The organism is Actinopolymorpha sp. B11F2, from assembly GCF_040195635.1.
Taxonomy (GTDB): Bacteria; Actinomycetota; Actinomycetes; order Propionibacteriales; family Actinopolymorphaceae; genus Thermasporomyces.
Genome location: NZ_JBEFTX010000020.1, coordinates 1 through 57671 on the forward strand (window position 1 = coordinate 1; position 57671 = coordinate 57671).

At 69.3% G+C, this 57671-nt stretch carries 46 protein-coding genes, 1 tRNA gene and 3 pseudogenes (1 of these 50 running past the window's edge); 34 read left to right on the top strand and 16 right to left on the bottom strand.

Annotated elements, in window-relative coordinates; genetic code table 11:
• Positions 1 to 558: 558 nt before the first annotated feature.
• From ABN034_RS28215 to selD, 4 genes are all read right to left on the bottom strand, one after another.
• Positions 559 to 2508, bottom strand: a complete 1950-nt coding sequence (locus ABN034_RS28215) for an ABC transporter ATP-binding protein (protein ID WP_349694017.1) — start codon at positions 2506 to 2508, stop codon at positions 559 to 561.
• A 154-nt stretch (positions 2509 to 2662) separates the two neighbouring features.
• Positions 2663 to 3544, bottom strand: coding sequence for an NmrA family NAD(P)-binding protein (locus ABN034_RS28220; protein ID WP_349694018.1), 882 nt, complete (start codon positions 3542 to 3544; stop codon positions 2663 to 2665).
• A gap of 169 nt (positions 3545 to 3713) precedes the next feature.
• A complete protein-coding gene (locus tag ABN034_RS28225) occupies positions 3714 to 5927 on the bottom strand; it encodes an acyltransferase family protein (protein ID WP_349694019.1) in 2214 nt (737 codons plus the stop codon).
• On the bottom strand, positions 5924 to 6973 hold the full coding sequence (selD, locus tag ABN034_RS28230) for a selenide, water dikinase SelD (RefSeq protein ID WP_349694020.1): 1050 nt from the start codon (positions 6971 to 6973) through the stop codon (positions 5924 to 5926). Before selD ends, ABN034_RS28225 begins: the two co-directional genes overlap by 4 nt.
• Positions 6974 to 7077: 104 nt before the next feature.
• Between selD and ABN034_RS28235 the strand changes: the two genes are divergently transcribed.
• The 11 genes and pseudogenes from ABN034_RS28235 (at position 7078) to ABN034_RS28280 (ending at position 18300) form a co-directional block, all read left to right on the top strand.
• A tRNA-Sec gene (locus tag ABN034_RS28235) sits at positions 7078 to 7172 on the top strand.
• Between the two features lie 71 nt (positions 7173 to 7243).
• A complete protein-coding gene (selA, locus tag ABN034_RS28240; protein WP_349694021.1) occupies positions 7244 to 8551 on the top strand; it encodes an L-seryl-tRNA(Sec) selenium transferase in 1308 nt (435 codons plus the stop codon).
• On the top strand, positions 8539 to 10500 hold the full coding sequence (gene selB / locus ABN034_RS28245) for a selenocysteine-specific translation elongation factor (RefSeq protein WP_349694022.1): 1962 nt from the start codon (positions 8539 to 8541) through the stop codon (positions 10498 to 10500). Before selA ends, selB begins: the two co-directional genes overlap by 13 nt.
• A gap of 981 nt (positions 10501 to 11481) precedes the next feature.
• Positions 11482 to 11685 (top strand): hypothetical protein, encoded by a 204-nt coding sequence (locus ABN034_RS28250; protein ID WP_349694023.1) that lies wholly within the window; start codon positions 11482 to 11484, stop codon positions 11683 to 11685.
• 71 nt (positions 11686 to 11756) lie between these two features.
• Positions 11757 to 12338 carry a hypothetical protein gene (locus ABN034_RS34620; protein ID WP_502879106.1) on the top strand — a complete coding sequence of 194 codons (582 nt, stop codon included), beginning with the start codon at positions 11757 to 11759 and terminating at the stop codon, positions 12336 to 12338.
• Between the two features lie 12 nt (positions 12339 to 12350).
• Positions 12351 to 15044 (top strand): annotated as a pseudogene (gene fdh / locus ABN034_RS28255) (formate dehydrogenase); the annotation flags it as partial.
• Complete coding sequence (locus ABN034_RS28260) at positions 15041 to 16012, top strand: 4Fe-4S dicluster domain-containing protein (RefSeq protein WP_349694025.1); 972 nt, start codon at positions 15041 to 15043, stop codon at positions 16010 to 16012. The pseudogene fdh and the gene ABN034_RS28260, both read left to right, overlap by 4 nt.
• Positions 16009 to 16944 (top strand): NrfD/PsrC family molybdoenzyme membrane anchor subunit, encoded by a 936-nt coding sequence (gene nrfD, locus ABN034_RS28265; RefSeq protein WP_349694026.1) that lies wholly within the window; start codon positions 16009 to 16011, stop codon positions 16942 to 16944. The genes ABN034_RS28260 and nrfD overlap by 4 nt, the downstream gene beginning before the upstream one ends.
• A complete protein-coding gene (locus ABN034_RS28270) occupies positions 16941 to 17159 on the top strand; it encodes a hypothetical protein (RefSeq protein WP_349330597.1) in 219 nt (72 codons plus the stop codon). The genes nrfD and ABN034_RS28270 overlap by 4 nt, the downstream gene beginning before the upstream one ends.
• A 180-nt stretch (positions 17160 to 17339) precedes the next feature.
• Complete coding sequence (locus ABN034_RS28275; protein ID WP_349694027.1) at positions 17340 to 17666, top strand: plasmid stabilization protein; 327 nt, start codon at positions 17340 to 17342, stop codon at positions 17664 to 17666.
• 25 nt (positions 17667 to 17691) lie between these two features.
• A complete protein-coding gene (locus tag ABN034_RS28280; protein WP_349694028.1) occupies positions 17692 to 18300 on the top strand; it encodes an MBL fold metallo-hydrolase in 609 nt (202 codons plus the stop codon).
• 8 nt (positions 18301 to 18308) lie between these two features.
• Here ABN034_RS28280 and ku read toward each other — a convergent pair whose 3' ends face one another.
• Both ku and ABN034_RS28290 read right to left on the bottom strand, forming a co-directional pair.
• Positions 18309 to 19295 carry a non-homologous end joining protein Ku gene (gene ku, locus ABN034_RS28285; protein ID WP_349694029.1) on the bottom strand — a complete coding sequence of 329 codons (987 nt, stop codon included), beginning with the start codon at positions 19293 to 19295 and terminating at the stop codon, positions 18309 to 18311.
• A 47-nt stretch (positions 19296 to 19342) separates the two neighbouring features.
• Positions 19343 to 20137 (bottom strand): ROK family protein, encoded by a 795-nt coding sequence (locus ABN034_RS28290; protein WP_349694030.1) that lies wholly within the window; start codon positions 20135 to 20137, stop codon positions 19343 to 19345.
• Positions 20138 to 20154: 17 nt separating this feature from the next.
• On the opposite strand from ABN034_RS28290, the gene ABN034_RS28295 reads away from it, so the two are divergent.
• Positions 20155 to 20412 carry an ABC transporter permease subunit gene (locus ABN034_RS28295; protein WP_349694031.1) on the top strand — a complete coding sequence of 86 codons (258 nt, stop codon included), beginning with the start codon at positions 20155 to 20157 and terminating at the stop codon, positions 20410 to 20412.
• 121 nt (positions 20413 to 20533) lie between these two features.
• Positions 20534 to 21583 (top strand): zinc-binding dehydrogenase, encoded by a 1050-nt coding sequence (locus ABN034_RS28300; RefSeq protein WP_349694032.1) that lies wholly within the window; start codon positions 20534 to 20536, stop codon positions 21581 to 21583.
• On the opposite strand, the gene ABN034_RS28305 is transcribed toward ABN034_RS28300, so the two are convergent.
• Positions 21577 to 22473, bottom strand: coding sequence for an aldo/keto reductase (locus tag ABN034_RS28305; RefSeq protein WP_349694033.1), 897 nt, complete (start codon positions 22471 to 22473; stop codon positions 21577 to 21579). The two genes, ABN034_RS28300 and ABN034_RS28305, sit on opposite strands and share 7 nt — an antisense overlap.
• Before the next feature lie 202 nt (positions 22474 to 22675).
• On the opposite strand from ABN034_RS28305, the gene ABN034_RS28310 reads away from it, so the two are divergent.
• The 3 genes from ABN034_RS28310 (at position 22676) to ABN034_RS28320 (ending at position 28164) form a co-directional block, all read left to right on the top strand.
• Positions 22676 to 24574: an ATP-binding cassette domain-containing protein gene (locus ABN034_RS28310; protein WP_349694034.1), complete on the top strand. Its 1899-nt coding sequence runs from the start codon at positions 22676 to 22678 to the stop codon at positions 24572 to 24574.
• The gene (locus ABN034_RS28315) at positions 24567 to 26435 is read left to right on the top strand and encodes an ABC transporter ATP-binding protein (protein WP_349694035.1); all 1869 of its coding nucleotides are present in this window, start codon (positions 24567 to 24569) and stop codon (positions 26433 to 26435) included. Before ABN034_RS28310 ends, ABN034_RS28315 begins: the two co-directional genes overlap by 8 nt.
• Before the next feature lie 115 nt (positions 26436 to 26550).
• On the top strand, positions 26551 to 28164 hold the full coding sequence (locus tag ABN034_RS28320) for an HNH endonuclease signature motif containing protein (RefSeq protein WP_349694036.1): 1614 nt from the start codon (positions 26551 to 26553) through the stop codon (positions 28162 to 28164).
• 103 nt (positions 28165 to 28267) lie between these two features.
• Here ABN034_RS28320 and ABN034_RS28325 read toward each other — a convergent pair whose 3' ends face one another.
• The 5 genes from ABN034_RS28325 to ABN034_RS28345 all read right to left on the bottom strand — a co-directional run bounded on the left by ABN034_RS28325 (position 28268) and on the right by ABN034_RS28345 (position 33479).
• Positions 28268 to 30001, bottom strand: a complete 1734-nt coding sequence (locus ABN034_RS28325; protein WP_349694037.1) for an ABC transporter ATP-binding protein — start codon at positions 29999 to 30001, stop codon at positions 28268 to 28270.
• Between the two features lie 75 nt (positions 30002 to 30076).
• On the bottom strand, positions 30077 to 30682 hold the full coding sequence (locus ABN034_RS28330) for an ArsR/SmtB family transcription factor (RefSeq protein WP_349694038.1): 606 nt from the start codon (positions 30680 to 30682) through the stop codon (positions 30077 to 30079).
• Between the two features lie 54 nt (positions 30683 to 30736).
• Positions 30737 to 31393, bottom strand: coding sequence for a GerMN domain-containing protein (locus ABN034_RS28335; RefSeq protein ID WP_349694039.1), 657 nt, complete (start codon positions 31391 to 31393; stop codon positions 30737 to 30739).
• Positions 31390 to 32778 (bottom strand): HAMP domain-containing sensor histidine kinase, encoded by a 1389-nt coding sequence (locus ABN034_RS28340; protein WP_349694040.1) that lies wholly within the window; start codon positions 32776 to 32778, stop codon positions 31390 to 31392. The genes ABN034_RS28335 and ABN034_RS28340 overlap by 4 nt, the downstream gene beginning before the upstream one ends.
• On the bottom strand, positions 32775 to 33479 hold the full coding sequence (locus ABN034_RS28345) for a response regulator (protein WP_349694041.1): 705 nt from the start codon (positions 33477 to 33479) through the stop codon (positions 32775 to 32777). Before ABN034_RS28345 ends, ABN034_RS28340 begins: the two co-directional genes overlap by 4 nt.
• 158 nt (positions 33480 to 33637) lie before the next feature.
• On the opposite strand from ABN034_RS28345, the gene ABN034_RS28350 reads away from it, so the two are divergent.
• The gene (locus ABN034_RS28350; protein WP_349330579.1) at positions 33638 to 33955 is read left to right on the top strand and encodes an STAS domain-containing protein; all 318 of its coding nucleotides are present in this window, start codon (positions 33638 to 33640) and stop codon (positions 33953 to 33955) included.
• Positions 33956 to 34094: 139 nt separating this feature from the next.
• On the opposite strand, the gene ABN034_RS28355 is transcribed toward ABN034_RS28350, so the two are convergent.
• On the bottom strand, positions 34095 to 35480 hold the full coding sequence (locus ABN034_RS28355) for a polysaccharide pyruvyl transferase family protein (RefSeq protein WP_349694042.1): 1386 nt from the start codon (positions 35478 to 35480) through the stop codon (positions 34095 to 34097).
• A 370-nt stretch (positions 35481 to 35850) separates the two neighbouring features.
• Between ABN034_RS28355 and ABN034_RS28360 the strand changes: the two genes are divergently transcribed.
• The 5 genes from ABN034_RS28360 to ABN034_RS28380 all read left to right on the top strand — a co-directional run bounded on the left by ABN034_RS28360 (position 35851) and on the right by ABN034_RS28380 (position 44454).
• Positions 35851 to 37998: a VWA domain-containing protein gene (locus ABN034_RS28360; protein WP_349694043.1), complete on the top strand. Its 2148-nt coding sequence runs from the start codon at positions 35851 to 35853 to the stop codon at positions 37996 to 37998.
• Positions 37999 to 38074: 76 nt separating this feature from the next.
• Complete coding sequence (locus ABN034_RS28365) at positions 38075 to 39418, top strand: serine/threonine-protein kinase (RefSeq protein WP_349694044.1); 1344 nt, start codon at positions 38075 to 38077, stop codon at positions 39416 to 39418.
• A 49-nt stretch (positions 39419 to 39467) separates the two neighbouring features.
• On the top strand, positions 39468 to 41447 hold the full coding sequence (locus ABN034_RS28370; protein ID WP_349694045.1) for an ABC transporter ATP-binding protein: 1980 nt from the start codon (positions 39468 to 39470) through the stop codon (positions 41445 to 41447).
• A complete protein-coding gene (locus ABN034_RS28375) occupies positions 41444 to 43222 on the top strand; it encodes an ABC transporter ATP-binding protein (RefSeq protein ID WP_349694046.1) in 1779 nt (592 codons plus the stop codon). The genes ABN034_RS28370 and ABN034_RS28375 overlap by 4 nt, the downstream gene beginning before the upstream one ends.
• 38 nt (positions 43223 to 43260) lie before the next feature.
• Complete coding sequence (locus ABN034_RS28380; protein ID WP_349694047.1) at positions 43261 to 44454, top strand: methyltransferase domain-containing protein; 1194 nt, start codon at positions 43261 to 43263, stop codon at positions 44452 to 44454.
• A 256-nt stretch (positions 44455 to 44710) separates the two neighbouring features.
• On the opposite strand, the pseudogene ABN034_RS34625 reads toward ABN034_RS28380, so the two are convergent.
• Positions 44711 to 44962, bottom strand: a pseudogene (locus tag ABN034_RS34625) (acyltransferase domain-containing protein); the annotation flags it as partial.
• Here ABN034_RS34625 and ABN034_RS28385 point away from each other — a divergent pair.
• From ABN034_RS28385 to ABN034_RS28405, 4 genes are all read left to right on the top strand, one after another.
• Complete coding sequence (locus tag ABN034_RS28385; RefSeq protein ID WP_349694048.1) at positions 44897 to 45034, top strand: hypothetical protein; 138 nt, start codon at positions 44897 to 44899, stop codon at positions 45032 to 45034. The pseudogene ABN034_RS34625 and the gene ABN034_RS28385 overlap by 66 nt on opposite strands.
• Positions 45035 to 45396: 362 nt before the next feature.
• A complete protein-coding gene (locus ABN034_RS34630; protein ID WP_502879107.1) occupies positions 45397 to 46467 on the top strand; it encodes a GNAT family N-acetyltransferase in 1071 nt (356 codons plus the stop codon).
• 98 nt (positions 46468 to 46565) lie between these two features.
• Entirely contained in the window at positions 46566 to 49031 is a 2466-nt protein-coding gene (locus ABN034_RS28400) for a CehA/McbA family metallohydrolase (RefSeq protein ID WP_349694049.1), read from the top strand.
• Between the two features lie 9 nt (positions 49032 to 49040).
• Entirely contained in the window at positions 49041 to 49802 is a 762-nt protein-coding gene (locus ABN034_RS28405; protein ID WP_349694050.1) for a phosphotransferase family protein, read from the top strand.
• A gap of 163 nt (positions 49803 to 49965) precedes the next feature.
• Here ABN034_RS28405 and ABN034_RS28410 read toward each other — a convergent pair whose 3' ends face one another.
• Positions 49966 to 50349, bottom strand: a complete 384-nt coding sequence (locus ABN034_RS28410; protein WP_349694051.1) for a VOC family protein — start codon at positions 50347 to 50349, stop codon at positions 49966 to 49968.
• Positions 50350 to 50450: 101 nt separating this feature from the next.
• On the opposite strand from ABN034_RS28410, the gene ABN034_RS28415 reads away from it, so the two are divergent.
• The 8 genes and pseudogenes from ABN034_RS28415 to ABN034_RS28450 form a co-directional block, all read left to right on the top strand.
• On the top strand, positions 50451 to 51239 hold the full coding sequence (locus ABN034_RS28415; protein ID WP_349694052.1) for a TetR/AcrR family transcriptional regulator: 789 nt from the start codon (positions 50451 to 50453) through the stop codon (positions 51237 to 51239).
• 42 nt (positions 51240 to 51281) lie between these two features.
• On the top strand, positions 51282 to 52304 hold the full coding sequence (locus ABN034_RS28420; protein WP_349694053.1) for an aminoglycoside phosphotransferase family protein: 1023 nt from the start codon (positions 51282 to 51284) through the stop codon (positions 52302 to 52304).
• Between the two features lie 24 nt (positions 52305 to 52328).
• Positions 52329 to 54140: a HEAT repeat domain-containing protein gene (locus ABN034_RS28425; protein WP_349694054.1), complete on the top strand. Its 1812-nt coding sequence runs from the start codon at positions 52329 to 52331 to the stop codon at positions 54138 to 54140.
• Between the two features lie 43 nt (positions 54141 to 54183).
• A complete protein-coding gene (locus ABN034_RS28430; protein WP_349694055.1) occupies positions 54184 to 54513 on the top strand; it encodes an MFS transporter in 330 nt (109 codons plus the stop codon).
• Between the two features lie 69 nt (positions 54514 to 54582).
• Positions 54583 to 54948, top strand: coding sequence for a hypothetical protein (locus ABN034_RS28435; protein ID WP_349694056.1), 366 nt, complete (start codon positions 54583 to 54585; stop codon positions 54946 to 54948).
• A 212-nt stretch (positions 54949 to 55160) separates the two neighbouring features.
• Positions 55161 to 55787 carry a hypothetical protein gene (locus ABN034_RS28440; RefSeq protein WP_349694057.1) on the top strand — a complete coding sequence of 209 codons (627 nt, stop codon included), beginning with the start codon at positions 55161 to 55163 and terminating at the stop codon, positions 55785 to 55787.
• Positions 55784 to 56383: a DUF402 domain-containing protein gene (locus ABN034_RS28445; protein ID WP_349694058.1), complete on the top strand. Its 600-nt coding sequence runs from the start codon at positions 55784 to 55786 to the stop codon at positions 56381 to 56383. The genes ABN034_RS28440 and ABN034_RS28445 overlap by 4 nt, the downstream gene beginning before the upstream one ends.
• A gap of 96 nt (positions 56384 to 56479) precedes the next feature.
• A pseudogene (locus ABN034_RS28450) lies at positions 56480 to 56629 on the top strand (class I SAM-dependent methyltransferase); the annotation flags it as partial.
• 147 nt (positions 56630 to 56776) lie between these two features.
• Here the strand turns inward: ABN034_RS28450 and ABN034_RS28455 are convergent.
• A protein-coding gene (locus tag ABN034_RS28455) for an ABC transporter substrate-binding protein (RefSeq protein WP_349694059.1) crosses the window boundary here: on the bottom strand, positions 56777 to 57671 show its end. It continues 1043 nt past the right edge of the window; only the last 895 of its 1938 coding nucleotides appear in the window; its start codon lies beyond the right edge, outside the window — the gene reads right to left on this strand; it ends in the stop codon at positions 56777 to 56779.

The following is a 57671-nucleotide window of genomic DNA, read 5'->3' on the forward strand; positions in this document are numbered from 1 at the left end:
CGCAGCAGATCCGGCGACGCGGCCGCCAACTGCTCGTGCAGGAACCGGTCAGGGGTAATACTTGGTGTCGCGGTCATCGCGAGAACTCCTTCAGAAGCACTGTGGAAGGTCTTCCAAAGGATCACGCAATGACCGCCCTACACGTCTACGACACGCCCATCACCGAGCGCCTGCCGTACACCACTTTGCTGGACGCCACTACTCTGAGCGGCGTGGTCCGTGACCGAGACGGCAATAGGAAGGCCGGAGAGGTGTTCAACCACCACCTTCAGGATGTACTTCGGCAGCTACGTCGAAGAAGAACTCCTTAGCTTTCGTGGGTTTCATGTCCTGGCTCAGCCGGCATCGTAGAGGGATTTCAAGCGAGTCGACCGTCGAGCGGGCACGTTGGTCAACGCGCGCTTCACGGCATGCTGAGTGCCGAACTCGGTGGACGGCTATGCGACGCCCCAGCGCATCACGCTCTGGCGGGCGGCGGCCTTACGTCCGTCGTAGGCCAGGCTCGTTGGCGATCAGCCTGATCCCCTCGGGCGGGCAGCCTCGGGCGCCGGCGAGCAGTTAACCAACGACTGCCGCTCCGTCGGTCGATGCGGCCGGTGCCCCGGGCCCGGTCTCCTCAGCGAGTGCGGCCGACCCGTTCGGCGAGCTGGGCTGGTCGAACTGGGTGCGGTACAGCTCTTCGTACCGTCCGCCCGCCGCGAGCAGCTCGGTGTGGGTACCGCGCTCCACGATCCGACCCTCCTCGACCACCAGGATGAGGTCGGCCGCACGGACCGTGGACAGCCGGTGCGCGATCACCACGGCGGTACGGCCGGCGAGCGCCTCCCCCAGCGCCGCCTGCACAGCGGCCTCCGATGTCGAGTCGAGGTGGGCGGTCGCCTCGTCGAGGATCACCACCCGTGGCCGGGCAAGCAGGAGTCGGGCGATGGTCAGTCGCTGGCGTTCGCCGCCGGAGAGCCGGTAGCCGCGTTCGCCCACCACCGTGTCGAGCCCTTCGGGCATGGCGGTGATGAGCTCGTCGAGGCGGGCCCGCCGCAGGACGTCCCAGACCTCGTCCTCCGTCGCCTCGGGCCGGGCCAGGAGCAGGTTCGCGCGTACGGACTCATGGAACAGGTGACCGTCCTGGGTCACCATCCCCAGCGTGTCGCGGATCGAGTCGGCGGTCAGATCACGGACGTCCACCCCCGACAGGCGTACGGCCCCCTCCTCGACGTCGTAGAGCCGCGGGACGAGCTGCGCGATCGTCGACTTGCCGGCACCGGAGGAGCCGACCAACGCCACCATCTGTCCCGCCTCGGCACGGAACGACACGTCGTGCAGCACCTCGACACCGCCGCGCTGGTCCAGCTTCGCGACCTCCTCGAGGGAGGCGAGCGACACCTTGTCGGCCGACGGGTAACCGAAGTGGACCCCATCGAACTCCACCGACACGGGACCGTCGGGCACCTTCCGCGCGCCGGCCTTCTCCGCGATCAGTGGCTTCAGGTCGAGCACCTCGAAGACCCGCTCGAAGCTCACCAGGGCGCTCATCACCTCGACACGGGCGCTGGCGAGTGCGGTGAGCGGTGCGTACAGCCGGGTGAGCAGCAGGGCGAGTGCGACCACGGCGCCGGGATCGAGCTGTCCGCGCAGGGCGTAGAACCCGCCGACGCCGTAGACCACGGCGAGCGCGAGGGCGGAGACGAGGGTCAGCGCGGTGATGAAGATCGTCTGCACCATGGCCGTGCGTACGCCGATGTCGCGCACCCGCCTGGCCCGCTGGGCGAACTCGGCGGACTCCCGCGACGGCCGGCCGAACAGCTTGACCAGCGTGGCGCCGGGTGCGGAGAACCGCTCCGTCATCTGCGTACCCATCGCGGCGTTGTGGTTGGCCGCTTCGCGTTCGAGCCGGGCCAGGCGGGTGCCCATCCGTCGGGCGGGAAGGACGAACACTGGCAGGAGTACGAGAGAGATCAGGGTGATCTGCCACGACAGCCCGAGCATCACCACGAGGGTGAGGACGAGTGTCACGAGGTTGCTCACCACACCGGACAGCGTGTCGCTGAACGCCCGTTGGGCGCCGATGACGTCGTTGTTGAGCCGGCTGACGAGGGCGCCGGTGCGGGTGCGGGTGAAGAACGCGATCGGCATCCGCTGGACGTGGTCGAACACTGCCGTGCGCAGGTCGAGGATGAGACCCTCACCGATGCGGGCCGAGAGCCACCGCGTCGCCAGCCCGAGTCCGGCCTCGGCGACGGCGATGGCGGCGATGAGGCCGGCCAGTCCGAGCACCAGGGTGATCGACCGGCCCTGGAAGATCGCGTTGACGACCCGGCCCGCGAGCACGGGCGTCGCCACCGCCAGCGTCGCGGTCACGATGCTGAGCACCAGGAACCGCACCAGCTGGGCACGGTGCGGGCGGGCGAATCCACCGATCCGGCGCAGCGTCGCACGGGAGAACGGGCGTCGGTCGTCCTGTGCGTTCATCGCGTGGTAAAGCGACATCCACGCGGTGACTTCCATGTCCATGCGTACTCCACCTGTCGGGGTTCTGCGTTGATCGTCGAACTGCTGGGCTCGGACTACTGCTACCTGGGCTGTTGGCGGACCGCTGTTGACGGACCGCTGTTGTCGGACCGCTGGGCGGTCTGCTCGCTCCTCGTACCTGCTCTGACCGCCTGGACTAGCGAAAGTCATCGGCGTGGTCGATCGCCCACTGACGGTAGGTGAGAGCCGGCGCTCCTGTGAGGTCTTCGACCGCAGGGGTGACCTGTTCGGGTGCCGTCACCATCTCGGCGTGGGCGTGCAGAATGCCATCGACCACCGACACCGGCCATCCGTCCGCGAGGTACTGGGCCCGGGCGTCCTCGGAGGAGATCTCCTCGAAGCGCAGCGACCGGCCGATGACGTCACCGACGATGCGGACCCGTTCGCGGGTGGTGAGCGTCTCGGGGCCAGTCAGGACGTAAGCCTTCCCGCGGTGGTCCGGGTGGGTCAGCGTGTGGGCGGCGACGGCGGCGATGTCCCGCTCGTGGATGACCGACCTGCCGGCGTCGCCGAACGGAGCGCGTACGACGCCTTCCTCATGGATCTGCGCCGCCCACCCGAGATCGTTGCTCGCGAACCCTCCCGCCCGCAGGAAGGTCCACTCCAGTCCGTCCGGTCCGTCCAGTCCGGCCTCCTCGATCAGCCGCTCGAGATCGGCGTGAAACTGCGTGATGGGGTCGGACTGGCGCGCACGTTCCCTTCGTACGCCCGAAGCGGACAGGTAGACGACCCTGCGGACTCGCTTCTCGACCAGCGCCTCGAGCACGCCTGGCGCGGCGTCGGCGGTGAGGAACGGCCAGACCAGGAACGCCGCCGATACGCCCTCCAGGCTGCCGGCGAAAGTCTCCGGCGCGGACAGGTCACCCTCCACGACACTCGCGCCGGCCGGTAACGCGGCAGCGTGCGGATGGCGGGTCAGTGCGCGGACGCTGGCACCGGCGTCGATCAGCTGCGTGACGACGTTTCGTCCCACCTTGCCGGTCGCGCCCGTCACCAGGATCGCGGAGTCTGCCGTCATCGTTCCTGCCCTTCCCCGCTGGCGGGATCTGGTACCCGCGCTCGGAACCGTCCGTGCGTGGCAGGCTCGACACTAGAACCTCAACCATTCTTGAGGTCAAGGTCGCGGATTCGGGGCCCAGGCATCCGATGCGGAGAAGTGGTTGACCCATGGACGCCTCGGTTGACCACTACTCCGCAGTGGATGATGTCCGGCCGCCGATCGCCTGCGCCATCGCCCGGTCGAGCCGCGGGGCGAGCGAACGTGCGTAGGTCGCCGTGATGTGGTGAGCGTCCCGCCAGACGATCATGGTCCCGATCACGGGGGCGCATCGCGGCGCCGGGCAGACGTCATCGGTCAGATCGACGAGGTCCACGCCGGCGAGCCCCTCGGCGGCACGGATCTGGTCGTCGGTGGACATCGCCATCGCACGCTCCCTGGGTACCGCGCACGCGGCAAGGTCACGAGGATGCGCGGAGAGGCAGTCGGGTACGTCGATGTTCACCCTCGGCGTATTCCGGATGACGACGAGCGGCACACCCGCCGCGCGGACCGCCTGCCAACTCCGCCGCAGCCCGGAGACGTACGCCGGCCGGCTGGCCTGTGGGTCGAGGATCGACCCACCGCGTACGACCTGATAGTTGGTGTCGCTGCTCGTCACCACCAGGTCCGGCCGGTCGGGGCCGGTGAGCCGCTGGAGGAGCTTGGCGTTCCAGGCGGTGCAGGCGGGGTACGGAACAGCCGGCTCGCCGACTCCCACCTCGACGTCGAAGAATCCGCAGGCAGACTTCGTGTAGGTCTCCAGCCGCCACCCGTGGCGTGTCGCGATGGCCGCGAGGGCCGGCTGCCACTGAGCCGCGTGGGAGTCGCCGGCGAGGACCATCACCTTGTCCGACCCCAGATCGCCGTACGCACAGAACTGCAGCTCCGCGCTCGGCTGGTCCTGATGGCACTGCGGGCGGTAGATCGGGCCCTTGTCCTCGCGTGCCTTCAGGGGGTCGAGGGTGATCGAGGTCGGCTCGTCCTGCGGTGGAGGCTTCGCGGTCGGACGTTTGCTGGTCTCGGCGAGCGCCTGTGTCGCCGGTCTACTTCCGGCACTCGCGGTGACCTGCGGCGGAGGCGGGACAGCCGCGTGGACAACCACAGCGCCGGCCACGCCAGCCGCCGTGCACGCCGCCCCCATCAGCAACGCGCGCCGGGGCACGGCGACCAGGCGTCCGGAACGCCGCACCGGCGACTCGACCAGCCGGTAGGTCAGCCACGCCGGCACGAACGAGAGGCTGACGACAAGGATCCCTTCGACGACCGACAGCGCGCCCCAGGCCGCCTCGGCGGCGACGAGCAGCGGCCAGTGCCAGAGATAGAGGGAGTACGACAGAGCCCCGACCGCGCGCATCGGGGCGACAGACAGGAACCGCCCGACGCCTCTCCCGTACCCCGCCGCCCCACCAGTCCCCGCCGCGTTCCTGCCACGCCCCGCCAGGCCGGCCATGATCACCAGGGCGGCGCCGACCGTGGGCAGCAGCGCGGCGTACCCCGGAAACAGCGTCGAAGAGCCATAGGCCAACGCCGCGACCACGATCGCGAACACGCCCAACCATCCCGCCCAGACCATGGCCGCCCGAGGCAACCGGCTCAGCCGGACGGCCCCGATCGCGAGGGCCGCGCCGATGGCGAGCTCCCATGCGCGCGTGGTCGACACGAAGTACGCCCGCCCCGGCTCCACCTGCGTGAGGCTGACCGACCACACCAGCGACGGCAGGGCGACGATCGCGAGGCCCGCGAGCAGGGTGCGGTCGAGCGACCATCCCGTACGCCGGTGCCACCAGACCAGCGCCAGCAACACCAGCGGCCACACCAGGTAGAACTGCTCCTCGACCGCGAGGGACCAGAAGTGTTGGACCGGGCTCGACGCCTGCTCCGACGCCATGTAGTCGACGGCCTGGTCGGCGAGGCGCCAGTTGACCGCATACAGCGCGCTGGCCGCCAGATCGCCCGCGACCCCGCTCCACCGGATCGGAGGGAGCGCTGCCACGGTGAGCGCAGCGACGGCTGCGAGCACGACCGCGGCAGCCGGGAGCAGCCGCCTCGCCCGCCGCGCATAGAACCTCGCCAGGCTGAGCCGACCGGTCGTACGCACCTCCCTGACGATCAGGCCGGTGATCAGGAACCCGGAGATCACGAAGAAGACGTCGACGCCGACGAACCCCCCAGAGACCGCTGGGACCCCGGCGTGGAACACCAGGACGAGGAGGACGGCGAGACCCCGTAGCCCTTCGATGTCCCCCCGGAAACCGGACACCGCCCGCTGCGTCTCCCGGTGTTGCGCGTTCCTCATCTCCCGGTGTTGCGCATCCGTCATCCGGAGTGGCGCGTCCGCGTCCCGGTGGTGTGCGTCGTTCATCGGACGCTGAGGATGTGCTCGCCTCGCGGCACGAGCTCGCCGATCACGGGAGCGCCGGAGATTTCGCCGGCGAGGAGCAGTCCACCCGAGGTCTGGGCATCGGCGAGCAGGAACGCCTCGTCGGCATCGACGCCGTGCAGGTCGGCATGGGGTGCCACCCAGTCGAGGTTGCGCTTCGTACCGCCGCTGACGTAACCGTCGCGGACGGCCTCCCGCGCACCCGCCAGATAGGGCACGGCGGCCGCGTCCACGACCGCGCTCACGCCACTGGCCCGCGCGAGCTTGTAGAGGTGGCCCAGGAGACCGAAGCCGGTGACGTCGGTACCGGCGCGGACGCCGCCTCCTACCGCCGCCTGTGCGGCGGCCGCGTTGAGCGTGGTCATGGTCGCCACCGCTTCGTCGAACCGTTCGCCGGTCGCCTTGTGCCGGGCGTTGAGTACGCCGATGCCGAGGGGCTTGGTGAGGGTCAGCGGCTGTCCGGGCCGGCCGGCGTCGTTGCGGATCAGACCCGCCGGATCGGCGAGCCCAGTGACCGCCATGCCGTACTTCGGCTCGGGGTCGTCGACACTGTGCCCACCGGCCACGTGGCAGCCGGCCTGCGCCGCGACCGCGAGACCGCCACGGAGCACCTCGCTCGCCAGCTCGAACGGAAGAACGTCACGGGGCCAGCCCAGCAGGTTGAGCGCGACGACCGGCCGGCCGCCCATCGCGTAGACGTCGGAGAGCGCGTTGGCGGCGGCGATCCGGCCCCAGTCGTACGCGTCGTCGACGACGGGCGTGAAGAAGTCGGTCGTCGCGACGATCGCGAGGCCGTCCTGGATGCGGACCACCGCGGCGTCGTCGCCGGAGTCGAGACCCACCAGCAGCTCCCCCGGCGGTTCAGCGCCGCCGCTGGCCCCAACACCACCGCCCGCGAGCCCACCACCCGCGAGCCCACCGCCCGCAAGGCCGGCAACGATCTCCTCCAGCTCGCCGGGAGGGATCTTGCAGGCACACCCGCCGCCGTGGGCGTACTGCGTCAGCCGGATCGCCTGAGTCGCCGTCATGTCCCACCTGTCCGTTCGATGTCCGCTGACAAACATCCCCCGGCCGGGGCGCGTATGCGACGAGCCGCCCACCTCTGCCTGCCAGGATGACGTACATGCTCCGAGGAGGCGTCTCCGGCCTGGTGGCCGGCACGGTCTTCAACACCGATGAGCGGCAGGATCTGTCGCTGGCGGGTTCGATTCCCGTCCGCCTCCGCCACGTCACCCAGCGTCATACCCCGAGTGGCACAGCACCCACCCGTCCGCGACTCGCGACCCACCCTGACCGCGATGACTGACCCGCGCCGACGCATCCCCGCCACCGGTCTGGTGCTCGACGACCCCCGGGTCGCCGGGGCCGTCGAAGCCCTGGGCCGGCCGGCGGTGAAGGCGACGGTCACCGAGGTACAGCGCCGGGCCCGGGCGGGCCAGGTGGCGCCGGAGGACGTCGTCGACGTCGTCCTCGCCGCGCTCCCACGACACACCACCTCCCTGCGTACGGTCGTCAACGCCACCGGCGTGATCGTCCACACGAACCTCGGTCGGGCCGCGCTCTCGGCCGCCGCCCGCGAGGCACTCCAGGTCGCGGCAGGACCGACGGACGTGGAGTTCGACCTGGCGACCGGCGCGCGCGCCCGGCGGGGCAGGGGCGCTCTCGACACGCTCGCCGATGCCGTACCCGAAGCCGGCGGCGTCCACATCGTCAACAACAATGCCGCCGCGCTGCTGCTGGCCGCGATGACCTTGGCCGGTACGAACGGTGAGATCCTGCTCAGCCGCGGCGAGTTCGTCGAGATCGGTGACGGGTTCCGGATCCCGGAACTGCTCGCGGCGAGCGGAGTCCACATCCGCGAGGTCGGTACGACGAACCGCACGACGCTCGACGACTATCGCCGGGCGATCGGGCCACGGACAGGTTTCGTCCTCCGGATCCATCCGTCGAACTTCGTCATCACCGGGTTCACCGCCGCGCCGACCGTGGACGAGCTGGCGACTCTCGACGTCCCGGTGGTCGTCGACATCGGCTCCGGGCTGCTGCGGCCGCACCCGCGGCTGCCCGACGAGCCTGACGCGTCGAGCACGCTACGAGCTGGGGCGACGCTGGTGACCGCGAGCGGCGACAAGCTGCTCGGCGGTCCGCAGGCGGGCCTGCTCCTGGGCGCGGCCGAGGTCGTCGAGAAGCTTCGGCGGCATCCGGCGGCGCGGGCGTTCCGGGTCGACAAGCTCACCCTCGCCGCGCTCGAGGCGACCCTGCGTGGTCCCGCTCCTCCGGTGGTGGCGGCACTGGACGCCGATCCCGACGACCTGCGGGCCCGCGCCGTGCGGCTTGCGCGCAGCCTCACCGACAGCGGGATCGCGGTCGACGTGGTGTCGTGCGTGTCGGTCGTCGGTGGTGGCGGCGCGCCGGAGGTCGAGCTGGCGAGCTGGGGCCTCGGCGTCCCCGCGGACTGGGCGTCGCCGTTGCGGCTGGGCGACCCGCCGGTGGTCGGCCGGGTGTGGCGGGACCGCTGCGTCCTCGATCTGCGCACCGTCCCCGACGACGCCGACAACCACCTCCTCGGAGCCGTGAAGGCGGCCCACGCGCGGTGTACGTCGTAGCGACCGCCGGTCACGTCGACCACGGCAAGTCGACGCTGGTCCGGCGGCTGACCGGGATGGAGCCCGACCGGTGGGCCGAGGAACGCCGCCGCGGGCTCACGATCGACCTCGGCTTCGCGTGGATGACGCTGCCGGACGGCGGGGAGTTGGCGTTCGTCGACGTACCAGGGCACGAGCGGTTCGTGCCCAACATGCTGGCCGGCGTGGGGCCGGTGCCGGCGTGCGTGTTCGTCGTCGCGGCCGACGAGGGGTGGCAACCGCAGTCCGCCGAACACCTTGCCGCGCTCGACGCGCTCGGCGTACGGCACGGCCTGCTGGTGGTGACCAGATCCGACCTCGCCGACCCCGAGCCCGCACGGGTGGAGGCCTTGGCGCGGCTGGCGGAGACGACCCTCGGCGGGGTGCCGTCAGTCACGGTGAGCGGTGAGACCGGCGCCGGCATGGATCGGTTGGAGCGTGCGCTGGTCGAGCTGACCGAGAGGCTGCCGTGCGCGGATCCCGATGCGGACGTACGCCTGTGGGTCGATCGGGTGTTCAGCGTGCGCGGTGCGGGGACCGTCGTGACCGGCACGCTGGGCGCGGGGACGTTGCGAGTGGATGACGAGCTGGAGCTTGCCTCGGCGGATCCCGACCGCGGTCGGGATCGGGCGCGGGTTCGGGTGCGGGGGCTGCAGGCGCTGGGGCGGGACTCCACCGGGGTGGCAGCAGTGGCACGGGTCGCGGTCAACCTGCGGGGCGTGGAGCGGTCCGAGGTGGGCCGGGGCGCCGCGCTCCTCACGCCCGAGTCGTGGCTCGCCACCGAGGTCGTCGACGTCACCCTGCGGTACGCCGACGATGGAGAGCGTTCCGACCCCAGCGGACCTGGCGCCATTGCCGAACGCCTCGTCCTCCACGTCGGCTCGGCCGCCGTGCCTGTGCGGGTACGGGCGTTCGACGCGACGACGGCACGGCTCTGCTTGGCGCGCCCGCTCCCCCTGCGAACCGGCGACCGTGGACTCCTGCGCGATCCCGGCCGGAAGCGGGTGGTTGCCGGGGTGGTCGTCCTGGACGTACGCCCGCCGGAACTCCGTCGGCGCGGCGCCGCCCGGACCCGCGCCGCCGACCTCGCGGGTGCGATCGGACCTGCGGCCAGTGCGGCCAGTGCGGCCGGTGCGGCCAGTGGGGCCGGCGCCGCCAGTGCAGCCAATGCGGCCAGCGCCGCCAGTGCGGCAGCGCGAGCTGCCGGCCTACCAGCACTCCGCTTCGACCGGCTGGCAACGCTCGTCCTGCGCGACGGCGGCATCGTGAGAGGACAGGAGTTCCTCGTGCGCGGGCTGCCGGCACCTACCGGAGCGACGACACCGGCCGAGGGCTGGTACGCCGACGACTCCCACTGGGCGCGCCTCGTCCGCCAGGCGGCCGACGTCCTGGCCACCTGGACCGCCGCGAACCCGCTCGCCGCCGGTATGCCGGCCGACGCGCTGCGCCAACGACTCGACCTGTCCCCCGCCCTGCCGTCGAACCTGTTTCACGCGCTGGTCGCGGCCGCCGGGCTCGACCTTCGTGACGGCCTCGTCCGCCGCCCGGGCGACGGCGATGGTGATGGTGACGGCCCGGTTCTGCCGCCGCACCTGGAGAAGGCCGTCCGCGCGATCGAGGAGGACCTGGGCGCTGCGCCCTTTGCGTCGCCGGACGCGCATCGGCTCAGCGCCCTGGGCATGGGCACGCGCGAGATCGCCGCCGCCGTACGCGCCGGCCGACTGCTGAGGATCGCCGACGGCGTCGTGCTGCTGCCGAACGCGGACGACCAGGCGCGCGCCATCCTTGCCGATCTGCCCCAACCGTTCACCCTCAGCCAGGCGAGGATCGCGCTCGGCACGACCCGCCGCGTGGCGGTCCCCCTGCTCGAGCTCCTCCAGGCGAACGGCATCACCGAACGCCTCGCGGACGGCACCCACCGCCTCCGTTGACGCGGTTCCGCACACGATTGGGGCCGGGACACGATCGGGCCTCGATCGGGCCTCGATCGGCGACCCGAGCCGCGGCCGGACACGATCGAGTGTGCGCAAACTGTAGGTTTCGCCGTCCAAAACCTACAGTTTGCGCACAGTCACGCCCGAGGTGGCACCGCGCGCCTCCGAACCCAGCTGCCTGTGGACAGCTGCGGCGCGTCCGGTCGGCTTGACGGCATGCTTTCCGACCATGCCGAGAAGGGAGCTGCCCGCCGCACTCCTGACTGGGCCGTTCCGTCTCAGCGACCTTCGTCGGTGGGGATTGCCTGACCAGCTGGTTCGGACCCGACAGTTCCGCCGCCTCTTCCACGGCGTCTACGCTGCGTCCTGCCTGCCGGACACGCTGCGGCTGCGCGTCGAGGCCGCCGCCCTGATCCTGCCGGCCTCGGCGGTGTTCAGCCATCACACGGCCGCCGGGCTCCGTGATCTGCCCGTACCGTCCACCTCGCACCTGCACGTCACCGTTCCGCCAGGCACAGCCGCGCCACGTGGCAACGGGATTCTCGCCCACCGGGCATCCGTCGAGGGCGCGGTCACGGCATCTCGCGGCGTACGAACGACAACACCGGTCCGGACCTTCCTGGATCTGAGTCGGTCGATCGGCCTGATCGACGCCGTAGTGCTGGGAGACGCCATGGTCCGGCGAAGCCTCGCGAGCGTTGGCGAGCTTCAGGACGCCGCGAACCGGGCCTCGGGGCGAGGATCGTCAGCGATCCGGGCAGCGGCTCCGTTCGTCCGCGGGAGAGTCGACTCACCGATGGAGACCCGGGTGCGACTTCTGCTCGCCCTCGCGGGGCTGCCCGAGCCGGAGCCGGGCGTCGAGGTGCTGGACGACCATCGGTGGGTCGCCACGGTCGACCTCGCCTACGCCGCGCAACGGATCGCGATCGAATACGACGGCACCTGCACCGGCTCAGCAAACGCAAGTGGCGGCACGATGTGGCTGCCCGCGAGCTGCTGCGCGACCTGGGGTGGAACGTCATCCTGGTCACAGCCGACGACATCTACGTACGACCGCACGACACGCTCTGGCGGGTGCACGCGGCCCTGGTCAGGCGCGACCACCCGGACGTCCCGCCCGCACTCGACGAACGGTGGCGGAACTACTTCCGGCCTCGCGGACACCTCACCGATCACTGGTAGGCACACCGATCATCGGTCGGCAGGGTTTGCGCCACCGGCCACCGGGAACGTGCGCTCCGGAGGAGGCGATCATGGGCGTACGACAGTGGCTTCGTCAGCTGACGATCAAGGACTGGCCCGTCTATCGACAGCTCACAGGTGCCGACGCGCTCGGCCGGGGGGTCGCGGCGATGTCGGCGAGGACCCGCAGCCTCCGCCCCCGCACCGCCGACGCCGACAAGGTGGTGAGGTCGATCTGTCCGTACTGCGCCGTCGGCTGCGGGCAGAAGGTCTATGTCAAGGACGGTGCGGTCACCCAGATCGAGGGCGATCCCGACTCGCCGATCTCGCGCGGCAGGCTCTGCCCGAAAGGTTCGGCCAGCAAGCAGCTCGTCACCAGCCCGAGCCGCGTCACGAGCGTTCTCTATCGCCGTCCGTACGCAAGGGACTGGGAGCCACTGCCGCTCGAGCGGGCGATGGACATGATCGCCGACAGGGTGCTCAAGACCCGCCGTGACACCTGGCAGGACGAGGTTGACGGGCGCAAGGTCCGGCGGACGATGGGCATCGCCAGTCTCGGTGGCGCCACGTTGGACAACGAAGAGAACTACCTGATGAAGAAGCTCTACACCGCGCTCGGAGCGATCCAGATCGAGAACCAGGCCCGCATTTGACACTCCTCCACGGTTCCCGGTCTGGGAACCTCCTTCGGTCGCGGCGGCGCCACGACGTTCCAGCAGGACCTGCAGAACTCCGACTGCATCCTCATCCAGGGTTCGAACATGGCTGAGTGCCATCCGGTCGGGTTCCAGTGGGTGATGGAGGCGAAGTCGCGGGGTGCGAAGGTCATCCACGTCGATCCGCGGTTCACCCGTACGAGCGCGGTCGCCGACCTGCACGTGCCGCTGCGGGCCGGATCGGACATCGCGTTCCTCGGCGGTCTCGTCAACTACGTCCTGCAGAACGGCCTCGAGTTCCGCGACTACCTTCTCGCCTACACGAACGCGCCCGCGATCCTGCGCGAGGACTTCCGCGACACCGAGGACCTCGACGGACTCTTCTCCGGATACGACCCGGACAGCCGACACTACGACGTCCACACCTGGATGTACGACGGAGCCGAGGAGGTCACGGCGGCGGCCGGGGAGCGCGACGACACCTCCGTGGGCACGACTCACGGCGGGCGAAGGCACCGCGAGGCGGCCCGCGCCGAGACGTACGGAAGCGGCGGCGCCGCACTCACGGCCAAACCGAGCCTCGACCTCACGCTGGAACACGAACGCTGCGTCTACCAGGTGCTGAAGCGACACTTCGCGCGTTACACACCGGAGGTGGTCGAGGAGACCTGCGGCATTCCGGTCGAGCAGTTTCTCCAAGTGGCGCAGGCGATCACCGAGAACTCGGGCCGTGAACGCACCACCGCCTTCTGCTACTCGGTCGGCTGGACGCAGCACACGGTCGGTGTGCAGTACATCCGTACGGCGGCGATCCTGCAGACCCTGCTCGGCAACATCGGCCGGCCGGGCGGCGGCATTCTCGCCCTGCGTGGCCACGCGAGCATCCAGGGCTCGACCGACATTCCGACGCTCTTCAACATCCTGCCGGGTTACATCCCGATGCCGCATGCGCACGAGCGGCTGGATCTCGACACGTTCGTGGCAACCGATTCCGCGCAGGCAGGGTTCTGGGGCAACATGCGCTCCTACGTCGTGAGCCTGCTCAAGGCATGGTGGGGCGACGCGGCGACCGCGGACAACGACTTCTGTTTCGACTATCTGCCGAGACTCACCGGCGACCACGGCACCTACCAGACGGTGATGAACCAGCTCGCCGGTGAGTGCAGGGGCTACTTTCTGGTCGGCGAGAATCCGGCGGTCGGTTCGGCCAACGCGAAACTGCAGCGGCTCGGGATGGCGAACCTCGACTGGCTCGTCGTACGCGACCTGCAGATGATCGAGAGCGCGACGTTCTGGAGGGACGGGCCGGAGATCGAGACCGGCGAGCTGCGGACGGAGGAGATTCCCACGGAGGTGTTCTTCCTCCCCGCGGCGGCCCACACGGAGAAGGACGGCAGTTTCACCAACACCCAGAGGCTGCTGCAGTGGCACCACCAGGCGGTCGAGCCACCAGGCGACGCCCGCAGCGACCTGTGGTTCTACTACCACCTGGGCCGGATCATCCGGGAGAAGCTTGCCGGGTCCACCGATCCGCGTGAGCGTCCCCTGCTCGATCTCACCTGGACCTACCCCACGCAAGGTCCACTTGACGAGCCTGATGCCGAGGCGGTGTTGCGTGAGATCAACGGCGTGGGGCCGGACGGCGCGCTGTCGGCGTACACCGAACTCAAGTACGACGGGTCGACCGCCTGCGGGTGCTGGATCTACTGCGGGGTCTACGCCGGCGAACACAACCACGCGGCCAATCGCCAGCCAGGTCACGAGCAGTCGTGGGTCGCGCCCGGATGGGCCTGGGCGTGGCCGGCGAACCGGCGGATCCTCTACAACCGCGCGTCCGCCGACCCGCAGGGCAGGCCGTGGAGTGAACGCAAACGCTACGTCTGGTGGGACGGCGAGAAGGCGCACTGGACCGGAGCGGATGTCCCCGACTTCGAGCCGACGAAGCCACCCGACTACGAGCCACCCGAGGGCGCGACGGCGCAGGACGCCTTGTCTGGAACGGATCCGTTCATCATGCAGGCCGACGGGAAAGCGTGGCTCTTCGCGCCGTCCGGGCTCACCGACGGGCCGCTGCCGACCCACTACGAGCCGGCGGAGTCGCCGGTCGCCAATCCGTTGTACGCCCAGCAGGCCAACCCGGCTCGCCAGGTCTACGTCGACGGGCGCAATCGTTACCACCCCAGTGGCGGGGAGCCTGGCAGCGAGGTCTTTCCGTACGTCTTCACCACCTATCGGCTCACCGAGCATCACACGGCGGGCGGGATGAGCCGGAGTCTGCCCTACCTCGCCGAGCTGCAGCCCGAGTTCTTCTGCGAGGTGTCACCGGAACTCGCCGCCGAACGCGGACTCACGCACCTGGGCTGGGCGACGATCGTCTCCGCGCGAACCGCGATCGAGGCGCGGGTTCTCGTCACCGAACGCATGAAGCCGCTCCGGCTACGGCGAAGCGATGGCGGCACCCGCACCATCCACCAGGTCGGCCTGCCGTACCACTGGGGACCGAACGGTCTGTCGACCGGTGATGCGGCCAACGAACTGCTGGCGGTCGTCCTCGATCCCAACGTGCACATCCAGGAGTCGAAGGCCGCGACCTGTGACATCCGCCCGGGGCGGCGCCCGCACGGGCAGGCGCTGCTGGACTTCGTGGCGCACTACCGCAACCGCGTGCCGGAGGCGGGAGAGGAATGGGAGGAGCCTTCATGAACGACGGCCACCGACTGTCCGGGCCGCTCCCCGATCCCGCGGCCGACGCGGGCCATCCCGAAGGCCATCCGCCGCGGGTCGGGTTCTTCACCGACACCTCGGTCTGCATCGGCTGCAAGGCCTGCGAGGTGGCGTGCAAGGAGTGGAACGCCCTACCAGAGGACGGTCTCGACCTCCTCGGTCAGTCGTACGACAACACCGGAGCGCTCGGCGCGAGCACCTGGCGGCACGTGGCGTTCGTGGAACAACGCGCACCGGCAATGGGTGGCGCCCCGGTCGATCTCGGCATGCCAGGCATTGGACCGCCGCCACGCTCGGGCGACGGCCGCGCCCGCACGGTAGGCGAGGACGCCGAGAACCGTGCGGAGGGCAACGGGGATGACGACGCCGGTGCCTTGCGGTGGTTGATGTCGAGCGATGTGTGCAAGCACTGCACCCATGCGGCGTGCCTCGACGTCTGCCCGACGGGAGCGCTGTTCCGTACGGAGTTCGGCACGGTCGTCGTCCAGGACGACATCTGCAACGGCTGCGGCTACTGCGTACCTGCCTGTCCGTACGGCGTCATCGACATCCGCGCCGACAACGGCGGCGCATTCAAGTGCACGATGTGCTACGACCGGTTGGGTGTCGGGCTCGAGCCGGCATGCGCGAAGGCGTGCCCGACCGACTCGATCCAGTTCGGACCGCTGGACGAGCTGCGCGAACGCGCCGACCGCCGGGTTGCCGAGCTGCGGGAGCTTGGTGTCGACACGGCCCGCCTCTACGGCGAGCAGCCGGACGACGGCGTGGGCGGAGACGGCGCGTTCTTCCTGCTGCTGGACGAACCGGAGATCTACGGCCTGCCACCCGACCCGGTGGTGACGACCCGCGACCTGCCGTCGATGTGGCGGCATGCGGCGGTGGCCGCTCTGAGCGTGGCGGCGGGCATCGCGGCGTCCTTCGTGGTGACCGCGCGGAGGCGGCGATGAGGCACGGCGAGACTCCGAACGTGCCGGAGGCGGCCACCTCAGCGACGAGTGGCCGGTCGTACTACGGGCGTCCGATCCTCAAGCAACCCGCCTGGAAGACGCCTGACGCCCCGCTCTACCTGTTCCTCGGCGGGTTGGCTGGTGCGTCGGCGACGACGGCGGCCGTCGCCGACCTCACCGGACGACCGGGCCTCGCGCGCGCCGGTCGCTACGTCGCTGCGGCCGGCGCGACGGCGAGTGTGGGCACGCTCGTCCACGACCTCGGACGGCCCGCCCGCTTCCTGCACATGCTGCGGGTCTTCAAGCCGACGTCGCCCTTGTCGGTGGGATCGTGGATCCTGGCACCGTTCTCGGCGGCGGCAACGGCGGCGGCGGTCTCGGCGGCGACCGGTGTCCTTCCCCGGTGGGGCCGTACGGTAGGCATTGCTGCTGGCGCCCTCGGGCCTGCGATGTGCACCTACACCGCCGTTCTGCTGGCCGACACCGCAATCCCGGTGTGGCACGAGTCCTATCGCGAGCTGCCGTTCGCCTTCGCGGGAAGTGCGCTGGCGAGCGCGGGAGGCGCCGCGCTGCTGGCCGCGCCCCCGGCCGACCACCCACCCGTGCGCCGCCTCGTCGTGGTGGGTGCCGCCTTGGAGCTCGCCGCAGTGACCAGGATCGAACGCAGGAAGGACATCACCGCCGAGCCCTACCGCAAAGGACGCGTACGCACTCTGCTGACCGCCGGCCGCGTACTCACCGGTGTCGGCGCCGGGCTGGCTTTGGTCGGGCGGCGGAACCGGGCGTTGTCGGCGCTTGCGGGCGTGAGTCTGCTCGCCGGAGGGCTGTGTACCCGGTTCGGCATCTTCGAGGCGGGGCACGAGTCGGCGCGTGACCCGAAATACGTCGTACGACCGCAACGCGATCGGCTGGCCCGACAGGGTGGCAGATGAGTGAGGACCCCGACCGCCCGCAAAGCGCGTACACACTGCGCCGGGTCCTCGCGGCACTGGCTCTCGTGGGTGGCCTCGCGGGAACGATCGCCTTCGGCAGGGCCGCGGCACGACCGGACGGCACGACCACCGGTGAATGGGTCGCGGCGGTGATCTGCGCCGGAGTCGCCTTGACCGCGCTGATCGATCTGCTTGTCCTGCGGAGGAAACCGTAAGTTCGGGGCAAGTGCGCAGATCTCCTTCCGTACAACGCCGCTCGACGGCCGCGAATGCATGTTTCCGGTAGCGCCGGGTAGACCGTTCTGATAGGCAGAAAAGAGCAAGCTACGCCGTGTCGGCTCGCGGCGAGGCAGCGAAACCCCGCACGGCGAACCGCTCGTGAAGGTGGAAATGCCATGCCACAGCAACAATGGAGCAAGAAGCGCGAACGCCAGTACGAACACGTCAAGGCCAGCCAGAAGCAGCAGGGCCGGTCGGAGGGCCGCGCGAAGGAGATCGCGGCGCGCACGGTGAGCAAGGAACGCGCACGCTCCGGTGAGGCGAAGCAGCGCAGCCGCACCTCGACGAAGGACATCTCCTCTGGTCGCCGCGGCGGGCTGCGTTCCGGACGCGGCCCGGCCGGACGGACCAAGGCCCAGCTCTACGCCGACGCGAAGCGGAAGGGCGTGCGCGGTCGCTCCACCATGACCAAGGCCCAGCTCGAACGAGCCGTCAGCCGGTGAGAAAGTCGCCGCCAGCACGTCGCGGTTGCGACTGACACTGCTCGGGGTCGGCGCGATGAACTCGCCGCGCTTCGCGCCCGCCGGCCTCGTGCTGCGGTACGCCGGGCACCGGATCGTCTTCGACGGCGGAACGAGAACCCCGGCGCTACCGCGACGCATCGACGCGTGGCTCGTCACCGACGAACACGCCGAGCTTCGCTCCGTCCTTCGTCACATGGCCGCCGAACTCGGCACCGAACCCAGGGCGGCGAGCCTCGCGTACGACGACCTCGAGGTGCTCCGCCACCCGGTCGTGCACACGTCCCATCCGGCGTACGGATATCGGATCGTCACCCCCGGACTGGTGGTGGTGTGGGCGCCGGAATTCTGGGAGTTTCCGTCGTGGGCCGCAGCTGCGGACCTGATGTTCGCCGAGGCCGCTTCCTGGGACCGGCCGATCAGGTTCCGCGGCGACGTCGGGGGTCACGCCAGCGTGCGTGACGTCGGCGCTGCCGCTGCCCGCCATGGTGTACGCCGGCTCGTCTACGCCCACATCGGCCGACCCAGCATCCGGGCAATCGACCGGGGACTGCGCCCGGAGATCGGGGAGTGGGGCCACGAGGGCCGGACCTATGTCCTCCGCCCCGCCACCTGAGCAGGAGGTCAGGACGCTTTGGCGACGGCGCGTTCGAGTTGGGCGCGACTCATCTTCGACCGGCCGGCGATGTCGAGCTTGGCCGCCCGGTCATAGAGTTCCTGCTTGCTGAGGCCCGTGACGTCGGCGCTCTTGCGGGCGCGCGACTTGGCGGCGGCGCTCTTTGTCGTACCCGATGCCTTTCGGGCCTTCTCCTGTGGCCCGCGCGAACCCTTGCCCTTGGCTTCGTCGATGCTGCGTTGCAGGGCGTCCATGAGGTCGACGACCTTCTCCCTGCGGGGTCCGGGTGCCTCGACGGAGACCTCTCGACCCTTTGCCTTGTCGCGCACGATTCCCAACAGGCGTTCGCGATAGGTGTCGTGATAGCGCTCGGGATCCCACTGCGTGGTGAGCTGTTCGATGAGGTTGACCGCCGCCTTCATCTCCCGCGAGTCCTTCTTGTGCGCACGCGGCAGCTCGTCGATCACGTCCTCGGGGTCGCGTACCTCGTCGGCGAAGAGCATCGTCTCCAGGACGAGCACGCGCTTCCAGGTGCGGATGATCGCGAGATATTCCTTGCCCCGCATGATGAACGACGCAACTCCCGCGAGTCCTGTCTGTGCCATCGCGTCACGCAGCAGGCCGTACGCACCGTGCGCGCTCTTGTCCTTCGGGGCGAGGTAGTACGTCTTCTCGAAGTAGATCGGGTCGACCTCGGCGATGTCGACGAAGTCGGTGATCTCGATGTTCCTGGACCTGCCGAGATCGGCGGCACCCACCTCGTCCTTGGTGAGCGTGACGAATGTGTCGCCGGAAAGCTCATAACCCTTCACGATGTCGTCGTAGTCGACCTCGCGGTTGGTGTCCTCGGCGACCCGCTTGTAGCGGATGCGGGCATTCGTCCCCTTCTCCCGTTGGTGGAAGGCGACGTCCTTCTGCTCGGTGGCGCTCAGCAGGCCCACCGGTACGTTCACCAGTCCGAAGCTCAGGGACCCAGTCCAGATCGAGCGCGCCATACCTCTTCTCCTACCACGAGGACGGCGGCGCCATACCCACCGCGTGATCAGCGATGGTCGGACAGTTCGAGACCCCTGGTCACCGTCGCATCGAGGTTCTCGGCGCTGAACAGCTGGTCGAGCGCCATCGCCGCAGCGCCGACGACGCCGGCCCGCGAGCCGAGCCGGGCCGTGACGATCCGCAGGTCACGGGTGGCCAGGGGGACGGCCTGGCCGTGGACCGCCTCCCGGATGGCCGCGGTGAAGAAGTCGCCGCTCGCACTCATTCCGCCGCCGATCACCAGGACGGACGGATTGAGCAGGCTCACGACGGTCGCGAGCATCGTCCCGACGATCGCACCCACCTCGCGCAGCAGGCCCAGACAGGCCGTGTCACCGTGGGCGGCTGCCTGTGCGACGGTCTGCGCGGTGACGGTTTCGCCCTGCGCGACGACCTTGGCCAGCCACGGGCTGGTGCCGTCCGCGGCGTACTCCTTGGCTTTCTGGACGACCGCGGCGGCTGTCCACTGGCCGGCCGTGTCACCGGGCGGCGGGAGATCTGACTGGCGCAGGCTCATCGCGAGGTGGAGGAGGTTGCCCAGCCGCCCGGCGCATCCCTGGGCGCCGCGGTGCAGACGCCCCTCGGAGACAAGGGCAATCCCGATTCCCGTGCCCAGCTTGATGCAAACGGCGTTGTCGTTGTCCTTCGCCGCGCCTTCACGATGCTCGCCGAGCATCATGATGTTCACGTCGTTGTCGACCCAGGTGGGGGCGTCGTACCGCTCGGCCAGGCGTTCGCGGACCGGATAGTCGTCCCAGGTGGGCATGCCGGCGGGCGCGACAGCGCGTCCGGTGCCGAACACCGTTCGGAACGCTGCTGTTGCGGGCGTTCCTGGTAACGCTCCCGCAGGAGATCGACGACGCCGCCCGGATCGACGGCGCCACCGAGTGGGCGGTGATGAGCAGGGTGATCCTGCCGCTGGCGCGACCGGGCCTGCTCGTCGTGGCGCTGACCACGGGCCTCTTCGCCTGGAACGAGTTCTTCTTCGCCACCACCCTGATCGATGACGAGGCACTGAAGCCGATCTCGACCAGCCTGCTCGCTTCCAGGGCCAGTTCTCCCGCGACTGGGGACTGACCAGTGCCGGTTGTCTCTTCATGATCGGCCCGGTGCTCGTGCTTTTCCTGGTCCTGCAACGTCGATTCATCGCCGGCCTGACCGCCGGTAGCCTCAAAGCCTGACCACCGAAGGGATCACCGTGGCCACCTGTCTCGTCCTGACCGCGCCGCGCACGCTCGAGTTCGCCGTCACCGAACACCGACCTCTTCGCGACGGCGAAGTGCGGCTGCGCACCCTCGTGAGCGGCATCAGCCACGGCACGGAGCTGAACCTCTACCGTGGCACCGCACCGTTCGCCACGCGGAGCTTCGACCCGCAGCTGCGGGTCTTCGTACCCTCCGAGGAGTCCAGCCGGACGGCCAAGCTGGGCTACGACCTGGTGGGTGAGGTCGTCGAGGTCGGTCCGGGCGTCGACGGCGTCGCGGTGGGCGACATCCTCCACACCGGGCAGGCGCACCAGGAGGAGCCGATCGTCGCGCTCGACGCGCACACGGACTTCTATCCGCCCTGCAAGCTTCCCCGCACGCACGTGGAGAGAGGCCTGTTCGTCAGTCTGGCCAGCGTCGCGTTGCAGGCCGTCCACGACGCGCGGATCAAGGTGGGTGACGCCGTCGTGGTGTCTGGCGCGGGCGTGATCGGCCAGCTCGTCGCCCAGCTCGCGCGGATGAACGGCGCGGATCCGGTCGCCGTCGTCGAACCACACGCCGAACGCCGCAACCTGGCCGTGCGGCTCGGCGCGGCGGAGGCGCTGGACCCGACGGCCGGCGACCAGCCGATCGGTTACCAGGTGAAGAAGGCGCTGGGTAACCGCGGCGCCGACATCGCCATCGAGACCTCCGGCACCTATCCCGGACTGCACGGCGCGATCGCCTCGGTCGGTGTCGGCGGCACGGTCGTCGCGGCCGGCTTCTACCAGGGCGGCGCCGCCGACCTCAGGCTCGGCGAGGAGTGGCACCACAACCGGCCGAACCTCGTGTCCAGCATGGGCGTCTGGGGCTGTCCGCACCGCGACCACCCGCTCTGGAACCGGGCCCGGATCGCACGCACGGTGGTCGACCTCATCTATTCCGACCGGCTCGTGGTCGAGCCGCTGCTCACCGACCGGGTGCCGTTCCGGCAGGCACCCAAGGCCTACGAACGGCTGGACAACGATCCCGCCAGCGCACTGAAGATCGCCCTCACCTACTGAGCGCGACCAGGCTGGCCAGGCGTCACGTACTTCTCGTGGAGGGCATCCAGACCGATCCGGCCGTCGAGGTCGTCGGCGAGGGCGAGGTTGGCCCGCACGACGTCGGCGTCGCGCATGCCGACGAGCGCCACGTCGACGTACGGATTGGACAGGACGAACTGCACCAGCGCGCCCGAGTAGTCGAACGTGTTGGCCGGGTTGACCAGCTGGACCCAGCGCTGCAACGTCCCTGACGTCGTGGTGCGCATCGTCGCGATTCCCAGCCCATGCCGGTCGGCCTCGAGCATGGCGCCGAACGGACGGCTCGGTTCGTACGGATGCTGGAAGAGCAGGTTGTAGCAGACCTGGATGGTGTCGAAGGCGCCGCTTCCGATCATCCGGTAGACGGAGTCGTTGTTGTCCTCGGTGGTGAAGCCGATGTGCTTCACGAGACCCTCGCCCTTGAGCGCCAGCAGCTGCTTCGCCATGCCACCGGGCGCGAGGATCTCGTCGGTCTGTTGCGTCGTCCAGGACTCGCCGTGTAGTTGCAGCAGGTCGACGGAATCCCGCCGCAGCCGGGTGAGGCTGGCTTCGAGGGATGCCCGGACGTCGCCGCGCGCGCCGTAACCTACCTTGGTGGCGACGAAGAGCGGGTGGCCGCCACTGGCCGTCACACCCTGCAGTGCTTCGCCGAGCACCTGCTCGCTCACACCGTTGCCGTAGCCGGGTGCGGTGTCGTAGTAGTTGATCCCGCCGTCGAGGGCGATCTCGATGGCCTCGAACATCCGGGCCCGGTCGCCCGCGTCCTTCGGGTCGAACGCCGACACGTAGTTGGTCAGGCCGAGCGTGGCGCCGCCGAAGCCGATCCTGCTGACGGTCGCGCCGGTCCCACCGAAGGTGGCGTACTCCATCTGTGGCCTCCGCTCGAACAAACCGGATGCGCGGACTCGACGTCGAGGCTACGGTCTTGCCCATCGGCGTCGAAACCTGACGTCCGGTCGGCCCGCCGCGCGAAAGCTCTGTCCTCGCCGCCCGCTCAGTTCTCGAGTGGTTGCGGCGCTAGCCGCGTGTGTCCGCCGCAGGAGCACACCCTCCCCTTCACAGAGGACAACCGTGTCCCACGAAACGACCGCTTCCTTCGCCACGGCATTCCGGCTGCTCGTCGGGTTCGTCGCCCGCACGTCGCCGCCACGCTTCGCCGGGCTGCTCGCCCTCGCGACCGTCGAGGGCCTGCTCAGCCCGCTCGTGATGGCCGCCACCGGCCTCGCCGTCGCCCGCGCGCCAGCCGCGTTCGACGCTGGCGTCGGGTCGGCGCAGGCGTACGACCTCGCTCTGGCGATCCTCCTCGTCGGGGTGGCGTTCGGCGCCGGGCAACTGCTCGCACCGATCCGCGTCGCCGTCTCGACCGGCCTGGGCTCGATGGTGGCCCAGCGAATCCGCCAGTGCCTGCTCGACGCGACGCTCTCGCCGCCCGGCATCGCGCACCTGGAGGATGCGGAGACCGCGAACGAGATCCAGCGCGCCGGGGAGTACGAATGGGCCGACCTCGCGCCCCTGACCCGGATCGTGACCGAGTTCGGCTCCATGGTCTCGAAGGTGGTCACGGCGGCCGGAGCGGCGGTCCTGCTGGCCGGCTTCGCCTGGTGGGCGCCGGTCCTGCTGGTGGCCGGGGCGTTGGCGTCGCACGTGTGGATGGCCGGCAACGAGCACGCCGCCATCGAGAAGCATGAGGAGTACGCCCCGCTGGTCAGGCGGGCCAACTACTTCGCGAACCTCTCGCACGACCCGCCGGCGGCCAAGGAGGTGCGGCTCTTCGGGCTGGTGGACCTCCTGTCGTCGGAGACCCGCCACTACCGCACGGAGTTCGGCCGGCAGGTCTGGCGGGCTCGCCGGGCGAAGCTTCGGCCCGTACTCGCCACGATCGCGTCGATCGCCGTCGCCACCGGGATCGTGCTCGGCGCGTTGGCGTCCGCCGCCGTCGAGGGACGGATCGACGCGGCCGGGCTGACGGTGGTCGTCCAGGCGATCTACGCGATCGAGCTGTTGGGCAGCGGACTCTTCGCCACCTGGTGGGTACGCCAGGGTGCCGCCGCACTCCCCCACCTTCGCGCCCTGCCGGCACGGACGTCGGCGCTGAGCTTCGCCGCGGTCGGCACGGTCGCGGCCACCGGCATGCCGCGCGCGCACATCCGCCTGGCCGATGTGCGATTCCACTATCCCGGTCACGACCGGCCGGTGCTGGACGGGCTCTCACTGGAGATCCGCGCCGGCGAGTCCCTGGCGATCGTCGGCGAGAACGGTGAGGGCAAGACGACGTTGCTCAAGCTGCTCACGCGCCTCTACGACCCGGACGAGGGCGCGATCCTCGTCGACGGCCACGACCTGCGCGACCTCGACCTCGCGTCGTGGCGGTCCCAGGTGGCGGTGATCTTCCAGGACTTCGTCCGGTACGAACTGAGCGCCCGGGCCAACATCGGCTTCGGGCGCGTGGCCGCCCTCGACGACGCCGAGGCCGCCGCCCGTGCTGCGCGCCGGGCCGCGGATCGGGTCGGTGCGCACGACCTCATCACCGGGCTGCCGGCGGGGTGGGACACCGTGCTCGCGCGGCAGTACCGCGGCGGTATCGACCTGTCCGGCGGGCAGTGGCAGCGGATCGCGTTGGCCCGGGCCCTGCGAGCGGCGGAGGGTGGAGCCCGACTGCTGGTGCTCGACGAGCCGACCGCCGCGCTCGACGTCCGCGCCGAGGCCGAACTCTTCGACTTCGCTCTTCGGGGGTTCCAGGGTGTCGGCCCCCTGGGAGATCCGAGCCTCGACCTCACGACCGGGGTGACGACCCTGCTGATCACCCACCGGCTGTCGAGTGTTCGGCGGGCGGACCGGATCGCGGTGGTGGGGGGTGGGCGGGTGGTCGAGGTCGGTACGCACGACGAACTGCTGGCCGCCGGCGGTGTCTATGCCGGGATGTTTCGCCTGCAGGCACAGCGATTCGAGACGGGAGCAAGCCATGGTTGACAGCACGCGTACGCCTACGGACGAGGCCCACGTCTCTTCGTTGAACGGCGCCGACGGTGCCAAGGACCGGGACCTGCCGGGACTGCTGCGTACCCTCTGGTTCACGGTACGGATCTCGGTCCGCTCGCACCCGGCACTCGCGGCCGGCGGGATGCTGCTCATCCCCGTCGGATGGGTGACGGGAAGCCTCGGCGCCCTGTGGCTGAAGTACTTCATCGATGGGGCCATCGGCGGACAGGCCGGCACGGTCGGCCTCGCGGCGAGCCTGCTGGTGCTCACCCAGGTGCTCGGCTGGGCCGCCGGCGGGCTCGGCATGCGACTCCAGCAGACGTTCCACGAGAAGGCCGGGATCATCTTCGAGGAACGCCTGATCAGGGCGTCGGCCGGCATGAACGGTATCGAGCACCTGGAACGCCCGGACTACCTCGACAAGCTCGACCCGCTCCGCAAGGAGGCCTGGATCGTCCACTGGACGCTGGAGGCGCTGGCCGAGACGATCGGCGCGGTCGCCCAGACCGCGTTGACCGTCGTGCTGCTGCTCTCGGTTGATCCGCTGTTGCTGGTGCTGCCGCTGTTCGGCGTACCGGCCGTATGGGCCGCCCACACCGGCGCGGTGCGAGAGCGCGACGCGCAGGAAGCGACGGCCGAGTACCGCCGCCGGCAACGCCATCTCGTCACCCTGGGCTCGGAAGCCTCGCCGGGCAAGGAGATCCGCGTCTTCGGGCTCGCCGGCGAACTCCTCCGGCTGAGCCGGGAGGCCTGGCGGCGCGAGCACGGGGTCCGGGTCCGGACGGCATGGGCCGGCGCCGGCCGGATCGCCGCCACGACCCTGTTGATGGCGATCGGGTTCGCCGGCGCGCTGTTGCTGGTGGGCTACCGCGTGGTCACCGGCGCGGCGAGCGTGGGCGACCTCGCGCTGACGTTCGTTCTCGCCCAGTCGTTGAGCGGCAACCTCGGGCTGGTCGTGGGGATGGTCAGCTGGCTCGTCGACTGCCTCGGGATCGGCGCGAGGTTCGTCTGGCTGCTCGATCGCGCCGACGCCGAACGACGCACCCTCACCGCGAACCCCGTCGAGGTGCCGACGACACTGGTGGACGGGATCGCCCTGCAGGACGTGACGTTCGGCTATCCCGGCACCGGCATTGTGGTGTTCGACAAGCTGTCCCTGACGCTGCCCGCGGGCAGCGTCGTGGGCATCGTCGGCGAGAACGGTGCCGGCAAGACCACTTTGGTCAAGCTGCTCTGCGGCATGTACGTGCCGTCGAGTGGCGCCGTCCTGGTTGACGGGATCGACCTGCGCAAGCTGGACTTGACAGCGTGGCGGCAGCGCTGTGCTGGTGCGTTCCAGGACCATGCCCGGTTCGAGCTGCCACTGCGACAGGCGGTCACGATCGGGGACGTCGCGCGGTTCGACGACAGCCCCGCAGCCGCCGAAGCGCTGGCCGCCGCGAGTGCCGGCGACCTCATCCGTACACTGCCGGCCGGGCTCGACACCCAACTCGGTACCACCTGGCCGGGCGGCACCGACCTGTCAGGTGGCCAGTGGCAGAAGGTCGCGCTGGCGCGCGGACTGATGCGGCCCGATCCCCTGCTCACCGTCCTCGACGAACCCACCGCCGCGCTCGACGCGCAGACCGAGGACGCGTTGTTCGCGCGTTACACGGCTGCGGCCCGGGACCGGCGGTCCCGAGGAGGCATCACATTGCTGATCTCGCACCGGTTCTCGACCATGCGCACGGCAGATCACATCATCGTGCTCGACGCCGGCCGCGTGGTGGAGCAGGGCAGCCACGGGGAGCTCATGCACAACGCCGGCCGGTACGCCGAGCTCTACGACATCCAGGCCCGCGGCTACCGCTGACCGCCGCGACCTGTTCGCGAGGCTCGGGCGATGACCGGCGATCGGTCGGCGGATTCCTTGAAAACAAGGCATTTCCCGCTCTGTCGCTGATCACAAATCTGGTAGACTCGCTGGTATGTTCGAACACGAGCGTGTGGACTTCTCGGCGCTGGCTTCGGCTGCGCCGGGTCCTGAGCTTGCTTCGGTGTTGGCGGGGATCGATGTTGCTGCGGTGAATGGTCATGTGCGGGTTCTGGTGATGGCGGCGTGGGAGCGGCAGGTGTCGTGGTCGAACGCGCAGCTGTATGAGGCGATGGCGTATGTGGCTCGGTCTCCTGCGTGTGAGCCGGATTCGCCGCCCGAGCTGGATCGGTGTTTTGGTGAGTTCGCCTCGGCTGAGGTGGGTGCGGCGTTGTGTTTGTCGCCGGGGTCGGCTGATCGTGAACTGTCCTTCGCCTACGAGTTGACCGAACGACTCCCAGGCACTCGGGCCGCACTCGCGGCGGGGACCATCAATCTGGGCAAGGCGCGGGCGATCGTCGAGGAGACGTGCGGCCTGTCACCGGAGCTTGCGCGGGTGGCGGAGGAGTTCATCCTCGCCGCCGACGCTGGGTCGGGGATGGGTATGACTCGGGCGCAGTTGGTGCGGCGGCTCCGGCGGAAGGTGCTGGAGCTCGACCCGGGCGGTGCGGAGGAGCGTCGGCGGGAGGCGCAGCAGGGTAGGCGGATCCGGTTCGGCGCGAACCCCGACGGCACGGGCAGCATCACGGGTCAGGACCTGCCGATGGCAGGGACCGCGGCGGCGCGGGTGTTCGTCAAGACCCTCGCCAGACGGATCAAGAGCGATGGTGATGGCAGGACGTTGGCGCAGATCGAAGCCGACGTGTTCCTCGACCTGCTCCGCGGCCGCCGCCCCAACCCCGCTACGCCCGGATCCACCAACGGACCTGCCACCGGCGCCGAGACGACTGCCCCCAACCGAACCGCAGGGTCCCCCGATCACACAGGACCCTCTGATCACGCAGGACCCTCTGATCACGCAGGGCCGTCCGATCACGCAGACTCGCAGGGACCTGCCGCGGGCATCGACCTCGGCGGCCGTGCGAACGTCACCGCCGGCACGGCATGGTCAGGTCTCGACACCGGGATTGACCTGGATGACCCCGGTGATGGCGGGCAGCGTGTCGAGACAGGTGATGAGCACCTGGTGGCCAAGGTCGAACTCATCGCCGACCTCGAAACCTGGCTCCGCCTCGGCGAGAAGACAGGCGAACTCGCCGGCCTCGGCGCCATCACCCCGGCGGTGATCGACGACATCAAGACCGCCGCAGCCGGCGGGTTCGAGTACTGCCGCACCGTCACCCTCGACGGCAGAACCGTCTACCACCAGGCCAGCAGCCGCCGCTACAAACCCACCGCCGCCCAACGGCGGCTGATCCAGGCGATGCACCGCACCTGCGCCCAACCCGGCTGTTCCAGACCAGTCACCCTGTGCGACCTGGACCATACGGTCGAACACCGACTGAGCGGCCCCTCCTGCGCCTGCAACCTCGCACCCCTGTGCCGACGGCACCACCGGGCGAAACACGAAGCCGGCTGGTGGTGGACCCAGAACCGGCCAGGCGAGCTCACCGCCCAGAGTCCACTCGGCCACACCTACACCATCCGACCCGAACCACCACCCGGCGCTGAACCACCCAGCCCTGCACCACCCAGCGCTGACGCCGAACCCGCCATGGCTCCCTTCTAACGCAACCGGGCGTGACGGCGTGCGTTCCGAGACGTGGGGGCGCTCGCCGCCAAGCGTTGGAGGTCCGTCGCCTTCTATCCCGACAGACCTCCAACAGGTCGGGTTACGCGTCGGCGTACGCGCTCGCCTGGAGCCGGTACATGCGGGCGTAGTGCCCGTCGAGTGCCATCAGCTCGTCGTGCGGGCCCTGCTCGACCAGTCGGCCCTGGTCGAGGACGAGGATGCGGTCGGCAGTGCGTACCGTCGAGAACCGGTGCGAGATCAGGACGATCGTACGACCAGCGCGAAGGTCCTGGATGGTCTGGAAGAGTGCCGCCTCGGCCTCGGCGTCGAGGGAGGCGGTCGGTTCGTCGAGCACAATGAACGCCGCCTGCCGGAAGAGCACCCGCGCGATCGCCACGCGCTGCCACTGGCCAACGGACAGGTCGGCACCGCCTTCGACTTCGACGCCGAGCGGGGTGTCAAAGCCGTTGGGTAGTTTTGTGAGGAACTCCTCGGCGCCCGCCTGTCTGGCAGCCCGCTCGATCGCCGCGCGCTCGCCCACCCGGTCGACGTCGCCGAGGCCGATGTTGTCGGCGGCAGAGAACCAGTACCGGCCGAAGTCCTGGAACACCACACCGACCGACGACAACCCGCCGTCGCGGGTCAGTTCCGCCAGCGGTCGGCCGTCCCACCGCACCACGCCGCCCGTCGGTTCGTACAGGCCGCACAGCAGTTTGGCGAGCGTGGTCTTGCCGGACCCGTTGTGCCCGACGATCGCGACGACCTCGCCGGTGGCGATATCGAATTTCACGCCATCGAGGGCCACGTTGGGGGCGGACGGATAGCTGAAGGAGACGTCCTCGACGGTCAGCTTGGTGAATGGCTCCACCTCAGCCGACCGCTCCGGTTGCGTCCGCTGGGCCCAGTCGCGCAGCTGGACGAACTCCTCGAGAAGGAGCCCGTGTTCCATGGTCTGGGCGAGACTCGTTGCTGCCTGCTGTGATCGGTTGGCGAGCAGGAGCACGGCGACGCAGGCGGTGGCCGCCGATCCGAGGCTGAGGTCGCCGCGGCGCACGAAGTACAGGACCACGAGAATGACCCCGCCGAGCACGATCGAGCCGACGAGACTTCCCAGCGCCGAGCGGCGGATGAACCGGCGCACCAGTGCGGCGATGCCGTCGATCCGCTCGTCGTACAGCTTCGACCACCGCATGTGGAGGTACGGCGCCAGTCGGAAGGCCCGCACTTCGGGTGCTGACTGGCGATCGTTGGTGATCCGCTGGATATGGAAGCGTGCGCGGTCATTGGGAGTGTCACCGAAGCTGAAGGAGTACATCTCCTCGCTGTTGGACCTGCCGGCCAGCCACAGCGGAAGGCTGGCCAACAGGGTGATCGGCACCAGCCACGGACTCACGACGGCGAGACCAACCGCGAGACCGACGCATCCGACGACCGCGCCGAGGAGTTGGGGTACCGCCATCGCGAGAGGGAGCGCGCGTTGGGTGCCGTTGCGCGCACGCTCCAGCCTGTCGTGGAACGTGGGTGAGTCGAACTCTCGCAGCGGTACCTGCCCCGTGAGTCGCAGTACGACCTCGTCGCAGTACCGGATAGTCCGCTCGGCGAGCAGGCGGTGCATGCCCGCCCCTGCCGCCCCCGCGAAGGAGACGGCTCCGGCAACCCCGATTGCGGCCGCAACCAGCCACCAGATCCGGGACGACACGCTCGAGCCCGCGCCGTCAGCGATCAGCTCGTGCAGCAGGACGTTGCCGATCAGGACCAAACCGGCTACGCCGAGACCTGAGACCGCGAACAGACCGACGACAGCGAGGAACGACACACGATCCGCCGCCGACACGATGGAGATGGCGCGCAACAGGGACGTGCCGCGAGCGGTGCGGGGTTGCCGCAACCCCACCCGCCGGCCTCGGCATCATCTGGCGCTCCGACGGCGAGCGCCAGCGTCCGGAGCGTCGGTCCGGAAACCCCACACGGCGATCGTCACGGGCTTGGCACTCCCCGGAACATCGCCCGCCGGGCGCTTGAACGGCTCGAGGATCTCCCCGATCTGCCGGCTCACCTTCTTCAGCTCCTCGACCGTCATCCGGGTCTGGAACTCCATCTCGAAGCCGACCTTCTGCCAGGGCTTGGAATAGCTGGACCGCTCCACCACCCAGCGCTCGATTCGGCGGAGCAGGTTCGCTCGCCTGGCCCTCGCCATCGCGACCGCTGCGCGTCGCGCCTCGCCGTCCAACTCTTCCTCACGAACCAGCAATCCGCCTCTGACCTCACGCCACGGTCTGCTCCGCCCTTTGCCTCGCTCGGCCTCCTCGACGAACCCGTACTTCGCCAACGTACGCAGGTGAAACGAGGTATTCGCGGGGCTCTCGCCGATCCGCTCGCCGAGCTCCGTTGCCGTCAACGGCCCCTCCTCGCCCAGGATCTCCAACACCTGGAGCCGGACCGGATGGGCCATCGCGCGCATCGCCTTCGGGTCCCGCAGCTCGCGGACGCCCGGATCGATATCGTCGGAAGACATGTTTCGAAAGTACTGTTTCGAAACACTTGTTGTCAACGAGAGGATCGCCCTGCGTCAGTTGCCGGCGGGAGGGGTGGGACGGTCCCGCAGCACCTGGTAGTCGACTCCGGCAAGCGGTCTCGTCGTGAGTGAGCCGTCCACCAGCGGGACCTCGACCGGCTGGTGGTCGCGGGTGAGCTGGACCCGCTCGACGCCGGGAAGCGAGGTCAGCGACAGCACGACCTGTCCGATGGTGAGCGGGCTCTCGGCGGCAGTCAGCCCAGCAGAGTCGCCGGCGAGGTCGATGGTGACCTGCCCGCCCTCGAAGGACGCGACGGCGAGCCGCAGGCCTGGTGGGATGGCGGAGCTGAGGCCACGGGCCTGTTCCGGCGCGGCGGGTCCGGAGGTCAGCGCCTCGACCACCACGTCCACCCGGTCCGGCAACGGCCCCGGTCGGACCTTACGTTTCACTCCGACGAGGGTCTTGCCTTCGACGAAGTAGACCGCCACGCTCGTGTGGAAGAACGGGTCGGCACTCGTGTCCGAACCCGGCAGCGGAGTGGCGCCCGCCTCTGCCGCCCCCGACCGGTTGCTCAGCAGGCCGAACGGCACCGTGGTCGGTTCGATGAGTGTCGGCCGGTCCTGACTCGGCACCCCACACCCGCCGAGCAGCGCCGACGCGGCGGCGAGGACGGCACCCGCCAGGAGCAGGCCCACCCTTCGCCGGCTCATGGCTGCACCCGAGGCAGCGAGACGGCGAAGCGTGCGCCGCCCTCCGGCCGACCCGTGCACCAGACCGCTCCCCCGTGGGCGGCCACCGTCTCACGCGCCAACGCGAGACCGAGCCCCGTGCCCGACGAGGACCGCCGTGCCGTCCGCCCGGTCGCGAAGCGTTCGAAGATGCGTTCCCGGTCTTCTCGTCGTACGCCCGGACCGTCGTCGTCGACCAACACCAGAACGCGGTCGTCGGCCTCGGTGTCGGCGAGGAGCCGGACCCGCACGAGCCGGTGCCCGTGGATCTCGGCGTTGTCGAAGAGGTTGCCGAACATCCGCTCCAGCATCAGCTTGTCACCGTTCACCTTCGCATCCGACTCGACGACGAGCAGGTCAGGCGAGCGGCCCGACCGGCGGAGCGTATGGCCCAGCAGGTCCGCGAGCGGTAACGGCTCGATCGCCCGCGGGTCGAGACCGGCGTCCATCCGCGCGAGCTCCAGCAGGTTGTCGAGCAGGTTGCGGAACCGCTCCAGTTCTCCGGTCACGAGATCCAACGCCTGCCGGGACCGCTGCGGCAGTTCGTCCCGCCTGGTGTTGAGGACCTCCACGCTCGCCACCAGCGTGGTGAGCGGCGACCGCAGCTCGTGGCTGACGTCGGCGGCCAGCCGGGCGTCGCGCTGGATCCGCTGCTGCAACGTGTCGACCATGCTGTTGAACGAACCGACGATGGTCGCGAGGTCGGGGTCCCTCGTGGCCGCCAGACGGGTGTCGAGTTGCCCGCCCGCGATCTGCGCCGCCGTACTGGCCACTTCGTTCAACGGTCGCAGGACCGACCGGCTCGCCCACACGCCGAGCCCGCCACCAGCCGCGGCCGCCACCAACGCGCCGCCCAGCAGGACCGTGCCGAGGATGCGGAGGGTCTCCTGCAGTTCGGTAAGCGGCACGACCTCGTAGAAGTACGCACCGACCGCGCGTAGCGGCACCCCGACGACGAGGACGGGTTCGCCACCCAGCCGGGTCCGCATCGACGCGGGCCGCCCGGACTCCACCTCGGCGCGCAGCGCGAACGGCAGTGACTCGCGTCCGGCCTCCAACGAGGAGGAGTACCACCGCCCACCGCGGCTCACGACGATGGTGGCGTCGGCCGAGGGCGTACTCGCGGTGAGGACCGTGGGCATGTCAGCTCCGGCGGTTTCCAGCCGGCCGCGGAGGAAGTTGGCATCGATGTACACCTGCCGCACGACGGCCTGCTCACGCTGGGTGAGCAGATAGCTCTGCGTCAGACCGTAGGTCAGGACGGCGAAGATGGCGGACACGAGCAGCGCGCCCACACCGAAGGCGAGAACCACCCGACCACGCAGCCCGCGCGCCCGCACCACCCGGCCCATGCCGGTCGCGCTCATGCTGGGTCCAGCCGATAGCCCAGCCCCCGGACGGTGACGACGAGCCGCGGGGTCGCCGGGTCGCGTTCGATCTTCGTCCGCAGCCGGCGGATGTGGACGTCGACGATGCGTTGGTCGCCGAAGAAGCCGTGCTGCCAGACCGACTCCAGCAGCACCTGCCGGCTGAGCACCCGCCCGGGCGGAGTGGCGAGCTCACTCAGCAGCCGGAACTCGGTGAGCGTGAGGTGCAGGTCCTGCCCAGCCCGCCGCAGTGTCCCCCGGGCCGGTGAGAGCACCAGCCTGGCGTCAGGATCGGAGTCGAGCACGATGTCGGCCGGCGCCTCCGCATCACTCGGCCCCCTGAGCCGCCTGCGCAGGGCCCGGAGCCGGGCCGTGATCTCCTTGATCTGGAAGGGTTTCGTGACGTAGTCATCGGCTCCCGCTTCCAGACCGGCGACGATGTCGTGGGTGTCGACCCGGGCGCTGACGATGATGATGGGCACGTCGCTTGACCGCCGGATCTCCCTGATGCAGGTGAAACCGTCCATGTCGCCGAGCATCAGATCGACGATGATCAGATCGGGAGATGTGGCCGAGAGGGAGCGCAGGGCCTCCTCCGCCGCCACCGCTTCGGTGACCGCGTAGCCCTCGTCTTCCAGGGCCAGCCGGAGGACGGACCTGATCCGGTCGTCGTCCTCCACCACAAGCACCCGCGTCGGCATGGGCCCATGCTGCCAAAGGTTGTGCGGCGACGCGTTCCAGGTCACGCCCGGAGGACTTCGTCACGTAATCGCAAAGTAACCGGCCGAGCGGCCTCAAAGCCATGGTGACAACGTGGGCCCATACTCGGGGAATCTCGAAACCAACTCGGGAGTTGGCCATGGGGGCAACCGGAAAGTCTCTCGTCCACAGCGAGGCCGAAGTCATCCTGACCGAGGCGTTGGTCGCCAACGGCATGGCCGAGTTGCGGTGGGAGCTCCGAGATCTCGTTCTCGCCGGCGTACGCAATCTCATCGTCGACGTGTCCCGGATCGACCGCCTGTCCTCGACCACGCTGGCCGCACTGCTCGGCACCCACCGAGCCTGCAGGGCCCGGGGCGGCGGCGTCATCATCCGCAACCCCAACGCGAAGGCGCTCGACCTGCTCCGGCGTACCGGCCTGCACCGGGTCTTCCTCGTGGATCCGCCCCTTCGCTGACCGCGCAGAGGGCGCACGCAGTCGACGAGCGGGCAGGGCAAGCGACACGCGTGCGCTGGCGGGGGGCGGGGTCGCCGTCCGGGCACACCCGCGGGGAGCGCCCGGACGGCGCCTGCGCGGCGTCCGTGCTGTCCCCCGCTTATGCGGCGCGCGCGGTGGCCTTGGCGCCGAGCGAACGACGGATGGCCCGCACGATCTTGCCCGCCTTCTGGGTCAGCCGGTAGGTGCGCGAGGAGCGGATCGCCATCAGCTCCTTGCGGGCACGCTTGAGTTCCTCCGTACGACTGGCGAGGAGCGCCGCCTGGGTGTGCCGCCTGGCGTCGCGGCGCCGCTCCTTGTCCTCGGCGGTCTGCGTCGCCGCCAGGGTCGTGACCTGCTCGGCGAAGTTCGTGAGGTTGTCGTGGGCGAGCCGGGAGAGCTCCCGCGACCGGGCGAGGACCTCGGGACGGTCGGCGGCCTCCAGCGCCTGCCCGACGGCCACGTCGAGCCCGCCCAGGGACACGTCGAAGGGCATGTCGGGGTCCCAGGCTCGCGCGTACCGGGTCGGTTTGGTCCGCGACAGCGTCACCCGCGGGATGCCGTAGGCACAGGCGATGATCCGCACGTGCAGGGACGTGCCGATCACGACCCGCGCCTCGCGCATGCGGTCGCACAGGTCGAACGGGCGCCGGTCGGCGACGATCTCCATGTCGACACCGGGATCGATCCGCTTGGCGTGTGTGATGACCTTCTCGAAGTCGGCCACCGAGTCGTGGCCGTTGGCGGTGCCGGCCATCAGGAGCCGGATCCGCAGGCCCTTGAGGTGTTCGCTGGCGACGAGCGCCGCCGCGACGTTGGCGTGGCCCAGCTTGGTGAGGATGGACGTCGACGCCTGGAAGATCGCCACATCCGAGTCGGGATTGCGTTCGGCGGGTCGCAGGACACTGATCGCGTGCACGGCGTCGGGAACCTGGCGGTGCTCGATCCCCAACTCGGTGAGATAGACGCTCGACTCCTTGTCCCTCACGGAGACCAGGGTTGCCGCGCGCAGCAGGGCGATGAGCTCTTCCCGGCGGTAGCGCTCGGCGCCCCGGATCCCGGACACACCGACCGAGTTGAGCACCGAGATGGCCCCCGCGTTGAGCGGGTAGGAGGCCAGCGATGGGATGTACGGCGATGCGATGTGGACCTTGCCCGCCGCCTCGCGCACCATCTCGTCGCGCCTGGCCGGCGAACTGCGCCGGTACTCACGGTAGAGCTCAGGGCCGGCCGACATCCGAAACGCGCTCCTGAGGTCGGTGCCGCCCACCTGTCCTCCGACGGTCCAGACCGCGTCGAACTCCTCGTCCAGCAGCAGCGGGCTGTAGGCCTCGACCTTGCGGTCCAGCAACGCGGTCATGTCGGCGCTGAACGGGGCGGACGAGACCACCTGCGCGTTCGGCAGATACTTCTCGGTCACCAGGAGAAACAGCAGGTCACCGAAGTTGTCTCGTTCGTACGCACCCACCATCAGCACCCGGGGACCGTGCGTCGTGCCAGTGCTCACTGCGCTCCTTTGGGTCGAACTGGACGGTATGGGCGATATATCAGACTAGGTAGGTAGGATTTGGAGAGTAGCAGTCTGGCCTGCTGGCAGATCGAGCGCCTGTGTCCACACCACTCGCCCCCCGTCCGGCGTCCGGCGTCCGGCAGTCGCGTCATGATGATGACGGGCCACAAGCCAACCGGCAACCCATGATCAGGACCTGCATTCTCATGACGGATGAACTGGCACCGAAGTTGCCGGGGCTGGGCGACAACTTCGAAGCGTGCGCGGGCTGTCTCTCTGCGTACGCACGCTCGGCAATCGTCGGGATCGCACCGGCCTACAGGCGCGCCACAGTGGAAATACAGCGGCCGGGTTCACGATGGCGGCCATGTTGGGCAGAGCTGCGTGCCGTCACCTTCTCCACGTTTCCACCGTCCTCGCCGCGGCGTCCCTTGCGGCGGGACTGCTCGTCGCGCCCGCTCTCGCGGCACCGCCCACCACGCTGCCCACGCTCGCGGCACCGGCCTCCGCGCTCGACGAAGGCGAGGCAAGCGAGGGCTCGCTGCTGTTGGTGCTCGACTCGTCGGGGTCGATGAAGGAGCCCGACCAGTCCGGTACCAGCAAGATCAGCGCGGCCAAGCAGGCGTTGAACACCGTGGTGGACAAGCTCCCGGGGGACGCCGTGGTGGGGCTGCGCGTGTACGGCGCCACCGTCTTCGAGAAGTCGGACCCGGGTGCGTGCACGGACTCCCAGCTGGTCGTGCCGATCGGACCGGCGGACAAGCCGGCGCTGAAGACTGCCATCGCCAAGTACAAGCCGTACGGAGAGACACCGATCGCGCACAGCCTCGAGCAGGCGGCCAAGGACCTCGGTACCGAGGGCAAGCGCACGATCCTGCTCGTCTCCGACGGTGAGGAGACCTGCACCCCCGACCCTTGCCTGGTCGCGCGAGACATCCACGCCAAGGGAATCGACCTCAAGATCGACGTGGTCGGCCTGCATGTCGGCGCCGCCGCGAAGCGCCAGCTGTCCTGCATCGCCGACGCCGGCGGCGGGACCTACTACGACGCGGACGACGCCGGCGACCTCGCCGCAAGCCTTGACCAGTCGGCACTTCGTGCGTTCACCGACTTCGCGGTCTCCGGTACGCCGGTCAAGGGCGGACTCCAACCCGGCGAGGCACCGGAGATCGGCGCCGGCCAGTACACCGACACGCTTGCCTCGCCGACCCAGCAGGACGGCCGGGTCAAGTACTACATGCTGACACGCACTCCCGGCTCCACCCTGCACGCCGCCGTCACCAGTCGGCCGGAGAAGCGCAGTGGCTCGGCGGCCTCGTCGGACGAGCTGACGCTCGAGCTGCTCACCCCGGCCGGGGACGAGGAATGCACCTGGGGGAACGGCGCCGCGTTCGAGTGGAGCTCGACCAGGGACTTCCTCAACGCCTCGGTGTTCCAGGGGCCGAACGGCAACAGTTCCGCCTCGACGTACGTCCCCGACGAGTGCAAGACGTCCGACCGCCTGCTCCTGAAGGTCGAACGCAGCGAGGAGGACGGTGCGGCCAGCGGGTCCGAAGATCCGATGGAACTCGTCGTGATCGAGGAACCACCGCTCGACGGTGGCGTCGAGCAGTTGCCGGAGCAGGTCGAGGAGGCGGACATCGACTTCGGAGCGCTTCCCGCCGGCCAGAGCCAGGGCAAGGCAGACGGCGGCGGTGGCTTCGCCGACGCGACAAGCCTCACGCCAGGGCACTGGACGGGCACGCTGCAGCCTGGCGAGCAGCTCTTCTACCGGGTCCGCGCCGACTGGGGGCAGTCCGTCGCGGTGACCTTCCGGCTCCCTGCGAACCCGGCACTGGACAGCCAACTCGGCCAACTCGGCGAGAAGGTGGAGATCCGTGCGTACGGACCCGACCGCGCCGAGTTCTTCCTGCCCGGAGGCTCCGCGAAGAACTTCACCGGTACGACGAGGACCTACTCGCAGAACCAGGTCTTCCATGCGACGTTGCCGGAGGTCCGGTACCGCAACCGGGAGGACGGTGGCGGCGACACCATCCAGGCAGCCTCGCTCGCGGGCCACTACTACGTCGCGATCCAACAGAACGCCGACGACGAAGGACGGAAGTACCAGGAGCCCATCGACATCGCGGTGGCGGTCAAGGGCGAGGTATCCGGGGAGCCGACCTACCTGGAGCCCGACCCGGAACCGGAGGCGGCGAAAACTGAGGAGAAGGCTGGTGAGGCTCCGGCTGGATCGTCGGGGGCGTCGGGATCGTCGGGAGAAGGAGACGCATCTGAGCCTTCGGCCGCCGACGGCTCGGGCTCGTTGATGCCCGTCGCCGTGGCGGGGGGCAGTGGTGCGGTGGTCCTCCTCGGCGTCATCCTGGCGGTGTTCCTGCTCCGCCGTCCCCGCAGCACGCCAGCAGGGGTACCGGGGCAGAACCCCCCATGGCCACCGCCGCAGCCGCCGAGACAGCCATCGCAACAGCCGAATCAGGGTCCGCCGCAGAACCCGCCGCCGGCCCCGCCTCGATAACACGCAACGCTCGTCGTCCACGATCCCTTACGGGGCTACCTTGAGCGTTTGCCTCTGACGTGGGAGATGGGACCCGGTGCTCGCAGGACGTTACGAACTCGTCGACATTCTCGGCGAGGGCGGCATGGGCGCGGTCTGGCGCACCTGGGACCATCGCGAACACCGCTATGTCGCGGCGAAGGTCCTGCAGCAGTTCAACGCGGGATCGCTGTTGCGGTTCGTCCGGGAGCAGAGTTTCCGGATCAGCCATCCGCATGTGATCACGCCACTCGGCTGGGCCGGCGAGGACGAGCGGGTCCTCTTCACGATGCAGATGGTCCACGGCGGTTCGGTCGCATCGCTTCAGCGCAACGCGGGACTGCTGCCGCCGCAGTGGGCCGCTCTGCTGCTCGACCAACTGCTCGACGGATTGGCTGCCGTCCATGCGGCCGGTCTCGTCCACCGCGACGTCAAGCCCGCCAACCTGCTCCTCGAGGCGACCGGGCGCACGCGTCCGCACGTGTTCCTCAGCGACTTCGGGGTGGCTGTCCCGCTCGACGAGCCACGCATGACGCGTACCTCGCAGGTCTTCGGAACACCTGGATATCTGGCTCCCGAACAGGTCCGAGGCGCCGACCCCGAACCACGCCACGACCTCTATTCCGCTGGCGTCGTCACCGTCGAGATGCTGACCGGCGTCCGACCCGATCCCGACGTCGGCGTGGGTACGCATCGCCCTGACCATGTGCCCCCTCCGCTCTGGGACTACCTGCGCAGGCTCGCCGCCTGGAATGCTGGCGACCGTCCCGACTCCGCTGCGCACGCCCGCTCGGAGCTGGCGGCGACAGGTTTGTTGCCGGATCCCGCCGCGGTCACGAGTGACCCGGCGGGCGTGGTCGACATCGCCGACGTGATCCCGCCGCTGCCACCAGGATGGGGGTTGAGTGGACCTTCGGCCGCCGACTTCGTACGCCGGTCGGCACCGCACCCTCCCTCCGTCAAGCCAGCCTTGACAAGACCGACGACGCCTCGCGACCCACGCCCGGCCAGGCCTCCTGCCCCGAGCGGGCGGCATTGGCGGCAGATTCTGGTGGGCACCGCCGTCGTCGCCGCGCTCGGCATGTCGGCCTACGTCGCGCAGGCGGCACTGCGCGGAGAGCAGCCCACCGGCCCAGGAACACACACGCCTCGTACGCAGGCGCCCGAAACCTCGTCCTCGTCTCCGTCCCCCTCCCCATCTCCGTCTCCCTCCCCATCTCCGTCCGCGTCCGGGGAGCGGTCGCCAGGAACGTCGCCTCCCACCGGCGGCGTGGGTAGTGACGCCCGACCAGGCGAGCCTTGTACGTACATCGAGGTGGGCTTGATCGAAACGACCAGGAACGGGGAGAAGGTCACCTGCGTCCACCGGGAGAACGCCTACTACTGGAAACGCACGTCCTGACCCCCAAAAGCACTGGTCCTTGTTCACGGTCTGCCGTTAGCTTTCGCGCATGGGAGTTCCCGGCTCGTCTCTGGTGGCCGGGTCGTTTCGTCGGATGGCTCTCTACGGCCGGGTGCTGTGGGCATCAGCACCGGCCCACTCGTTGACGGCCTTGGGGCTGGCCGCCGGCTCGGCTGCTGTCGTGACCGGCGGCATCCTGGCGACCGGACAGCTGATCGGGTCGCTCCATCAAGCCGCCGTGGCCGGGGCATCACCGGCCGCTGCCGAACGAGTGTGGCTCTGGCTGCTCCTCGTCGCGGCCACATTCGTCTCCTCGCCGATCCTGACGTCAGCGACGGCCGCGTTGTCCCAGGCGATCTCGGCACGTTACGTCCGCACGTTCTACGACATGGTGATGGACGCGGGGACGGCGCCGCACGGCGTTGCCCACCTGGAGGATCCCGACGTCGCCGGACGCCTCGATGCGGTGATCAACGCCAGCCGCGAGTGGGACTTCACCGCGGGTATCGAGCTCACGTGGTCGATCGTCCGCACCCGGCTCACCGGTGTGGGCTCGTTCCTCGTGCTGATGGCGTGGCATTGGTGGGCACCCTTCGTCGTGGCCGCGTCGTACGTCGTGCTGTCCCGGGTGTTCACCTGGTGGGTGAACAGGCAGCACGACAACGTCCTCGAGGTCGCCGGTGACGAACGTCGCCGCGCGGCCTATCTGCGTGGGCTGCTGACCGGCGCCGGACCAGCGAAGGAGGTCCGGCTGTTCGGCCTGGCGGGCTGGCTGCTGGAGCGTTACTCGACCACGTGGAAAGCCGCGATGGTTCTGGTCTGGCGCAATCGCCACCGTGGGCTGGGCAGGGTGATGGTGGCCGCGGTCGCCATGCTCGCCGCCAACGGACTGGTGCTGGCTCTGCTCGCGCGCGACGCCTCGGCCGGTGTGGTCTCGCTCGCGGCGATCGTCACGCTGGTGCAGGCGATCCTCGCGTTGGAGGCGTTCGGCCCGTTGGGCGACGAGCAGATGGCGCTCGGCCGCTCCACCGCCGCGACGTGGGAGCTGGTCCGGCTCCGCACCCAGCTCGGGCTGAGGGAGCTGCCGGATCCACCCGGCCAGACGCCGGCGCAGGCGGCCTCGCCCGCGACGGCGATCCGGTCGGGTGCCGCGGGCATCGAGCTTCGCGACGTGACGTTCACCTACCCGACGCGCGAGGAGCCGACGTTCACGCGGCTGTCGTTGACGGTGCCGGCCGGCCAGGCTTTGGCCGTCGTAGGTGAGAACGGCGTGGGGAAGTCGACGCTGATCAAACTCCTCTGCGGGCTCTACGCGCCAGACTCGGGAACCGTCCGGATCGACGGCGGCGACCCCGCCGCCGACGACTCGGTACGCCACCGAGTCGGGGTGATCTTCCAGGACTTCGTCCGCTACAAGTTGTCGCTGCGCCGGAACGTCGGACCGCACAGCCGACCTGGCCCCACCGGACGCACCAACGCCAACCCACACTCGCCCGCGCACCAGGTCGACGACTCGGTCCTGGCCAGGGCGCTCGAGGACGCGGGGGGCACGGAGCTCCTGGAACGGCTCGAGCACGGCTGGGACACCATTCTGTCGCCTGAGTTCACCGCCGGCACCGACCTGTCCGGGGGCCAGTGGCAGCGGGTCGCCCTTGCCCGTGCGCTCGCCACCGTCGCGAGCGGCGCCGGGATCCTCGTGCTCGACGAACCCACGGCCGCGCTCGACGTGCGCGCCGAAGCGGCCTTGTTCGACCGCTTCCTCGAGGTGACAGCCGGGATGACGACGTTGCTCGTGAGCCACCGCCTCTCGAGCGTCCGGCACGCCGACCGCATCGTCGTGATCGGCCAGGATGCCATCGGCCGGGGACGCGTCATCGAGGACGGCACGCACGACCAACTCCTGGCCGCCGGGGGCACCTACGCCCAGATGTTCCACCTGCAGGCACGGCGTTTCGCCGCCGCAGGGGCCGCCCGATCTGAGTACGCCGGGCACACAGCGGACGACACCGGGCAGGTGCCGACGCCATGAGGGCACTTCGAGGCATCGGCATCGTGATGGCCATGTCCGTGCGGGTCAGCCCCTGGCAGACGCTGGTCTGCCTCCTCGAGGCCGTCGGCAAGGTCATCGGCCTGCTTCAGCCCCTCTACCTCGCGTGGTTCGTCGAAGGTGCCGTACGAAACGACACGAGGCAGATGGTGCTCGCCGTGAGCGCCTTCACCGCATCGATCGGCCTCAACTGGATCCTTCAGATCGCCGGCACGACCGCGCGGGTCAACCAGATGGAACGCGTGGGCTTCGCGTTCGACACCGAGATCGCCCGCATCACCGCGAGCATCCAGACACTGGACCACCTGGAGTCGCCGCGTTATCTCGACCGGCTGCAGATCCTGCGCGATCAGCGCGACGCCCTCGGCGGCGCCTTCAACATGCTTCTCGGCACGTTCAACGATCTCGTCTTCGTGACCGGCACCATCCTGCTCGCGCTGACCGCCGACGCGAGGCTGCTGCTGCTGGTTCTCGCCGGCCTCCCGATCCTCGCCGCGACCCACTGGTTGGCGCCCTGGCAGGCCGCCGCCGAGCAGTCCTCCGCCGAACCGGGCCGCCTGACCACCCACCTGCTGGCTCTCGGCACCTCACCCACTGCCGGTGCGGAGCTGCGCGTGTTCGGGATCCGCCGGACAATGCGGGCCGAACTCGCCGAGGCGGTGACCGGCTGGCGACAACCCGGTGTGCGCCTGGCCATCCGTACGAACGCAGTCGAAGGCGCGTGCGCCACGTTCTTCTTCCTCACCGCTGCCGCCGTCCTGGCGTGGATGGTCAGCGACGCACTCGCCCGGTCCGTCCCCGTCAGTGCGCTGGTCCTGGCCGTCCTGCTGGTCGGCCGTCTGCAGTACGCCGGACGGTCCGTGCAGTGGGCCATCATCAGCTTCACCCGCATCGCTCGCATCACCGGCCAGTTCCTCTGGCTACGCGACTACAACGATCAGGTCCGCGCCGGGCAGTCCCGGACCAGCGCCCCGCCGGCCCGGATCGACGACGGGATCCGACTTGAGCATCTGACCTTCAGCTATCCCGACGCCGACACACCAGCCGTCCGCGATGTCAACCTCCACCTACCAGCCGGTGCCGTCGTCGCACTCGTCGGCGAGAACGGCGCCGGCAAGACAACCCTGGTCAAACTCCTCACCGGCATGTACCGACCCACGTCCGGCCGGATCCTGCTGGACGAGACCGACCTCGCCGAGGTCGACATCGACGCCTGGCGAGCCAGCACCGCCGGAGCGTTCCAGGACCACGCCAGGCTCGAACTTCTCGCACAGGAGACGGTGGGTGTCGGCGACCTCGCGCGTCTCCACGATCCGCAAGCCATTCACGCCGCGCTCCGCAGCGCCGCGAGTGAGGACGTACTCCAGTCACTCCCCCAAAGCCTGGACACCCAGCTCGGCAGCTCCTGGCCCGGTGGCGTCGACCTGTCCGGCGGCCAGTGGCAGCGCCTGGCGATCGCGCGCGGAATGATGCGTACCGAACCGCTCCTGCTCGTCCTCGACGAACCCACCGCCGCACTCGACGCCACCACCGAACATCGCCTCTTCGAGCGGTACATCGCTGCCGCCGGTAAGGCACGGTCCCGCGGCGCGGTCACCCTGCTGGTCACCCACCGCTTCTCCACGGTCGCCGCCGCCGACCTCGTAGTCGTCCTCGACCAGGGAAGCGTCGCCGAACTCGGCACCCACCAAGAACTGGTGGCCGCCCAGGGCCACTACTCCGAGCTCTACGCACTTCAGGCCCGCGGCTACCACTGACCAGCCGACCCGGACCGTGGCCACAGTAGGCTCCCCAGATGGACGTCGGCTCCGAATCGACCCGGCTCATCGTGCTGCGCGGCAATTCGGGTTCGGGCAAGAGCACCGCGGCCCAAGCCATCCGCGAGGCGTACGGACGCGGACTTGCGTGGGTCTGCCAGGACATCATCCGCCGCACCATCCTGCGCGAACACGACTATCCCGGGATGGCGAACATCGGCCTCATCGAGCAGACGGCGCGCTATGCACTCGACCACGGCTACCACGTCGTCCTGGAAGGAATCCTGTACGCCGACAGGTACGAGTCGATGCTCGCCCGCCTGCACCGGGACCACCGCGGCCCTACGTACTTCTACTATTTCGACGTTTCCTTCGCCGAGACGGTACGCCGCCATGCCACGCGACCACAGGCGACCGCGTTCACGCCGGCCGACATGGAGAGCTGGTACCGACAGCGGGACTGCCTGTCGTTCGTCAACGAACGCCTCATCGACGAGTCCAGCTCACTCGACGATACGGTCGACAGAATCCTTTCCGACACCGGCCTGCTGGATTCTCCCCACATCACCGAGATCCAGATGGAGAAGGTCGAGCGGGCTCCCACCCGGCACGAACGCCTCACCAGGGTTCCTTGGGACCACTCGTACCAGGACGCTTCCCCGCCGTGGGACCCCGGCCGCCCACAAACGGCGTTCCTCCAGCTCGCCGAACACGCGGGAGCCGTTCATGGTCGCGTTCTCGACGCGGGTTGCGGCACTGGTGAGAACGCGCTGGCGTTCGCCGCGGCCGGTTTCGAGGCCTGGGGCGTCGATGTCGCTCCCACCGCCATCGAGATCGCCCGCCGCAAGGCCGCCGAACGAACCCTGACCGTGACCTTCAAAGTCGAGGACGCCCTGCAACTGCAGCGACTGCAGCAGCGTTTCGAGACAGTGCTCGACTCCGGCCTCTTCCATACCTTCGATGACGAGGAAAGGGCCAGGTACGTCGACAGCCTCGGCACTGTGATTGCGCCGAACGGGACTGTTCACCTGCTGTGCTTCAGTGACGCGGCGGCAGGAGATGGCGGACCGCGCCGGATCAGCCGAGCCGAGATCTGTTCGGCGTTCGCCGACGGCTGGCATGTCGTCGACATCCGTGCGACCCGCTACGAGACCCGCTTCGGCGGTGAGGGCTCACCGGCCTGGCTCGCCACGATCCGACGTGCGGACACGCCGTCGCCGCCAAGGGCCTAGAACGGCAGCCAGCCGGTGCGCTCGTACCAGTGACCGCCGGAACGAAGGTGGGCGCCGGGGGAATGTGGACGGAGAGCGCATATCCGCATGGACCGTCGGACAACGAGATGGCCCCACGGTTGAACTCCAACTGTCCGAGTCTGTACTGCGCCCCTCGAAAGAGCAGCATTGCGCTTGTCCCGAACCCGAAGAGTCCGATGCCGCTGAGCCCGGTGACGGATCGGTGCTTCTGCATCACTGCCGCGAGCCCGGTCAGGCTGCTCCAGGACACGTCATCGGGAATCCCGCGCTCGGCGTGGTAGCGACGTACCTCGGGAAGGACGGCCAGATACATCCAGACAGGCAGGTGCCGGCCCACCGGCCCGGTCTCCGGGGAGAACCGCACCGGCCATCCCGAGTGGCCCTCGATCGGTACAGCCTCGCCCATAGTGGCGAGTAGCGCGTGGTAAGCGCGGTCCAGCACCCACCACAGCGCGGGGTGGGCATGCGGATCGGGGCGAGAGGCCAGCGTCTCGTCGCGGTCCTCCTCGTCGACGCCGAGGCGTTCCAACTGCTGCGCTGCCTCGGCATCGTCGGGTAGCACAGGTCCGGGTGAGGTAGCTGGCCGGTCGATCCGCTCCAACCACGTAATGGCCTCGGCAGGTAGGTCCAGTTCACGGACCAACGCCGCACAGTCCACGTCGACGGGAGAAGTCTCGGGCGGATTGATGGTCAGATCGCGGTCACAAGACACGTCAGGCAGGTCCTTCCGCTACTGGTCACGCATGCGGATTCTGCTTGACGGCATACTGGCCGCCACGCCACGGATGTGTGCGATGACGCTACACCCCATCGCGGCAGGGTCGGGTCCGGTTGTGGACGTGGAGCGGTGTACTGCTGTCGCCGGTGTTACCGTCCTGGCCACGGCATCGGTGCGTAGGGCTGCTGGGGAGAGATGCCGAGATGCCAAGGAAGCAAGCAACCAAGGCTGAGGGACATGACCGCCTGGAGCTTGGGTTCAGTGGCGAGATCTTTCAGTGGCGCGGGCCCGCACCGTACTACTTTGTCAGGGTGCCCGAGGAGGAGAGCCTCGAGCTGAAGATGGTGTCCTCTGGCACCTACTACCGGGGCATGATCCGGGTTCGGGCGCGTATCGGTGAGACGGAGTGGGCGACATCGTTGTGGCCCAAGGACGGGCGTTACGTCCTCCCGATAAGAGACTCGGTGCGCAAGCCCAGGGGGCTCGCCGACGGGGACACCGTCACGATCCATCTCACGGCGGCTGCACCAGCGTTGGAGAAGAGGCAGGATCCCCTTCGGGCGCCTTCTGCACAAGTCGGTCGGAAAGCGTCTCGGGTGGCCGGGCGACGCCAACCACGTAGGCGAGACGATCAACGGCCTGGGCGCAGCGGAGCAGGCGTCGCAGAGGGTCGCAGCAGGCCGCCCGTCACCGACGATCAACTTCGGATCGTCCCTGCGAACGAGGCGACGTGGGAGGACTTGCAAGCCATCTTCGGCGTACGCGGCGCTTCGTCCATCTGCTGGTGCCAGCGGTACAAGATGCAGCCCAGAGAGCGTTGTATCGCCACGGTTGGAGCCGCCGAGCTCGCCCCCCGGCTCCGGGAGCAGACCGCCTGCGGACAGCCAGAGTCGACCACGACGACCGGTCTGGTCGCCTACCTCGACGGTGAGCCGGTCGGCTGGTGCGCGGTCGACCCTCGATCCGCAAACCCGCGCCTGTTGAGCCAATGTCCCACCCCATGGGTCGGACGGGCCGAGGACAAGACCGACGCCAGCGTGTGGGCGGTGACCTGCATCCTTACCCGGGCTGGTTTTCGGCGCCGAGGCATTAGCCGAGCACTCGCCCGGGCCGCCGTCGACTTCGCCCGACAACGAGGCGCCCGTGCCCTGGAGGCCTATCCCCACACCAGGGAGTTCGGGCACTTCGGCACTCCCAGCGTCTTCGCCGCCGCCGGCTTGGTCGAGGTGAGCAGGCCCACCCTCAGGCGCATCGTCATGCGCATCGACTTCTAGCAGCGTTCGGATCAGTCCCGCCTCGGCGAATCTAGTTGGCACGGCCTGGCCGCGAAAAGCACTGCGCCCGGTTCACCGGCGACCGTTACGATCGGCCGATGGCCGGATATGAGCCCGTGGATCTTCATCCGTACTGCAACGCAGGTGTCGACGTTCTTGGCGACACCGCTGACGATGCCCCGCTCGGTCACGTGCAGCTTCGTGGGCTGCCGTTCCAGGTCGGCGGCGATGACCCGGCGGCACAGCGGTGCTTCGTCGCGCCCCAAACGCCGACGCCGGTGTCGATCGCTGTCGGCCAACAAGCCAGCCGCGTGATCGTCGCCCATCGCCTGCTCGAGCCCACCGGACCTGCCGGGCACGGAGTCGGTACGCACGTCGCCGACTACGCCTTCCACCTCGCTGGCGGCGAGGTCATCACCGTGCCCATCCGGGAGCGGTTCGAGATCCAGGTCGTCCCGACCGAGTGGGGCCGGGACGCGTTCCTCGCGGTCTCGGACACCCCCGACGGCAACGAGCCGCGTTTCGAGGGCCGCTGGGACGGCGCCGGCTACCGTCTCACCGAGCACCACAAGGGGCGGGTCAAGGCGTACTGGCTGTGGTGTTGGGAAAATCCGCATCCCGAGAGGACCATCGAGCGGATCGAGCTCATCCCGCACGGCCCGGCGTTTCTCGTGGCGGCGCTCACGCTCAGCCAGGCCGACGAGCATCCGTTCGTCAACGGCCCTGCGAGGCCGGTGCGGCTCGAGGTCACCGATCCCGACCTCGCCGCCCGCGACGACGTACTCAGCATCGAGGTCGACCGCGGTGTCGCGACCTATCCGCAGCCGCTGCCGACGACTGTCGACGACCGGCCGGGCTACGGCGCGGCCAACGCACCGCCACCCGCCAGCCCCGCCTACGCGGGCGTCGCGGCGATCCCGTCGGCCACCCTTGTCCTGCGGCAACGGGACGAGGATCTCGGCCAGGTCACCTGGGGTGATGTCGAACGCGACGGGCACGCCGACACCGGGCGGGTACGCGTGACGCTGGCCGACTCCGGCCGCAACTGGGTGCACGTCACGGTGCTGGACGACACTACCGGCAAACAGGTGCCGTGCCGGGTGCATTTCCGTTCCCCCGAAGGGATTCCGTACCAACCGCACGGCCACCACAACCACGTCGCGCAGAACCTCAACAGCTGGCACTACGACGTCGGCGGCGATGTCCGGATGGGCCAGTCCACCTACGCCTACATCGACGGCAAGTGCCAGGGATGGCTGCCCCGGGGCGAGGTCGTCGTCGACGTGGCCCGGGGGTTCGAGTACGCGCCGCTGCGCGAGACGGTACGCATCGAACCCGGCCAGCGGGAGCTGACCCTGCGGCTCAACCGGGTCGCCGACATGGCCGCGAACGGCTGGTGGTCCGGCGACTCCCACGTCCACTTCCTGTCCACGGCCGGCGCGCAGCTGGAACAGCTCGGCGAGGACCTCCGCGTCGTCAACCTGCTTCAGTCCCAGTGGGGCGCGCTGTTCACCAGCACCGAGGAGTTCACCGGCCGCCCGAGTGGCGTGGGTGGGGTGCATGGCGGCGACTACCTCACCTATGTCGGTCAGGAGAATCGCCAGCACGCCCTTGGTCACATGGTCCTGTGGGGGTTGAAGGAACCCGTCATGCCGTGGTGCAGCGACGGTCCCGACGAGGCGGAGCTGGGCGGTGCGCTCGACACCAACCTCAGCGACTGGGCCGACCGTACCCACGCGCAGGGTGGCACCGTGGTCGCCGCGCACTTCCCCAACCCCAACGGCGAACCCGCCGTGCTCGTCGCCACCGGACGCGCCGACGCGGTGGAGATGCTCGCCCAGGGTGAGGACAACCTGCGCGAGTACTACCGCTACCTCAACTCCGGCTACCGTCTGCCGCTCGTGGGTGGTACGGACAAGATGTCCAGCGCGGTGCCGGTCGGGCTCTACCGCACGTACGCCCGACTCGACGCCGACCAGGAGTTCAGCTACGACGCGTGGTGCGCGGCCGTCCGGGCAGGGCGGACCTTCCTGTCCGGCGGGCCGTTGCTGGATTTCCGGGTCGACGGCCGGCAGCCGGGCGACATGGTGGAGCTGTCCGGGCCAGGGACGGTCACCGTCGAGGCACAGGTCACCAGCATCTTTCCCCTGCGTACGTTGGAGATCGTGTGCAACGGCGAGGTCGTCGGCACGGCCACGCCCGACTCGACTGGCGACAGCGGCGACCGCCGGCTCTCCCTCACCCAGGACGTACGCATCGACGGCAGCGCCTGGATCGCCGCCCGGGCGTTCGGCACTCAGACGCATCTGGACGAATGGGGGCGGCAGGTCTTCGCCCACACCTCGCCGGTCTACCTCGCCTGCGGTGGACCGTGGGGAATGGCCGATCCGGAAGGCCTGCACTACATGCGCACGCTCGTCGAGGGCGCCCGGGAGTACGTACGCCACACCGCTCCGCGCCGGGCCGACCACCTCACGACCCACCACCACGGCGAGGCGGATCACCTGGCCTGGCTGCAACGCCCCTTCGACGAGGCACTTCGCGCCCTCGACGCTCGCCGCTGAGCTCGCTGCATGTCCGGGTTCGTCAAGCGGCGGAATCCTCCGGCGCCGGGGTCGATTCCTGACGCGCTCCAGCCGTTCGAGGCGGAGGTGCGGTTCTACCGGGAGGTCGCGCCCGTGGTCGGCGTGCGCACCCCCGCCTGCTTCGAGGCGGAGGCAGGTCCCGCCGGCACGCGGCTCGTCCTCGAGGACCTGTCGACGTGGCGGCAGGGCGCCGACCCCGCCGTCGCCGCTCGCGTCCTCGCCGGCCTTCACCGACGCTTCGAGAACGACGCCGCCGGTCGGTGGCCGTGGCTGCGCCGGAGCGGCGCTGGTGGTGACCTGGTCGGCCAGCTCTACGACCGTACCTGGCCGATCCTCGCCGCCCGTCGCGACGTCACGGCGCGTGCTCGTGACCAGGGCGAGCGGCTCGTCGGCGCCGTGCCGGAGCTGGCGCGCGCCGGATCCGCCGCCGGACCGCTCACCCTGGTCCATGGGGACGCGTCGGTGCGCAACATGCGGACGGCATCCGACGGCACCCTCGCCCTCCTCGACTGGGAGGACGTGAGCCTCGCCCCCGGCCTCACCGACCTCGCGTGGCTGCTGGTCTCGTCCGTGCCGCCGCCGCGCTGGCCCGACGTGTTCGCGGCGTACGGCGACTGCGCCGGCCTCGACCTGGTGCTCCCCACGGCCGTCTCGCAGGCGTTCCTCAGCCTCGCGGACACGCCGGAAGGTTCAGCCGACGCGAAGGGATGGATCGCCCGCATCGAGGCCGCTGGCGCGCGGCTGACCTGAGCGCCAGCCAGGCGACTTGTTGGAGGTTGGTCGACTTAGAAGGCGACGAACCTCCAACAGTTCGAGCGACGGCAGGCGACGATCCCTACCAGGACAGGGGATCTGCGGCGTGCGTACGACCGAGGTCGCGGATCGCGTCCAGCGTCTCGGACGGTAGCTGCACCTACGCCGCGGCCTTCCAGTCGACGAGCTGGACGATGACGCCATTGGGGTCGCGTACCTGGAAGGCGCGCTCGCCCCACTCCTCCACGGTCAGCGGCATCGTGATCGTGACTCCCTCCGCCTGGAGGCGGGCCAGCTCGCCTTCGAGATCGTCGACGACGAAGGCGAGGATCAGCCCGGACGCGTGGTCGTTGCGCTGGTCCTCCGGCAGCGACTCGAGCCCGCGCCGCAGGAAGACCACGTTCATCCCGGCGTCGTCGCGGGTCAGTGACGCGAACCCGTCCGCCGCCATCTCCTCGCGGAAGCCGAAGTGGGTGGCCAGGAACTCGGCGGAGGCCGCCACGTCGTCGACGTTGAGCGACACTGCGGACGAAGTGATCTTCATAGAGCCCTCCAGGAGCGATAGAGTCGAGACAACAATGCCGTACGCCGTACATTGTACGTCGTACGGAGTAATCTGGCGAACGCCGACCCGGAAGGTCCGACATGTCCAGTGACCGCAGCAGCGCAGGCGACCCGGCACGCACCCTCGAACTGCTGTGGCGCGACCGGGGCGCGGCGGCGGGTGGGCAGCGAGGACCACGCCAGGGTCTGACCGTGGACCAGATCGTCACGGTCGCGATCGACCTCGCCGATGCCGAGGGCCTACCGGCGGTGACGATGCGCCGCGTAGCGCAGGAGCTAGGGAGGGCTCCGATGTCGCTCTATACGTACGTTCCCGGCAAGGGAGAGCTCGTCGACCTCATGCTCGACACGATCTACGCCCAGATGCCACGCACGACCCTGCCGGCGAACGCGGCGTGGCGGCGACGGGTCGAGGCGGTGGCGGGCGACAACCGGTCGATGTACGAACAGCACCCCTGGATGGCCACCGTCTCCACCAGCAGACCCACGCTCGGACCGGGCGCGATCGCGAAGTACGAGCACGAGCTGAGCGCGTTCGACGGTGTGGGCCTCGACGACGTGGACACCGATGCGGCGCTGACCTTCGTGTTGAGCTTCGTCCAGGCATCCGCGCGTTCCGCCGCCGACGTTGCCGCGGCTCGTCGCGACTCCGACCTGACCGATGAGCAGTGGTGGGAGGCGAACGCACCGCTGCTGGAGCGGGTGTTCGACGAGGCGAAGTACCCTCGCGCGGTCCGCGTGGGCGCCGCGGCGGGTGCGGCTCACGGCGCGGCGTACAGCCCTTCCCATGCGTACGACTTCGGGCTGCAACGCGTGCTCGACGGCCTCGCCGCCCTCGTCAACGACCGCCGCAGGACTCGCGAAGGCTAAAAGGGATCGACGCGGGCGATCAAAGAGACCTAGCTTCTCCCTGTGTCGACGCCACCAGAGCAGGTCCTTCGCTGGGCGGCCAACGCCGTGGGCGCGGGTGCCGTCGTCGAAAGCAGCCGCAGCCTGCGAGCCGGCAACGAAGGTCCATGGCTTCTCCGCCTCACCCACGGCCGGACGACCATCGACGCAGTACTCAAGACCGGGCCGCCGGAGTGGCATGAGCTCCGCACGGAAGGAACGGCACTCGCGTGGGCTGAGCAGCACCAGCTTCCCACGCCACGCCTTCTCGCCTTCGAAAAGGAAGCAGCCGCTGGGTTTGTGGCCATATTGACCGCCGTACTCCCCGGCAGCACAAGGATTCCGCGAGTGGCGACACCTCAACGCCTCCGCGCCCTCGGCGCTGCCGCAGCAGCGGTCCACTCCGTACCGCTTGCCCCACGGCCCGATCTTCCGCTGCGTACCCACCACATGCCGTGGGTCGACCGCGCCGCGGAACGTCGATGGGCGCGGAGATACCAGCAGACGACCGACGCACAGGAGCGCGACGCCATCGTGGCGGAGTGGCGCAACGCGGGCCTGGCCCCATCTCCGGACGAGGCCCACACCGTGCTGCGGGAGACCCGATCGACGCCGTTGCTCGACGAGGCGGACGATCGTCTGCAGGACATGACACCACCACGCGGCGAAACCGTCTTCGTCCATGGCGACCTCTGGCACGCCAACACGATGTGGGACGGCGATTCGTACGTCGGGATGATCGACTGGGACGCCGCTGGCGCCGGCCACTACGGAGTCGACCTGGGCTCACTGCGCTGGGATGCGGCCATCCTCTTCGGGCCGAGCGCACCCGGTGAGATCCTCACCGGCTGGGAAGAGGCCAGCGGCCGCAAGGCGGAGAACGTCGCCTACTGGGACATCACCGCCGCCCTGAACACCGACGTCGAACTCGACAGCTTCGTCGAAATCATCCACGCAGAAGGGCGTCCGGACCTCGACGCGGCGACGTTGACCGAGCGTCGCGACGGCTTCATCCGGACAGCGCTCGATCGACTCGGCCACGACTGATCATTCTGTGCCAGCATTGGCTGGATGGGCGGCCCACGAAGGCGGACTCGCGAGCAGGAGGTGGCGGAGTTCCGCGACGCGCTGACAGATTCCGACTCCCAGGTACGCCTCAATGCCGCGGTCCGACTCGCCTACCTCGACTGCGCCGACGGCCTCGCCGAGCTCGTCACGGGCCTGTCCCATCCCGAGGGCGCGATCCGGCTGGTCCAGGTCCCCGAAGCCCTGTCGCTGTTGGGCGAACCCGGATTCTCCAGGGCTCGCCGACTCCTCAGAGACCACGGTCCGGTGCGGCTCGCCGCCGCCAAGGCACTGACGTACGCCGGTGAGTTCGACGGCGTGGTCGAGGTCATCATCGACTCACTGCACGATGCGGATCGTACGACCAGGAACGAAGCCGCCTCGCTCGTCGGCGAACTCGGACCACCTGCGGTCGACGCGTTCGACGCCCTCACGGCGGCATTCCGCGACCAAGGCGAGGAGCTGGCGATCGCCCTGCCGGCGTTGGCCTCCGCCGGTGGGGAACGGGCGCTCCCGATCCTTCGTCAGGCCCTCGACCACGACGCGTCACCGGTAAGGACCTCCGCGATGCGGGCGCTGGCCAGCCTCGGTACCCGTGCCGCCGACACTCACCCGATGGTGGCGTCGGCCCTCGACGACCACTCGGCCCCGCTGCGGGAACGCCTCACCGCGGCCCACACCCTGACCCGCATCGGCCCTTCGGGCGAGGCGGTGGCCGCGACCATCGGAACGACGCTGCCGCAGGCGGGCCGCTGGCTGCGGATCGGCCTCCTGCGGGCTCTTGCCCACATCGCTCCCGGCTATCCTCGGCGGCCGGAGGCCAGCCAGGAGTGGCCGTGGTGGGAGTCGCGCTCCGTCCACACACCACGGCCACAACGGGTCGAGCCGGCCGGGCGAGCCTGTGCCGATCTCCTTGGCACATTGGTCGCACACCTCGACCACGACGATTCAGACGTACGCCGGAATGCCGCCCTGGCGATGGCATTCTTCGGCCGGTTCGGGCGTACGGTCGCAGGCGACGTTCGGGCGGCGCCTCGACTGCCGGAACCGTTGCGTGGCGACCTGCTGCGCCGGCTCTTGCCGCGTGCTCTCCACGAGTCCGTGACACCGTCACCGTTGCAGTCCGGCCGCTACGCCCACCTCGATCCGGCCGCTTGGCAGTGGGGCCTGTACTTCGCGCAACCCGACGTCGACCTCGACGCCATCGCCGCCGACTGTGAACGCCAATGGGCACAGGCCGACGGCGGCGATCTCGATTACCAGCTCGCGGTACCGAAGTGGCAGTTCCTGCACTACCTGGTCGAGCGCCACGGTGTGGTGCTGCACGGTTCGGCGACGCCCGGCATCGACGTGCTGCATCCACGCAGTCGCAGTTGGGGTGGCGGTCGTACGTCAGGCCAGCCTGGTATCTTCGCAGTGGACCATGCCCTGATGGCGATGTACTTCGGGATCATCGACCGGTCGAAGGTTTCGTCCATGAGCAACGGCGTGTGGTGGGGCAGGAACCCCGACGGAACGCAGCGCCGGTGCTTCTCCCTGGCCGTGGAGTACGCCGGACTAGCTGCGCGGCCGTTCGTGGATGCGACGTTGTACGTGCTGCCCTCCGACACGTTCACGATGATGGGTGAGCTGACGAGTCTGGTGCCGGTGAAGCCGCTGGCTCGGCTCGCGGTCGCCAAGGGGGACTACCCGCTTCTCGAGGACGTGTGGGGAAACGACATCGGACCACTCGCGTCGCAGTTCGGCGGGCGGTTCGCGTTTCTCCGGGACGTCGGGGCCTTTCCTGCCAAGCGTTCCGCGCCCTCCGGATCGAACTGAGGCATCGGTCAAAGCAACCTGTGTGTGCGCATTCTCGCCGCGGGTGCTGTGGTCGGGCCAGTCGGTGGCCGCGCTCGGATCCACCTCGTGCATGGTGGCCTATCCCCTGCTGATCCTCGACGTGACGCATTCCCCTGCGCAGGTGGGACTCGTCATGGCGGTCGGAGTCATTGCCCGCCTTGTCGTCGGCCTGCCGGCGGGTGTGTTCGTCGACCGGTGCGACAAGCGTCTGCTCATGCTCGCGTGCGGTGCCGGCCAGCTCGTGACCCAGGCGATCCTCGTGTCCGCCGTCGCCGGTCACCGGGTGAGCATCGGCTTGGTGCTCGTCGTGGAAATCGTCGGCGTCACTCCGCCGCGACCACCGGCCTGTTGATGACGTTCGCCGGCGTCGGCACCCTCGCTGGGTGCGCTGTTCGCGCCACGCCTCGTGCAACGGCTGAGCGTGCGGACGATCCTCGTCGCGAACCGATGCCTGTGGGCCGCACTCATCCCGTTGTTTCTCGTGGTCGACAGTACGTATGTGATCGGCGCGCTCTTCGCGGTGATGTTCGCGATGGGCCCGACCGGCAGCACAGCCGTCACCACTCACCAGATGGGCGTGACGCCGCCACAGCTGCAGGGGCGCGCGAGCAGTACCCGTGGCTTCTTCACCGGCCTGGCCGCTCCGATTGGGCTCGGCCTTGCGGGATTCAGCCTTGGGCACTTCGGGCTGGTGGTGTCCGTGCTTTCCCTGACGGCGTGGGTGATTCTCATGGCTGTCATCGCCACCGTCAGCCGTGCCATCCGATCACCGTCGGCAGCCCGGTGACCGTCGGGCAAAACGCGATAGCCTGCTGAGGACAACTGACCGTACCGGGTAAACCAAGAGATAGCTCACGGCTTCCTCCGGGAAGATCGTGAACGTAGCGCAAGCGGCCTTCGGCCTAGCGCGCTTGGGAGCCACGGTCCTCTCCGCGTCCATGCTCGTGCTGGATCGTGGAGACGGATCGCTGCTCCCGGCGTGTTTTCTAGGAGCCGTCGATGTCCGCGCCAGTACCGCCATCCGCAGCAGCCCTACCCTCCCCATCGATCCAGCCTTCGCGTTATCTCGACCGGTTCGTTCGTACGACGGTGGGAGCGAGACTCGCCAGGTCCCGAGTCTTCCCGAACGCCAAGGAGGTAACGGAAAGCTACGCGGCGAGAGCGGCGGCTCTCCGTTTCCGGGCGGAGTTCCCGCCCGCGGATCCTCACATTCTCCTCATCGCGGTCGCCGACGGGTCGACCCCGCGAACGGCGGCCACCTTCGCTCTGCACACCGCATGGGAATGCCATTCCGTCGACCCCCGGTTGAGAAGCTCCCGGCGCTGGGCGGCGATACCGCGACTCACGCTTCATCCGCAGCGGATCGAGACCTGCCGGTTCTCAGCCCCGCGCGCCGTCGTGGTCGCCGTCCACTCCCATGTCAGCCTGGCGTTGTCCTTGGCAAGCGTCTTTGCTGATGACCTGCTGGTGATCGCCATGCCATGCTGCCTGCCGATCGACCTCAACGAGCCAGTGGATCTGAGTTTCGACGACGCGCACGTTCTGTCTGCCCGGCGTACGATCCACGCCTGGTCACTGCCGCACGGTCGACCGTGCGCGAGCGAAACCGTGGGAGCGGACATATGAGGGCGGAAACCTACGCCGAGCGCCCGCGCCGGCTCGCGCGCAAGCTCCGCCAGCCGGGTCACGTCGCCGCGTCGTGGACCGAGACGGTCGTCGGTCGGGATGACGTGGGTGAGTGGGCGGTCCTTCCGGCTGGAACACCGATCCATCGAGATTCCGGCACCATCCTGCGGTACCAGTCGGCGCAGGTCTTCTGTTATCCCCACCAGGGGTGGTGGGTCGCGCGTCTCGGCGGACCCGACGCCACGTTCCTTGCCTCTCGCGTGGACGGAACGGTCAAGACCGTCGACAACCCGGCACCGGATCGCGTGGACGTTTCCACGCCACCCGTCGTTTCGCCAGCCGGCGTGGAGTTCGTCGACCTCATCCTTGACGTCGTACGCCATGCTGACGGCACCGTCGAGGTCCTCGACGAGCACGAGGTCGAACAGGAGGCGGCGGCGTGGTCGATCCCGGCCCAGCAGATCGAGCAGGCCTGGCAGTCCTGTGCCGAGATCGTCGCGATGATGAAACGTGCCATGGCGCCTTTCGACGGCTCCGCTGCGTACTGGCTCGACCAGTTTTCCGTCGGGCCCGGCAGTCCTGCGCGCCGTCGATAATCGGTACGCCGCTCAGCCGATGCCTGCCATGCTGGCCCGCATGGCGCGGCACGGCGCCTCCGTCACGGGCTGGACTTCTCCCGCCAGGCGGTCGACATCGCTCGCACCCTCGCCACCCGAACCGGTGTCGAGGCGGAGTTCGTCTGCGCCGATGTCATGGCGGCTGCCGACGTCCTCGACGGCACGTTCGACGTCGTGTTTCTCTCCAAGGGCGTCTTGATGTGGATCGAGAACGTCTCGGCTTGGGCGCAGGTCTGCGCTCGGCTCCTCAAGCCTGGCGGCGTCTTCTACCTGCTCGAGTTCCATCCGTCCGTGGAACCCGTACGTAGGCACGGAGTCGCGGGCGGCCGGGCATTCGCCGACGCCCTGGTAGTCCAGGTCCAGGTCCAGGTCCTAGTCGGCGACGAAGTACTGCTCGGGCCTTGTCGGGCCGGGCGTCGGGTAGAGCCAGGCGGCGGGAATCTTCCTCGGCACGTTACGGAAGTTCCTCCGGACAGTTCCGTACGTCCCGTCGACCGAGACCAGGCCGATCACCCAGAACTGCTCGATGGCGATCTGGAGGATCTGGTTGAAGAGCCCCCTTGCCTCGGCCTTGTCGACAGTGGCGCGGAACTGGTCGTAGAGCTTCATCTGCTCGATCGCGGCCGCCGGGGGCTTCTCGCCTTCGGCGCCACCGGAGGTGTACCACGTCGACCACAAGGGCGCGTAGTTCGACTCGCCACTGTAAGGAAAGTACCAACGAGGATCCAGATCCGCGTCGAACAATCCCCCGTCACCAGTCCACACACTCGCGTCGTGCAGGTTGGCCGCCTTGCGATCGTAGAAGAGAGTCCGGTCCTCCGTCTTGACCTGCATCTCGACTCCGACCTCGCGCCAGTACCCCGTCACCAGATCCATCGCCGAGATCTGGTTGGGCTCATTGGTCACGACCTCGAGTGAGAACGCGATTCGCTTGCCATCCGGCCCAAGGCGGGTCCCGTCGCCGTCACGCCGCGAGTAGCCCGCCCGGTCGAGGTAGCTGTTTGCCTGGTCGACGTCGTAGTCCGTGAACTGCTTCGCGAGCTCCTCGTTGAAGAACTCCGACTCTTTCCGGGGAGCCGCCTGCCATGGCTCGCCCTGCCGCTGGTAGACCGCATTCACGATCTCCTGCCGGTTTATTGCATAGGAAAGACCAATGCGGAAGTCGCGGTTCTGGAACACCTCGCGAAGAGCTGCGTTCTTGGTGTTCAGGTTCAAGGAGATGACTCCCTGGTTCATGCTCCCGGGAACCCCGTCGATGAACTCGTAC

Bases quoted from the DNA above. Each gene is read 5' to 3' on its own strand.
- ABN034_RS28215 (WP_349694017.1), bottom strand. From the start codon at position 2,508: ATGGACATGGAAGTCACCGCGTGGATGTCGCTTTACCACGCGATGAAC.
- ABN034_RS28220 (WP_349694018.1), bottom strand. From the start codon at position 3,544: ATGACGGCAGACTCCGCGATCCTGGTGACGGGCGCGACCGGCAAGGTG.
- ABN034_RS28225 (WP_349694019.1), bottom strand. From the start codon at position 5,927: ATGAACGACGCACACCACCGGGACGCGGACGCGCCACTCCGGATGACG.
- selD (WP_349694020.1), bottom strand. From the start codon at position 6,973: ATGACGGCGACTCAGGCGATCCGGCTGACGCAGTACGCCCACGGCGGC.
- selA (WP_349694021.1), top strand. From the start codon at position 7,244: ATGACTGACCCGCGCCGACGCATCCCCGCCACCGGTCTGGTGCTCGAC.
- ABN034_RS34620 (WP_502879106.1), top strand. From the start codon at position 11,757: ATGGGCGTACGACAGTGGCTTCGTCAGCTGACGATCAAGGACTGGCCC.
- ABN034_RS28260 (WP_349694025.1), top strand. From the start codon at position 15,041: ATGAACGACGGCCACCGACTGTCCGGGCCGCTCCCCGATCCCGCGGCC.
- nrfD (WP_349694026.1), top strand. From the start codon at position 16,009: ATGAGGCACGGCGAGACTCCGAACGTGCCGGAGGCGGCCACCTCAGCG.
- ABN034_RS28270 (WP_349330597.1), top strand. From the start codon at position 16,941: ATGAGTGAGGACCCCGACCGCCCGCAAAGCGCGTACACACTGCGCCGG.
- ABN034_RS28275 (WP_349694027.1), top strand. From the start codon at position 17,340: ATGCCACAGCAACAATGGAGCAAGAAGCGCGAACGCCAGTACGAACAC.
- ku (WP_349694029.1), bottom strand. From the start codon at position 19,295: ATGGCGCGCTCGATCTGGACTGGGTCCCTGAGCTTCGGACTGGTGAAC.
- ABN034_RS28305 (WP_349694033.1), bottom strand. From the start codon at position 22,473: ATGGAGTACGCCACCTTCGGTGGGACCGGCGCGACCGTCAGCAGGATC.
- ABN034_RS28315 (WP_349694035.1), top strand. From the start codon at position 24,567: ATGGTTGACAGCACGCGTACGCCTACGGACGAGGCCCACGTCTCTTCG.
- ABN034_RS28320 (WP_349694036.1), top strand. From the start codon at position 26,551: ATGTTCGAACACGAGCGTGTGGACTTCTCGGCGCTGGCTTCGGCTGCG.
- ABN034_RS28330 (WP_349694038.1), bottom strand. From the start codon at position 30,682: ATGTCTTCCGACGATATCGATCCGGGCGTCCGCGAGCTGCGGGACCCG.
- ABN034_RS28335 (WP_349694039.1), bottom strand. From the start codon at position 31,393: ATGAGCCGGCGAAGGGTGGGCCTGCTCCTGGCGGGTGCCGTCCTCGCC.
- ABN034_RS28340 (WP_349694040.1), bottom strand. From the start codon at position 32,778: ATGAGCGCGACCGGCATGGGCCGGGTGGTGCGGGCGCGCGGGCTGCGT.
- ABN034_RS28345 (WP_349694041.1), bottom strand. From the start codon at position 33,479: ATGCCGACGCGGGTGCTTGTGGTGGAGGACGACGACCGGATCAGGTCC.
- ABN034_RS28350 (WP_349330579.1), top strand. From the start codon at position 33,638: ATGGGGGCAACCGGAAAGTCTCTCGTCCACAGCGAGGCCGAAGTCATC.
- ABN034_RS28360 (WP_349694043.1), top strand. From the start codon at position 35,851: ATGTTGGGCAGAGCTGCGTGCCGTCACCTTCTCCACGTTTCCACCGTC.
- ABN034_RS28370 (WP_349694045.1), top strand. From the start codon at position 39,468: ATGGGAGTTCCCGGCTCGTCTCTGGTGGCCGGGTCGTTTCGTCGGATG.
- ABN034_RS28375 (WP_349694046.1), top strand. From the start codon at position 41,444: ATGAGGGCACTTCGAGGCATCGGCATCGTGATGGCCATGTCCGTGCGG.
- ABN034_RS28380 (WP_349694047.1), top strand. From the start codon at position 43,261: ATGGACGTCGGCTCCGAATCGACCCGGCTCATCGTGCTGCGCGGCAAT.
- ABN034_RS34630 (WP_502879107.1), top strand. From the start codon at position 45,397: ATGCCAAGGAAGCAAGCAACCAAGGCTGAGGGACATGACCGCCTGGAG.
- ABN034_RS28400 (WP_349694049.1), top strand. From the start codon at position 46,566: ATGGCCGGATATGAGCCCGTGGATCTTCATCCGTACTGCAACGCAGGT.
- ABN034_RS28405 (WP_349694050.1), top strand. From the start codon at position 49,041: ATGTCCGGGTTCGTCAAGCGGCGGAATCCTCCGGCGCCGGGGTCGATT.
- ABN034_RS28410 (WP_349694051.1), bottom strand. From the start codon at position 50,349: ATGAAGATCACTTCGTCCGCAGTGTCGCTCAACGTCGACGACGTGGCG.
- ABN034_RS28415 (WP_349694052.1), top strand. From the start codon at position 50,451: ATGTCCAGTGACCGCAGCAGCGCAGGCGACCCGGCACGCACCCTCGAA.
- ABN034_RS28425 (WP_349694054.1), top strand. From the start codon at position 52,329: ATGGGCGGCCCACGAAGGCGGACTCGCGAGCAGGAGGTGGCGGAGTTC.
- ABN034_RS28440 (WP_349694057.1), top strand. From the start codon at position 55,161: ATGTCCGCGCCAGTACCGCCATCCGCAGCAGCCCTACCCTCCCCATCG.
- ABN034_RS28445 (WP_349694058.1), top strand. From the start codon at position 55,784: ATGAGGGCGGAAACCTACGCCGAGCGCCCGCGCCGGCTCGCGCGCAAG.